This window comes from Streptosporangium pseudovulgare (assembly GCF_014648055.1).
Taxonomy (GTDB): Bacteria; Actinomycetota; Actinomycetes; order Streptosporangiales; family Streptosporangiaceae; genus Streptosporangium; species Streptosporangium pseudovulgare.
The window spans coordinates 1-56,860 of record NZ_BMQJ01000009.1 but is presented as its reverse complement, the minus strand read 5'-3'; the positions used below and the strand labels follow the sequence as shown (position 1 = coordinate 56,860).

The window sequence follows — 56,860 nt, the reverse complement described above, 5'->3', positions numbered from 1 at the left end:
CGCCGCAAGCTGCTGCTGGCCGACGACGTGCCGGTGCGGATCGCCACGAGCTTCTTCCGCCTCGACGTCTTCGGCGGCACCCCGATCTGCGCGCCCGGCTTCGTCACGCCGACCCTGCAGGCCGGGATCGAGGCGCTCGGGCACCGCTTCGGCCACGCCGAGGAGCATCTCGTCGCCCGCCCGGCCACCGCCTCCGAGGCCGCCACGCTCCGGCTCGACCCGGGGGAGTGGGTGGTGCAGATCGTGCGCGCCGGCTATGGCGACGACGGCACGCCGGTGCATGTCCTGGAGACGGTCTGCGCGGCCTCGCGCCACGTCTTCCCCATCGCCCAGGTCACCGGCGCCGACGAGTTCTGAGCCTGGCGGGCGGCGCGGCGTCCGGGCCTGGCGGGCGGTGCGGCGTCCGGGCCGGTCAGGCGGTGCGGCGGGAGCGGGCCAGGGCCCGCCAGCCGAGGATCATGGCGGCGACCCCCAGTGCCAGGGCCAGGTAGCCCCCGACGATCCCGCCGCCGGTGCCGGGACCGCCCTCGGAGTTGACCACGACCAGGCCGCCCATGACCGTGCCGGCCAGCCCCGACGCCATGGCCGCGACGGCCTTCTGCCGGCCGGTACGGCCGGCGGCGCGCAGGGCCAGCCACCCGATGACCACGCCGGCCAGCACCAGCGCGATGCTGACCAGGGCCCAGATACGCCCGGTGGTGAAGTAGCCGACGGTGGCCGGCTGGGCCAGGACGTGCGCGGACACCGGTGCGGCATGCCCGGGACCTCCGCTCAGGGCGGCTTCGGCGGTGGCGAGCAGGTGACGGACGGACGACATGAAGTGCTCCTCACAGGATCGGACGTCGCCGATCATGCCCGCCGGACCCGCCGCCGGTCGTCCGGCGGACGCGGACAATCCGCGCTGCCGCCGTCGCCGCAGCCGACTGCCGCGGACGCAGCGGGAGCCGTGGAGGTACCGCGGGCGCGGTAGCCGGACGGTCATCCGTACGCAGGAGTCGTCCGCGCGGACATCGGGCTAAGGTGCGCGCATGAGCGCAGGACGGTCCGGTATCCGGGCAGATGTCATGGACTGGGCGATCGCCGTCGGCATGGCGGCGGCGCTGCTGGTCACCGGACTGGCCGGGCGGCACTCCGCCACGGGCCCCGACCTGCTCGGCTACGCGCTGCTGGCGGCCGGCGGCCTGGCGCTGGCCGCGCGCCGCCGGGCTCCGGTTCCCGTGCTGGCCGTCACCGGGCTGTGCGTGGTGGGTTACCAGGCGGCCGGCTTCGACGTGCCGGCCGTCCCGTACCTGTTCGCGGTGTACGCCGCCGTGCGGGCGGGACACCGTACCGTCACGGTGGCGGCGAGCGTGGCCGTGCTGGCCCTGCTGCCCCTCGCGGCCCTGGCCTCGGGCCTGCACGACACGGGCGAGGCGTTCGCGCAGGCCCGGGGAGCCCTGGAGATGGCCTGGCTGATCGCGGCCGGCGCCGCGGGTGAGGCGCTGCGGCAGGCCGAACGGCGGGCGGAGGAGGCCGAGCGCACCCGGGAGGAGACCGCGCGGCGCCGCGCCGACGAGGAGCGGCTGCACATCGCGCGGGAGCTGCACGACTCGCTCACCCACCAGATCTCCGTCATCAAGGTGCAGGCCGAGGCCGCCGTCCACGTGGCCCGCAGACGGGGTGAGCAGGTGCCGGAGGCCCTGCTGGCGATCCGGGAGGCCGGCCGCGAGGCGGCCCGGGAACTGCGCGCGACCCTGGAGGTGCTGCGCGACGACGCCAAGAGCCCGCCGCCCGGGCTCGACCACGTCCCGGAACTGGTGGAGCGCGCCCGGACGACCGGCCTGGACGCGAAGCTGACGGTCGAGGGGCGGCGGCATGACGTGCCGGCCGCGGTGGACCGGACCGCCTACCGGATCGTCCAGGAGTCGCTGACCAACGTCGCCCGTCACGCCGCCGCCGCGACGGCGTCGGTCCGCATCGACTACCGTCCCGGCACCCTGGCCATACGGGTCGACGACGACGGCAGGGCCACGCCGGAGGACGTCCCGGCGCCCGGCGTCGGGCTGCTCGGGATGCGCGAGCGGGTCACCGCCCTCGGCGGCCGTCTCCGCGCGGAGCCGCGCGGCGAGGGCGGCTTCACCGTGCAGGCCGAAATCCCCGTGGACGGGACGTCATGATCCGTGTTCTGCTGGCCGACGACCAGCCGCTCATCCGCAGTGGGTTCCGTGCGCTCCTCGACCTGGAGGACGACATCGAGGTGGTGGCCGAGGCCGGCGACGGGGGTGAGGCCCTGGCGCTGGCCAGGAAGCACCTGCCCGACATCGCGCTCGTCGACGTCCGGATGCCGGTCATGGACGGCATCGAGGCGACCCGGCGCATCGCCGCAGACCCGGCCCTGGCCCGGGTGCACGTCGTCATCCTGACCAACTACGGCCTCGACGAGCACGTCTTCGACGCGTTGCGCGCCGGCGCGGCCGGCTTCCTCGTCAAGGACATCCAGCCGGAGGACTTCCTCCACGCCGTACGCGTCGCCGCGCGCGGCGACGCCCTGCTCGCTCCGTCGATCACCCGCAGGCTGATCGACCGGTACGTCTCCCAGCCTCTCCGCACCGACGCCGGCACGGCGCTGAAGGAGCTGACCAACCGCGAACGCGAGGCCGTCGCCCTGGTCGCGCGGGGCCTGTCCAACGACGAGATCGCCGACCACATGGTGATCAGCTCGACGACCGCGAAGACCCACGTCAACCGCGCCATGGCGAAGCTCCACGCCCGCGATCGCGCCCAGCTCGTGGTCCTCGCCTACGAGTCCGGCCTGGTGGTCCCGCGAGACTCCTGACGGCTTCGCCCCGGCACCGGGAGAAGCGGGCCGGAGCGGGTGGTCCCGCGCGGCTCCCGGCGGCTCCCCCTCACCGCCCCGCGTCGCACCGGGAGGCTCGTCACAGGGCGGCCGCGGCGGCGCGCAGCGCGGCCCCGGCGCCGTCCATGACGGGCTCGCCGTGGCCGACGCAGGCGACCTGAACGTCGAGGCCGGCGAGCCCGCGGAACGACCGCAGCGTCTCGTCGCGGTCGAGGTTGAACACCCCGGGCATGACCCGGCCCTCGACGTGCGCCACGGTGTCACCGGTGAACAGCACGCCGTGCTCGGGCAGGTGGAGGGCGAGGCTGCCGCCGGTGTGGCCCGGGGTGGCGATCACCCGTGCGCCGCCGCCGAAGCCGACGACGTCGCCGTCGGTCAGCTCGCGGTCCACCCGGCAGGGCGGCGCCGGGGGGAGCAGGTGGGCGCCCAGGCTACGGTGCAGGGCGCGCTCCTCGTCGGTGAAGTCCGGCGGCGGGCCCTGCACCTCGCCCCGGATGATCGGGGCCTCCAGCCGGTGCGCCAGCACCTCGGCGTCCCCCCAGGCGCTGATCTCGGCCGCCCCGCCCGCGTGGTCCTCGTGGAAGTGGGTCAGCACGATCCGCCGCAGGTCCTCCCTGCGGAAGCCGAGCCGGCCGACGGCCTCGGCGACGGCCTCACCGCAGCCGGCGATCCCGGCGTCCACGAGCGTCAGCGAGCCCCCGTCGTCCCACAGGTACGCCTGCCCGAAGTCCGGCAGGAGCATGTGCAGCCGGGGCAGCACCTCAACGATCTTCATTGCGGGTCCTTTCGGTCGTGGACCAGCCAATCCGCTCCCCGGTGGGTGCGTCCAACAGCGGACGGGACCGCATTGACAACCCCGGGTTGTCAATGAATGCTGCTGCGATGGACGCGGACATCCAGGGCATGCGGGCATTCGCCGTCACCGCCGAGGAACTGCACTTCGGGCGGGCGAGCGCGCGGCTGTTCCTCAGCCAGCAGGGACTGTCCAAGCGCGTCCGCCGGCTGGAGGAGGCGCTGGGCACGCCGCTGTTCGAACGGACCACCCGCGCCGTGGAGCTGACCGCGGCCGGGCGGCGCCTGCTGCCCCTGGCCGTCGCCGCGCTGGAGGCCTTCGACGCGGCCGTCCGTGAGGCCCGCGCGGCGCCCGACCCACTCCGCGTCGACGTGTACGACGAGCGGTTCACCCCGCTGCGGATGGTGCGCCGGGCGGTCGAGCGTGACCCCGGGCTGCGGGTGGAGCCGAGCATGCGGCAGGGGCTGGCCGTGGCGCTGCCCGCCCTGCGCAGGCGGGAGATCGACGCGGCGTTCGGCCGCGTCCATGACCTGCCCGCACCCTGGCCCGGCGAATTGGTCCACCGTCTGGTGCGGCTGGAGCCGCTGCACGCGTTCGTCCCGGAGGACCACCGGCTGGCCGGGCGCGCCGCGTTGAGACCCGCCGACCTGCGCGAGGCGGGGATCGCGATGCCCGACCCGGTGGGCGCCGCGGAGTGGCGCGGCTATCTGGAACGGCTCGCCGAGCGGTTCGGCGTCCCGCTGCGGTTCACCGAGCCCGCCGTCGGGCAGAGCCATCTCGTCGAGCAGTTCCTCCGTGAGAAGGCCGCGGTCGGCCTCGGCGAGATGAGCATCGACGCCGCGGGCAGCGGCCTGCGCAGGATCCCGATCGTCGAGCCGGAGATCCTGATGCCCTGGTCGGTCGTCTGGCACCGGCGCGACCGGCGTCCGTCGCTGCGGGCGCTACTGGACCGGCTGCCCCGCCCGGTCCTCCCCGAGCCGTCGGACCCGTGCCGCTGGCTGCCCGACGTCGACTTCCTGCCGCCGGGGGCGTGAGCGCCCCGGGCGTGGCCGGCTCGGACGGCCCGTGCCCGGCCGCCCCCGGTCCGGACGGCCCGCGCCGGGACCGCCGGACGCGGACCGCCCGGCGCGGGACCGGCCGGGTACGGCTTACGGCTTGAGGCGCTCGACCACGTGGTCGATGCAGACGGTCAGAGCCTCGACGTCGTCGGGGTCGATGGCCGGGAACATCGCGATGCGCAGCTGGTTGCGGCCGAGCTTGCGGTAGGGCTCGGTGTCGACGATGCCGTTGGCGCGCAGCACCTTGGCCACCTGCGCGGCGTCCACCTCGTCGGCGAAGTCGATGGTGCCGACCACGTTGGAGCGGAACTCCGGACCCGCGAACGGGGTGGTGTAGGAGGTCTTCTCCGCCCAGGTGTACAGGCGGCGGGCCGACTCGGCCGAGCGGGCGGTCGTCCAGGCCAGGCCGCCGTTGCCGTTCATCCACTCGATCTGCTCGGCGAGCAGGAACAGCGTGGCGACCGCCGGGGTGTTGTAGGTCTGGTCCTTGACGGAGTTGTCGATCGCCGTCGGCAGGCTGTAGAAGTCGGGCACGTAACGGCCGCTCGCCGAGATCTCCTCGACCCGCGCGAGCGCGGCCGGGGACATCAGGGCGATCCACAGGCCGCCGTCGGAGGCGAAGCTCTTCTGCGGCGCGAAGTAGTAGACGTCGAACTCGCCCGCCTCGACGGGCAGGCCGCCGGCGCCGGAGGTGGCGTCCACCAGGACCAGCGAGTCCTCCTCGCCCACCCGCCGGATCGGCATGGCGACACCGGTGGAGGTCTCGTTGTGGGTGAGGGCGTAGACGTCCACGCCCTCCTCGGTGCGGGCCTGCGGATGGCTGCCGGGCTCGGACTTGATCACCGTCGGGTCGCCCAGCCAGGGCGCCCTGGCGGTGACGGCGGCGAACTTGGAGGAGAACTCGCCGAAGTGCAGGTGCTGCGACCTGTCCCGGACGAGTCCGAAGGCGGCGATGTCCCAGAACGCGGTGGTGCCGCCGTTGCCGAGGACGACCTGGTACCCCTCGGGCAGGGAGAACAGCTCCGAAAGGCCCGCGCGCACCCGCCCGACGAGCGACTTGACCGGCTTCTGGCGGTGGGAGGTGCCCATCAGAGCCGATCCGGAGGCGGCCAGAGCGGACAGCTGCTCGGGGCGCACCTTCGAGGGCCCGCAGCCGAAACGGCCGTCGGCGGGCTTGATGTCAGTGGGAATCACGATGTCAGCCACCCCGTCAGCCTACTGAGCCGGACCGCCTGACTCGTACGAGGTCCGCATGATGAGACATTCGTGTCTGACAAGCGGAACGGCCGCCGCGCGAGGGGATCGCGCGGCGGCCACGGGGGAGGGCCGGCCGGACCGGGCAGGGGAGCCGGGTCCGGCCGCGGCGGCTCAGACGGAGCCGATGACCTCGGCGGCGCCGGGGACGTCGTTGATCGAACGCTGCGCCGGGCCCACGTAGTCGGCGCTGGGGCGGACGAGCCTGCCCGTGCGCTTCTGCTCCAGGATGTGGGCGGCCCAGCCCGCGGTGCGGGCGCAGGTGAACATGGAGGTGAACATGTTGGAGGGGACCTCGGCGAAGTCGAGGATGACCGCGGCCCAGTACTCGACGTTGGTGGCGAGCACCCGGTCGGGCTTGCGGGCGTGCAGCTCCTCCAGCGCGGCCTTCTCCAGCGCGGCGGCGACCTCGTAGCGCGGCGCGTTCAGCTCCTTGGCCGTACGGCGCAGCACGCGGGCGCGGGGGTCCTCGGCGCGGTAGACGCGGTGGCCGAAGCCCATGAGGCGCTGGCCCTTGTCGAGCTCGGACTGCACGTACTTCTTGGCGTCGCCGACCCGCTCGACACCCTCGATCATGTGCAGCACGCGCGCCGGGGCGCCGCCGTGCAGCGGACCGGACATGGCGCCGACGGCGCCGCTCAGCGCCGCCGAGACGTCGGCGCCGGTGGAGGCGATGACGCGGGCGGTGAAGGTGGAGGCATTCATGCCGTGCTCGGCCGCCGAGACCCAGTAGGCGTCGATGGCCTTGACGTGGCTGGGGTCGGGCTCGCCCCGCCAGCGGGTCATGAACCGCTCGACGATGCTGTCGCACTCGTCGACCCGCTTCTGCGGGACCATCGGCTGGCCGAGGCCGCGCGCCGACTGGGCGACGAAGCTGAGGGCGGTCACGCTGGCGCGCGCGAGGTTGTCGCGCGCCTCGGCGTCGTCGATGTCGAGCAGCGGCTTGAAGCCGTACGCGGGGGCCAGCATGGCCAGCGCGCTCTGCACGTCGACGCGGATGTCACCGGAGTGGACAGGAATGGGGTACGGCTCAGCCGGGGGCAGGCCCGGCTGGAACTTGTTGTCGACCAGCAGGCCCCACACGTGTCCAAAGGAGACGCGACCGACCAGCTCTTCGATGTCGACGCCCCGGTAGCGAAGGGCGCCCCCTTCTTTGTCCGGTTCCGCGATCTCCGTCTCGAAAGCTACGACGCCTTCGAGCCCGGGTTTGAAGTCGGACATTCTCGGCCGCCTCCCTTTCTTGAAGTCAAAGCCTTGATGTCGAGATACCGGCGGGTCATATTCAACCCTGTGGGGGAGAGTGGTGTGGCCCCGGACCCACCGGAACGCGATCGTCCCAGGTAGGGGGCGCGCGCATGCTCTTGCTGTCAACCACGGGAGAATACCGAACCGTGGATGCCACATCGCGCCCGCCATCGCTCGCGGGCCTTCGCCGTACCTACGAGGGCGCTCCCCTGACGGAGGGCGACCTCGCGCCCGACCCCGTGACGCAGTTCACCATCTGGTTCGGCGAGGCCCTGGACGCCGGGCTCCCCGAACCCAACGCCATGATCCTCGCCACCTGCTCGGCGGGCGGGCTGCCGACGGCCCGCACCGTGCTGCTGAAGGGCTACGACGAGCACGGGTTCGTCTTCTACACCAACTACGAGTCCCGCAAGGGCCGCGACCTGCGGGAGAACCCACGGGCCAGCCTGCTGTTCCCCTGGCACCCCATCCGCCGCCAGGTGCGGGTGGAGGGCACGGTGACGCGGCTGGCGCGCGAGGAGTCCGCCGCCTACTTCCGCTCCCGCCCCTACGGCTCGCGCATCGGCGCCTGGGCGTCGCGGCAGTCCGCCGTGGTGGGCTCGCGGCAGGAGCTCGACGTCCGCTACGCCGAGCTGGCCGCGCGCTGGCCGGAGGACCCGCCGGTGCCCGACTTCTGGGGCGGGTTCCGGGTCGCGCCGGTGGAGGTGGAGTTCTGGCAGGGCCAGATCTCCCGGATGCACGACCGCCTGCGGTACCGGCGCGCGGGTGGCGGATGGGTCGTGGAACGCCTGGCCCCCTGACGCATTACTCCCTTGTTACTGATATATCCGCATGTATCAGTCTTGAAGAGGGGGAGCTGTGGCGTTCGGGGACATGGTGCGGCGGCTCGCGGTGGACACCCGTCCGCTCGCCGTCCCGGCCTTCCGGCGGCTCTGGGCCGGCCAGGGCGTGTCGTTCATCGGCTTCCAGCTCACCGCGGTGGCCGTCAGCGCCCAGATCTACGACATCACCTCCTCCTCGTTCTGGGTCGGCATGCTCGGCCCGGCCAACCTCATCCCCCTGATCGTCTTCGGGCTGTGGGGCGGCGCCGTCGCCGACGCCGTGGACCGGCGCAGGCTGCTGCTGACCGGATCGGTCATCGCCTGGGCCGCGACGCTCGCCCTGCTGGCCCAGGCCGCCCTCGGCGCCGCGAACGTCGGGCTGCTGCTGGCGACCACGGCCGTGCACGCCACCGGTTTCGCCATCACCGGCCCGACCCGCGGCGCGATCATCCCCAGGCTGATCCCGGCCGAGATGGTCCCGGCCGCCAACACGCTCAACTACCTCGCCGGCGGTCTCGGCAGCGTCGTGGGCCCGCTGGTCGCCGGGGTCGTGCTCGCCCAGGGCGGCCTCGCCGCCGCCTACCTGGCCGACGCCGTGCTGTTCACCGCCGGCTTCTACGCCGCGCTGCGGCTGCCGCGCCTGGCGCCGCTCGGCGAGGTGGCCCGCCCCGGCCTCCGGTCGGTCCTGGACGGCCTGCGCTACGTCTCCGGCCACCCCATCGTGATGATGTCGTTCGTCGTGGACATCATCGCCATGGCCTTCGCCCTGCCCCGGGCGCTGTTCCCCCAGGTCGTGGCCGAGCGGTTCGGCGACTCCCCGATCGCGTTCGGCTGGCTGTCGGCGAGCATGGCGATCGGCTCGGTCGTCGGCGGGCTGATGTCGGGCTGGGTGGGCCGGGTCCGGCGGCAGGGCCTGGCCCTCACGTTCGTGATCGCCGCCTGGGGGCTCAGCGTCGCCGCCTCCGGCCTGGTGGGCGCGCTGTGGGCGATGGTCGCGCTGCTCGCCTTCGGCGGGGCCGCCGACCTGGTCTCCTCGGTGTGGCGGCAGACGATCCTGCAGACGCACGCGCCCGATGACATGCGCGGGCGGATGCAGGGGGTGTTCATGGTCGTGGTGGCCGGGGGACCCCGCCTCGGGGACCTGCGCGCCGGGGCCACGGCCACGTGGTTCGGCGCCACCGGGGCCTGGGTGGGCGGCGGGGTCGCGTGCGCGCTCGCCGTACTCGCGGTGGGGCTGGCGGTGCCCTCGTTCAGGGGTTACCGTGCGGGCACACGCGAGGTATGACCTGTTCGGGAAGCATTGGACATGCTCCGGTGTTGCCGTCCTATGCCACCACGGACTCGATCTCCCAATAGGGTCGGGGTCTGAGACTTCTTCCGTCCCGCGTTGCCCTTCGCGGAACGTCGCGTGATGGACGAGGCATCGAGATAGGACGGAGGAGCCTTGACCGCACACGGCCTGATCGACACTACGGAGATGTACCTCCGCACCATCTTCGAGCTGGAGGAAGAGGGGATCGTCCCGCTGCGGGCCCGGATCGCCGAGCGGCTGCAGCAGAGCGGCCCCACCGTCAGCCAGACGGTCGCCCGCATGGAGCGCGACGGCCTCGTCCGCGTGGAGGGCGACCGCCACCTGGCCATGACCGATCTCGGCCGCACCCTGGCGACGCGCGTCATGCGCAAGCACCGCCTCGCCGAATGCCTGCTCACCCAGGTGATCGGGCTGCCCTGGGAGGAGGTGCACGTCGAGGCGTGCCGCTGGGAGCACGTCATGTCGGAGTCGGTGGAGGCCCGGCTGGTCTCCCTGCTGAACAACCCGACCGAGGACCCCCACGGCAACCCCATCCCCGGCCTCGACGAACTCGGTGTCGAGGGCCCCGGGAACGGCTGGGAGTCGCTGCCGTCGATGGCCGCGCTGGCCGGACCCAGAGATATACCCGTCGTCGTCCGCCGAATTAGCGAACAAGTGCAAAGCGATCCGGCTGTGATGCTTAAACTCAAGCAAGTTGGGATACAACCCGGACGCGAGGTAACGCTCGCGGCGAGCGACGACGGTGTGCGGGTGACAGGTGACGACGAGGCGGAGAACCATCTTGCGGAGCTTCCGCGGGAGATCGCCGCGCACGTCTTCGTCTCCACTCGCTGACCAGGGCCCCTCTGCTTGGTTGGATCCCCCTGGGGAGCCCCTCCGCTTCCACTCCCAGGCCGAGACTGCAGCTGGAGCAACCGTGGTTCGCTTTGCGCACACCCGTCCTCAAGGGGTGGTCACCGGATGAAGCGGTGGGGGGATCTCTCACCGGAAACCGCCGACCACCTCACGGCCGGTTCCGTTCTCGACCACGCCGAGATGGCCGTGGTCGTCACCGACAGATTCAGCAACATCCTCTACCGGAACCCGTTCGCCGAGAGGCTCTTCGGCCGCCCCGCGGCCGCGGCCTCCCGGGAGCAGGCGTTCTCCCTCGGCGTCATGGAGAAGGACCACCCGCTCGCCGGTGAGCTCGCCAAGCACGTCCTCAAGGGCGGGGTCTGGGAGGGCACCTTCGACGTCCGGCGCGGCGACGGGACGATGATCTACGTCCGGGCGCAGGCCGTGCCGCTGCGCCACCCCTCGGGGTCGGTCAGCGGCATCGTCATCACCGCCCGCGAGGCGATGCGCAGCAACGAGCGGGAGAAGGACCGCTTCGGCCTGCTGGAGCGGATCGGCGAGCGGCTCGCCGGGTCCCTCTACGTCGAGGAGACGCTCAAGCGGGTCGCCGAGATGCTCGTCCCGCAGTTCGCCGACCACTGCTTCATCGAGCTGATGGAGGGCGACCGGCTGACCCGCAGGGTCTCCACCCACGTCCAGGGCTGGAGCCCGCCGCCGGACACCTGGGCGCCGCTCGGGGCCGAGATCCACTACCCCCCGGGCCACTACGCCGACATCGCGCTGCGCCGCCAGGAGACGGTCCTGGTCGAGGACTTCGCGCAGACCAACTACCCCAGCCCCGGCGAGGGCAGCACCCGCCTGTCCGCCGAGATCGGGCTGACCTCGGCCATCGTGGCGCCGCTGTGCGTGCGCGGCGAGACCCTCGGGCTGATGTACCTCGGGCTGTCCAACCTCACCGACCGGCGCAGCCCGCACTACGACGCCTTCGACCGCGACTTCGTCGGGGCCATCGCCACCCGCGTCGCCGTGGCCGTGGACAACGCGCTGCTGTTCGAGGAGGAGCGGCACACCGCCGAGTCCTTCCAGAAGTACCTGCTGCCCCCCGCGCCGCTGCCCGAGCTCGACGGGCTGGAGATCGCGGTCCGCTACTACCCGGCGGCCCCGCTCGCCAGCCACGGCCAGGGCATCCAGACCCAGGTGGGCGGCGACTGGTACGACGTCATCCCGCTGTCGGCGGGCCGGGTCGGCATCGTCATCGGCGACGTCGAGGGCCGCGGCGCCAAGGCCGCCGCCGTCATGGGCCAGCTACGGGCCGCGCTGCGCGCCTTCGCCCAGGACGACAAACCGCCCGCGGAGATCCTCGCCAAGCTCGATGAGTGGACCCGCATCATCGCCACCCCCGAGCGCGACGACAGCGGCACCGACGTCAGCGTCCCGCCCATCGTCACCTGCCAGTACCTCGTTTACGACGCCTGGTCGCGGCAGCTCTCCTTCGCCAACGCCGGCCACGCCCCGCCGCTGCTGCTGCACAACGGGGCCTGCCGGGAGCTGCAGATCGAGGAGGTGGGCCAGCCCCTCGGCGTCCGCGCCAAGGGCATGCACGCCGACCTGGTCTACAAGGAGGAGACCCGGACCCTGCCCCCGGGCGCCGCGCTCGTCCTCTACACCGACGGCCTCGTGGACCGCCGCCCGGTGCGCGACGCCGACGGCCGGGCGCCCACCGAGGAGGAGACCTTCGACATCCTCCGCAGGCGGCTCGTCCAGGAGTCCGGCTCGTCGGTGGAGCGCATCGCCGACGCGGCGACGATCGCGGTGCCGGGCGAGATCGACGACGACATGGCGATCCTGGTGGTCAGGTCCGCCCCCGACGACCTCGACGTCGAGGAGCGCACGTTCCCGGCCCAGCCGATCATGGTCGGTGAGGCCCGCCGGATGGCGCTGGACGCCTTCACCGGCTGGAACGTCCCCGAAGAACGCGCCGAGCTGGCCTGCCTGCTGGTCTCCGAGGTGGTGACCAACGTCGTGCTGCACGCCGCCACCGCCAGCGTCCCCCGGCGGGAGCTGCCGATGGACGGCCCCTCGCTGTCGTCCCTGTCGTTCGACGAGTCCTGGGGCGACGGCCCCGACTTCGACGACGAGATCACCGCCGAGAAGGAGTTCACGCTCCGGCTGCGCCGGGGCCGCGACGCGGTCTGGGTGGAGGTCTTCGACCAGGACCTGCGGCTTCCCCGGATCCGCAGCGCCGGGGAGAACGACGAGGGCGGCCGGGGCCTGTACCTCGTCGACCAGCTCGCCAGGCGCTGGGGGTCACGGCCCACCAAGGAGGGCAAGGCCGTCTGGTTCGAGATCCCCACCAAGACCCGCTGAGGCCCCGGTCCACTGAGATCCCGGTCCACTGAGGCCCCGGTCCACTGAGATCCCGGTCCACTGAGGCCCCGGTCCACTGAGGTTCCGGTCCGCCGAGGTCCCGCCGAAGCGCCGTCCCGCCGCCGAACCCTCCCCGGCGGCGTCCGGCTCGGTGGCCCTCCGGTCGCCTCCTCCGCCGGGGCGGCGGTACGGCGCGGGCGGCTGGTCGGTCTCCGCGCGAAGTGCTTGACTCGTGGGCATGGAACTGGCCTTCGAACGGCGCGGGGTGGGTCCGCCCCTGATCCTGCTGCACGGAATCGGGCACCACTGGCAGGCGTGGCTACCGGTGCTCGACCGTCTCGCCGCCGAGCGGGACGTCGTCGCCGTGGACTTCCCCGGCTTCGGAGTCTCACCGCCGCTGCCGCCCGGCACGCCGTACACCCCCGAGGCGCTCGCCGACGCGGTCGAGGCGTTCTGCGGGATGCTCGGCCTGCGTGAGCCGCACGTCGCGGGCAACTCCCTGGGCGGCTACGTCGCCCTGGAACTCGCCGCCCGAGGGGTGGTCCGCACCGCCACCGCCCTCTCCCCGGCCGGGTTCTGGAACCGTACCGAGCTGGCCTACGCCCGCGCGGTGCTCCGGGCGGCCAGGTCGCTGGCACGCGAACTGCCGGCCGGACGCGCCCGTCCCCTCGCCGAGCACCGGATCGGCCGGACGCTGGCGATGGGCCTGATGACGGCCCACCCGGACCGGCTTCCCGCCGAGGCGATGACGGCCGCCACCGAGGCGCTCGCCGGAGCCCCGGGGTTCGACGAAGCCCTCGACGCGTTCCTGTGGACGATGCCGCCCGCCCCGCCGAAGGTGCCGATCACCATCGCCTGGGGCGAGCGCGACCGGCTGCTGCCCCGGCGCCAGGCCGTGCGGGCGGCCCGGTGGTCGGGACAGCGGGTGCGGCTGCTGCGGGGGTGCGGGCACCTGCCGATGAGCGACGACCCCGGACTGGTCGCCCGCGTCATCCTGGAGGGCTCCTCCGGCTGAACCCGCGCCGGGGGTGTACGGCGCGTGGCCGGGTTTCCGGCACCTGACGGAAGGTACGGCGCGCGGCCGGGCTTCCGGTGCCTGTCGGAAGGTACGGTGCTCGCCCCGGCTCCGGAGCCTGTCGGGAGGTACGGCGCGTGGCCGGGCTTCCGGTGCCTGTCGGAAGGTACGGTGCTCGCCCCGGCTCCGGAGCCTGTCGGGAGGTACGGCGCGTGGCCGGGCTTCCGGTGCCTGTCCGGACGTACGGCGCGCACCCCGGCTCCGGAGCCTGTCCGGACGCATGACGCGTACCCCGGGCGTTCCGGTCCACCCCGGGGAGGACGGGCGTTCTCCGGCCCTACCGGGTTCCGTGGCGGCGGTTGCGCAGCGCCGCCACTCCCGCGACCACGGCGGCCAGCGCGCCCGCCGTCACCGCCGTCGCGGTGTGGTGGCGCTGCTGCACGGCGGTGCCGGCCAGGCCCCAGACCAGCGTGGCGGGATAGGAGATCGAGCGGGGCCCGGCGGCGGTCACGGCCGTGGCGACGGCCCCGGTCACGGCCAGCGCCGGGACCGCCCAGCGGCGCTGCGGGTCGGCCGTCGCGGGGCCGTCGACGGTGCCGTCGAGCACCGAGATGGCCGACGCCAGGGTGAGCCAGCCCGCGAACCCGGCGAGCGGTTCCCGCACCGCCCAGCGCCACCCGTCCCGCCGCCCGCGGTCCCCGCGGGAACCGTCTCCGGCGGCGTCCGGGGTGCCGGGGCGCCCGGCTTCTCCCGCGCTGCCCGTGTTCCCCGAGCCGTTCCCTGAGGCGTTCCCCGAGTTGTTTCCCGAGCCGTTCCCCGAGTCGTTTCCTGAGGCGTTCCCCGAGCCCCCGATGGGAGCCCAGGAGCCGGTCCCGCCGCCGAAGGGACCCTCGGTGGCCTCGGCCCACTTCCGCTCCTCGGGGGTGTCCCGGCCGGTGAGGGCATAGGCCGCCATCGCGGCCGCCCAGGTGACGCCCACCAGGGGCAGGAACGCCCGGGTGCCCTGCGCGCGGCTCCACAGGCCCGCGCCGAGGTAGCCCAGCGCGGCGGGCAGGGCGAGGCGGCCGAGGACGTGGTCGGCGCGCCGCCGCGGCATCGCCTGGTAGGCGGCGTAGGCCAGCGAGCCCGCGTAGATCGGACCCCAGATGCCGAAGGCCCGGCTGGGCGGGACGATCGCCGACGGCGACCGGTTCGCGTCGCCGTAGTTCCCGGTGGCCCCCAGCGTCAGGCCGGTCACCACCGCCCCCGCCGTCAACGCCTGCCGTGCCGCGCCCTGCCGCATGCCGTCTCCCATGTCCCCGAATCCACCGCGAGTGGCCCGGCGAGACGTGTCGCGTCTCGGTCGACCGGGTTCCCGCGTGCCGCGATGGCCCTTCCGACGGGCTCACTTCCCCGGACGGGCCCGCCCATTCGGCGCGGGCCGGTGGGCGGCGGAAACGGCCGGCGTGGGCCGGCTCGCGGCCGGCCCGTCCCGGCGGCACGGCGGACCACCGGAAACGCCCGGCCGGCGGGCAGGGCCGGCTGACAGGGCCGATCACCGGCCGGGAGGTCCGGGCGCGGTCAGCGGAACGTCCGGCCCCACAGGGCGAGGACCACCAGGATGAACACGATCACGATGCCGGCGTAGCCGACGGGGCCGAGCCGCAGTGCCCGCCGCACCCGGTTGAGACCCCAGGCGAACAGGATCGCCAGGAAGATCAGCAGAATCAGCCCGCTGTCCATCGCCACCGCCTCAGGGAGTCCACGCAGACCAGTATGCGTCGACGGAGCCGATCACGCGGCGGGTAACGGCCGGATGCGATCACATGAGATCGTTGCGCCTCATGAACGCTTCACCGAAGGTATCGCGCATCCTGCCGGCCGCCGTCCTCGCCGTCGGTCTCGCGGCCGGTCTGACCGCCTGCTCCGGTGACGGTGACGGCGGGGAGTCGGCCGCGCCGACTCCCGCCGTCTCGGCGACCGAGTCTTCCGCGGCGCCCGAGACGGCCTCGGAGCCGCCCGCCACCGCCCTGCCCACCGTGACGGCCACGCTCACCGCCTCGCCCGCCGCGACGCCGAGCGTCTCCGGCATGCGGGGGCTGGACGGGGACCTGGTGGGGGACGTGCAGCTCCAGGGAAGCGGCGCGATCACGGTGGCCCCCGAGGGTGAGGCCGCGCGGCAGGCCGAGCTCATGCCGTTCACCGAGGTGCTCGACGTGCAGGGCGGCATCTGCACGAAGGGTTCGCTTCCGCACCGGTGCACCACGGATGAGCTCCGCAAGGCGCTCAAGGCGGGGAAGTCCCTCTACGCCAAGGTCACGGTCAAGGACGGCTTCGCCATGCGGATCGAGGAGATCGTCCCGGACTGACCGGGGGACGCCGGGGCGGGCTTCGGGAACCGGAGCGGGCCGGAGCGGACGCGTCCACCTCGGGGCGGGGGACGGCGGCGCCCGCCGGGGCGGACGACCGGGGTGCGGAAGCCGAAGGGCCGGCCTCCGGGCCGGAAGCCCGGAGGCCGGCCGGAACCTCAGAAGCCGAAGGAGCGGCCGATGATCTCCTTCATGATCTCGGTGGTGCCGCCGTAGATGGTCTGGACGCGGCTGTCGATCCACGCCCTGGCGACCGGGTACTCCAGCATGTAGCCGTAGCCGCCGTGGAGCTGGAGGCAGCGGTCGATGACCCTGTTCTGCAGCTCGGTGGTCCACCACTTGGCCTTGGCCGCGTCCACGACGCCGAGCTCCCCGGCGTTGAGCGCCCGGACGCACCTGTCCACGTAGTGGCGGGCGATGTCGACCTCGGTGTCCAGCTCGGCCAGTACGAACCGGGTGTTCTGGAAGCTGCCGACGCTGCGGCCGAAGGCCGTGCGGTTCCTGCAGTACTCGATGGTCGTCCGCAGCACGGTCTCGGCGGCGGCCACCGCCGCCACGGCGATCGACAGCCGCTCCTGCGGGAGGTTGGCCATGAGCTGGTAGAAGCCCTGCCCCTCCTGCCCGCCCAGCAGGTTGGCGGCGGGGACCTGGACGTCGTCGAAGAACAGCTCCGCCGTGTCCTGGGCGTGCATGCCGATCTTCTCCAGGTTGCGGCCCCGGGTGAAGCCCTCCATGCCCCGTTCGACGACGAGCAACGAGATGCCCCGGGCGCCCGCGTCCGGGTCCGTTCTGGCGACCACGACGACGAGGTCGGCGTTGATGCCGTTGGTGATGAAGGTCTTGGAGCCGTTGACGACGTAGTGGTCGCCCTCCCGTACCGCGGTCGTCCGTACGCCCTGCAGGTCGCTGCCCGCGCCGGGCTCGGTCATCGCGATGGCGGTGATCAGCTCGCCGCTGACGAACCCGGGCAGCCAGCGGGCCTTCTGCGCGTCGTCCGTCAGGCCCAGAAGGTAGGGGGCCATCACGTCGTTGTGCAGGGAGAAGCCCAGACCGGACGCGCCGGCCGCGATGATCTCCTCGACGATCACGGCGTTGTAGCGGAAGTCGGTGATGCCGGCTCCGCCGTACTCCTCGGGCACCGCGAAGCCGAACATGCCGACCTCGCCGGCCTTCTTCCACACCTCGCGGGGGACGATGCCGTCCTTCTCCCACCGGGCGTGGTGCGGGACGACCTCGCGGGCCAGGAACTCGCGCACGGTCTCGCGGAAGAGCAGGTGCTCCTCCTCGAACAGGTCTCGCTGCATCGACGGATCCTCCCGGGGCGGTCCTGGGGTCTGCGTAACAGAATACGATTCTGTTGTCGCCTCGGTACAGCCCGGCCGGCGTCGTCGGCGCGGTTCCCGTCCGGGCCCCGACCGGCCGGAACGCGCCGCTCCCGCCGGGTGTCCTCCCGGGGAACGGCGCATCACAACTGCGCCACGGTCCCCTGTGGATTCGCTGATCCCGCTGCGCCAAAGATGTCGAAAACCGTACGATCTACCCTTGGTTTGCTATGGGTGGCCCCAAAACAGCGGCCCCGGCGATCGGAGTGTTGTGGTGGTTCGGTGGCGGTCCAGGCTGAGCAAGCCCGTCGCGGTCTCGATGCTGGGTCTGCTGGGCGGGGCACTGGTCGTGCTCCCCTCGGGACAGGCGAGCGCCAACACCGCCGAGCTGGTGGTCGACTACCAGTGCACCGGTGACGGTCCGGACAGCATCGCGCAGAGCGGCCCGGTGCGTCTGCGGACCCGGGTGTCGGTGCCGACGACGCTGACCGTGGGCCAGCCGCTCAACGTCGGCTGGAAGCTCGGCTACCTCGGCATCGCCAGGTTCGGCTCGCCCGGCTACTTCGCGCCCGGCGCCGCGGTCACCGCCACCGGCACCGTGGCGCTGTCGGGTGTCTGGAGCGGGAACCTGAAGCCGGTGGGCGCGGTCGAGCAGCCCCATCAGCTCCAGCCGGGCACCATCCTGAAGCTCCCCGAGGCGATCTCCGACTTCGCGCACACCGACCAGGCCGGGACGCTCAAGGTCACGCCGCGGAACATCGTGGTGGACTTCACGCCCCCGGCCGGCGAGGTCATGGTCAACGACGACGACCCCCGGGTGATCTACTCCGGGGGCGGCTGGAAGGACAGGAACAACCAGCCGGTCGAGCACAACGACTACCAACGCGACCTGCACCGCACCGTGGAGAAGGAGGACTCCGCCTCCTTCACGTTCACCGGCACCGGCATCGAGTACGTCGCCCAGCGCGACTACCGCGCCGGGAAGGTCCGCTTCTACATCGACGGCCAGGCCGCCACCCCCGCCTACGTCGACGCCTCCAAGAAGGCCGACGGCTCCCCGTCCACCGACGCCGGCAAGGGCGGGCTGACCCTGTGGCGTTTCCGCGGGCTGAACTACGGCAAGCACACCATCCAGGTCTTCAACGACGAGCAGGGCAAGTGGGGGCAGCTCGACGCGTTCCGGGTGATCACTCGGGAGCTGGCCGCCCCGCCGAAGGCGCACCGGGCCACCTGCAAGATCGTCAGCAACCCGGTGTCGGTGAACGTCGTCATCTCGGACCCCTCGTCGACCACCCCGCCGCCGAACACCACCCCGCCGACCTCTCCGAGCCCGACGGAAGACCCGACCACCACGCCGACGGGCGGCCCGACCACCCCCAACCCGCCGACGTGCCTCCCGACGAACCAGCCGCTCGTCCCCACGGTCACGCCGACGCCCACCCCCACCCCGACGAGCACGCCGACGGCGACCCCGGATTCCACCGCGACACCGACCTCCACGGAGGACGCTCCCGCCGTCGCGGATGACCCGAACGTGGCTCCGGAGGGCTTCGACAAGGCCGCGAGGACCCCCACCCCGCCGGAGACGCCCACGCCGACCGACCCGCCGACGGAGCGGATGCCGATCGCCCCGACGCTGACCCCGGCCCCGACGCAGACGCCGACGTGCCCGCCGGCCACCCCCACGAACACACACACGAGTACGTGGAGCCCGACGCCTACCCCGACATGCGTCATCATCACTCCCACGCCGACGCCCACCTCGACGGTCACGCCGACCCCTACCCCCACCGTCTCGTGCTCGCCGACGGCGACCCCCACGCAGACCACGCCGACCCCCACGCAGACCACGCCGACCCCCACGCCCACGCCGACCCAGAGCAACAACGCCAACGGCAACACGTCGACCCCGAAGCCGACGCTGACCGTGACGGCGACCGTCACCCCCACCAGGACCGCCCCCACCACCCCGCAGGTGGCGATCACCCCCTCGGGCGGCGCCCAGACCGGTGAGGCTCCCGAGGAGGAGGGCGGCCCCTCGGGTCTCATGCTGGTCGGCGCCGGAAGCGCCATGCTCGCCGGCAGCGGGATGGGCGGCGTCGTGCTCGTACGGCGGCGCGCGGCACACGCCCGCGACCGGAGTTAGGTAAGGAGGCGCCGGATGTACTCAGGGCCCTCGCACGGCGGCCCCGGACCCTACGGGCACGACCCCCATGACCCGTACGGCGCCGGCCGCCCGCCCAGGAGCGCACGAAAGCTGCTGCTGCCCGCGCTGCTCGTGGTCGGGTCGCTCGGCGGGATCGGGGCGATCATGGCGGGGCTGCTCACCTTCCTGTCCCCGGCGGACGAGGAGGAGTACTACCGGGCCTCGGAGTCGCAGTCGGCGACCGGCACGGCGCCGCAGAACCCCCCGCCGCCGGCGGCGGGGGAGGAGAACCCCGCGCTGACGCTCTCGGCGGCCGTCGGGCCGGGCGGGCTGGACGGGCCGCTGACGGCCGCCGCCCCGACGGCGCCGCCGCCGCTGCCCGTGGTCCAGCCGCCGGAGCCGCTCAAGACCGCCGCCGGCGTGCGGCCGAACAAGCTCTCCATCGGGAAGATCGGGTTGCTGGCCCCCCTGACGCAGGTCGGGGTGGACGCCAAGAAGGAGGTCCAGACCCCTCCGCTGAGCAAGCCGAAGCTGGCGGGCTGGTACAGGCACGGACCCGTCCCCGGCCAGCAGGGCCCCTCGGTGATCCTCGGCCACGTGAACACCAAGAGCGGTCCCGCCGTGTTCAGCCGCCTGAAGGAGATCAAGCGCGGCGACACGATCAAGGTGTCGCGGTCGGACAAGGCCGTGGTGGAGTTCACCGTGGACGGCGTGGAGCAGGTCAGCAAGAAGGCGTTCCCGTCCAAGCGGGTCTACGGCAACACGGGTGAGGCCACCCTGCGCCTGATCACCTGCGGCGGCGTCTACAACCCGAGGATCGGCCACTACACCGACAACATCATCGTCTACGCCACCCTCTCCAAGGTCGTCCGCCGCTGACCGCCGGGCCGAGGTGGCCTACACGCGGTCGTACCGGGGTGGCCGGAACCGGATCGGCACCGGCACGCCGGGCCTGCCGTCCGCGCGCCGTACAAGCGTGGCGATGTCGTGCGGCGCGGCGGTGCCGTACGGCGTCGCCGCTGGTCAGAAGGCCGATCGCTACCCTGGAGGGAACGGGGCCGTATCCGCCCGCGGCGCGTGCCGGGCCGGGGCGGGGAGCCGGGGACCGAGGGCCGCGGCGGGGCCGGAGGGGGTGTCGCGCATGGACGGGCGGGTGGAGCAGGTCCGCGAGATCCTGCACGAGGCGGCCGAGACGCATCACCGGGTCTACCGGATCACCGACGGCGTCGACGACGACTGGCCGTACTGGTACGCCGACTGGCTGGTCAACCTCTCGGAGCTGCCGGAGGCGCTGGGCACCGAACCGCTCCGCAGCCGGCTCGTCTACGAGCTGGTCAGGCTGGACGCGGAGTACGCGACGGCCGACCGGTCGGAGCCCTGGGAGGTCTTCTACGCGCGGGGCCTGGTCGACCGCCTCCGTCCCGGCCGCGGCCCCCTGGCGTAGCGGCGCGGCGCCGGAGATCCGGGGGAACCGATGGACGAGTCCAGGTTGCAGAAGCTGGTGGAGCGGGTCACCGGCGACATGGGGGCGGCCTTCGGGGCGGCGACCGTCATGCTGGGGGATCGGCTGGGCCTGTGGAGGGCCCTCGCCGGGGCCGGGCCGCTCACCCCGGAGGAACTGGCCGGGCGCACCGGCACGGACCCCCGGCTCGTCGCCGAGTGGCTCGCCGCCCAGGCCGCCGCCGGGTACGCCGACTACGCCGACGGCGTGTACACGCTGACCGACGAGCAGGCCGCCGTGTTCGCCGACGAGTCCAGCCCGGCGTTCATGGTCGGGTTCGCCGAGGTCATCGGGTCCGTCCACCGCGACGAGGCCAAGGTGGCGCGGGCCTACCGGGGCGAGGAGCCGCTCGGCTGGGGCGACCACGACCCGGCGCTGTTCCGCGGGGCCGAACGGTCCTTCCGGTCCGGCTACGCCGCCAACCTGACCACGAGATGGATCCCGGCGCTCGACGGCGTGGAGGCGCGGCTGCTGGCCGGCGCCCGGGTCGCCGACGTCGGCTGCGGGCACGGCGCCTCGACGCTGGTGATGGCGGCGGCCTACCCGGAGTCCCGCTTCACCGGGTTCGACCAGCACGGGGAGTCGATCGCGCGGGCGCGCGGGCTGGCGGAGCGGGAGGGGCTCGCCGGCCGGGTGAGGTTCGAGCGGGCCGAGGCGTCCGCCTACCCCGGCAACGGCTACGACCTGGTGTGCATGTTCGACTGCCTGCACGACATGGGGGACCCGGTGGGGGCGCTGCGGCACGTCCGCGCCACGCTGGCCGGCGACGGCACCGTGCTGCTGGTCGAGCCGTTCGCCACCGGCAGGCTGCCCGACGACTTCACCCCGGTCGGGCGGGTCTTCCGCAACGCCTCCGCCACGGTCTGCGTGCCCAGCGCGATATCGCAGGGCGGCACGGAGGTGCTGGGCGCGCAGGCCGGACCGGAGCGGCTCCTCTCCGTCGCGCGCCGGGCCGGCTTCACCCGGGCGCGCGAGGCCGCGGCCACCCCGGTCAACCTGGTGCTGGAACTCAGACCCTAGACGGCCCGGCCCGCGGAGGCCGCGGGCCGCCCGGGCCGCACGTCCGCCCGCGTCGCACCCGGTGGGAGGCCCGGATCCGCGCCTCCCACCGGCCGGATCCGGATCACTCGATCGCGGCCAGGTCCACGATGCGCATCCTGTCCGTGAGGCGGACGGCCAGCAGCCGGTCGTCACCGCCGTCGGGTATCGCCAGGCTCACATAGGTCTGCTTCTTGATGTGCCGCCCCCGGACCACCCTCGCGGGGATCGTGTGCTTCTCCGGCCGCACGCCGAGGTCGGCGGACCTGCCGGTGTCGGCGTCGTACAGCGCCACCCCCGCCGGAGCGGCTTCCCGGCCGTTGAGCTGGAACATGAAGAACCGTCCGAGGCCCGCCTCGGCGCCCGGCACGGACCGTTTCGGCAGCTCGCGCTCCCCGGAGCCGTCGCGGTCGCGGACGAACCACGTCGCGAAGACGCCGTTCCTCGTCCTGACGCCCACGCACCGCTCGACCCCGCACCGGACCTGCTCCTCTCCGGAGTTGACCACGGCGTCGCGCCGCTCGCCGGTCTCGACGTTGAGCAGTTCCCGGAAGACCACCTTCCCGCGGTGGACGCCCACCCAGGGCCACCGCAGGACGTGGTGCCGTTCGGCGCCCTTCACCGGCCGCGGCCGGCCGCCGCTCAACGGCACCCGGTGGACGCCGCCCTTCTCGTAGGCGAAGACCACGTCCGAGTCGGCGACGGTCAGCCCGTTGATGTGGCCCTCCTTCATGACGTCCCCCAGGGGGACGTCGGCCACCGGCCGGGGCCGGCCGCCGGTGACCGGGACCGTCCAGATCCGGGCGACCCGCCGCCGGCCCGGCTCCTTGTACGACGCCCACCAGACGATGTTCCCGCCCCCGTCGGCGTAGATGGCCGAGCCCCTCGCCGGGGGGATCTCGGCGATCCGGGTGGGCCGGCCGCTGCCCAGGTCGAAGCGCCACAGGAACTGGCGCTTCCCGTCCAGTGCCGTCGTCATGACCAGCAGCGTGCGGTCGTCGAGGAGAAGTTGCGGCTCGTACTCGCGGCCGTCGGGCAGCTTCGCCGGGAGGTCGTGCACGGCCTTCGGCCACACCTTCGTGACGGGCGGCGGCATCTCGTCCGCCGGGGGCTCGGCGTGCTTCGTCGCCCCGGGGGAGGGCGACCCGCTCTCACCCGTCGCGGGTGACGGCGCGGCCGGTCCGCGGAGGGTGTTCACCGCGGCGCCCGCACCGATCACCACGGCCGCCACCGCGGCGGCCGAGAGCAGCGCCGCCGTCCGGGTCCGCCGGCGGCGGTGGCGCGTCTCGACGGCCGCGGCCAGTCCGGCCGACGCCCGCGGCGCCTGGTCCGCCGCCCCGGACAGGACGCGGTTCAGCGTGTCTTCGAGGTGGGTCATCGTGTGCTCCCGTCGGTCACCGGTGCGGAGGAGAGGGCGGTGCGCAGCTTGTCCAGGCCCCGGAACGCCTGGCTGCGCACGGTTCCCGTGGAGATGCCGAGCACCTCGGCGATCTCGGAGTCGGAGAGCTGCTCGTAGTACCGCAGCACCAGGACGGCGCGCTGCCTGCGCGGCAGCTCGGCGAGCCGCCGCCAGAGGCCCTGCTCCTCATCGGAGGGGAAGAACGCGTGCCCGGTCCGCTCCGGCGGCGTCCAGGTGAGACGCTCGCGCCTGCGGCGCCGCCACAGGCTGATGTGCAGCCGCGCCATCGTGGTCCGGACGTACCCCTGCGGGTCGTCCTTGCGCCGGACCCTCGGCCAGGCGCCGCGCAGCCGTACCAGCGCCTCCTGGACCAGGTCGGCGGCGTCGTGGGGGTTCCCGGCGAGGAGGTAGCCGTACCGGAGCAGCGCGTCCCCGTGTTCGGCCACGAAGCCCTCGAACCCGGATGCGTCATCCAATGGTCGTCCCTTCTCATTCGTCATGACCCGGACGACCTTCGGGGCGGATGCGTTGCACGGCGGCCGGCACCGGTTCCGGCGTGCGGCGCGCGTGACGCCGATGTCCGGCCGTTAGCCGTTCAGCTGGAACGGGTAGATCCACACCAGTCTCCCCCCGTGAGAACGAGTGGCGGGAGTGACGCTGGTGAGCACTGTCCGGGCCGGAGCGGCGGCCCTTCTCATCGCGGTGGCGGCGGTCGGAGCACTGAACCACCAGAACGCGGGCGGACGGCACGGCAGGCCGGGCGGCGACCGGCACCACGTGAAGTCGCTGTTCGACCGGCACGGCAAGTCGCTGTTCGACCGGCACGGCAAGTCACCGGGTGGCTGGCGCACGAGGTCGAGGACGGGCTGGCACCCGCGGCAGGGGGCCGTACGGCGGGCGCAGACGGAGTCCGGTCGCCACGCCCGGCCGGGCGGCGGGCGTCCCGCGACGCACCGGGACTCCGACGCCGACGAGTACCGCAACTCGGGCGGCGAGAGCAGCACGAGATCGACGAGCGAGCACCGGGTGAGCTCCGCCGCCGACTGGCGTCTGGTCCCGCTGGACGGCCGGACCATGCGTCCGGTGGCGTACCGGGCCGAGCACCAGGGTGGCGCGGCCGGCGGGGTCGGAGGGGTCGAGCGTCACGGCAGGACGCCGATCGTCATCGCGCACCGCGGCGCCAGCGCGCTGCGGCCCGAGCACACCCTCCTCGCCTACAACCTCGCCGTCCGCTCGGGGGCCGACTACATAGAGCCGGACCTGGTCTCGACCAAGGACCACGTGCTGGTGGCCCGGCACGAGAACGAGCTGTCGCAGACCACCGACGTGGCACTCCACCCGGAGTTCGCCGCCCGGCGGACCACCAAGGTGATCAACGGTGTCCGCCGTACCGGCTGGTTCACCGAGGACTTCACCCTCGCCGAGCTGCGCACGCTGCGCGCCAGGGAGCGGCACCCGGGGCGGCGGGGCGGTTCCGTCTACGACGGCAGGGCGACGATCCCGACCCTGGACGAGATCGTCCGGCTCGCGCAGCGGCGCGGCGTCGGCGTCTACGCCGAGACCAAGTTCCCGAGTTACTTCGCCTCGATCGGGCTGCCGCTGGAGGAGCCGCTGCTGGCCGCCTTCAGCCGGTACGGCTGGGACGACGCGGCGGACCCGGTGTTCGTCGAGTCCTTCGAGACCGGCAACCTGAGGAAGCTCGGCACCATGACGCATCTGCGGCTGATCCAGTTCATCGGCGGCAGGAGGGCGCCGTTCGACCTGGTGGCGGCCGGTGACACGCGGACCTACGACGACATGGTCACCCCGGAGGGGCTGCGGGAGATCGCCGGTTACGCCGACGGCATCGGCGTGAACACCCGGCGGATCGTGCCGCGCACCCCCGACGGGAGGCTGGGGCCGCCGACCTCGCTCGTCGACGACGCCCATGCCGCCGGGCTGCTGGTGCACGTGTCGACGGTCCGCGCGCAGAACGGCCGGCTCCCGGCCGACTACCGCCGGGGCGACCCCGCCGTCAAGGGGTACCGCGGCGCCGCCGGTGACGTGGCCGGCTGGCTGGACCGGCTGTACGGCCTCAAGGTGGACGGGGTCTTCGCCGACGACCCGGGCGTCGCCCGCGCCGCGCGGGACCGCCTGTTCCCAGGCGTGTGACCGGCAGGGGGCCGGTGACCGGATTGCTCGTTATTCGCCGAGCTGGTCCGGGTATATAGGGACATATCGATGTGTCCCCCGCCGTTGAGTGGGGGTGCCGGATGCCGAGCAGGACGCGCGGCGGTCTGCTGGCCATGCTCGCGGGCGGAACCGCGCTCGCCGCCCTGTACGGCGCGCACCCGGCGGCCGACCGGCCACCCGTCACCGCCCCGGCGCCGGCGCCGGCGCCCGGACCGGGGCGGAGCGCGTGCGCGGACGGGACGCCGATCGTCATCGCGCACCGCGGCGCCAGCGCGCTGCGGCCCGAGCACACCCTCCTCGCCTACGACCTCGCCATCGGGACGGGCGCCGACTACATCGAGTGCGACCTGGTCTCGACCAGGGACCACGTGCTGGTGGCCCGGCACGAGAACGAGCTGTCGCAGACCACGGACGTGGCCCTCCACCCGGAGTTCGCCGCCCGGCGGACCACCAAGGTGGTCAACGGCCGCCCGAGGACCGGCTGGTTCACCGAGGACTTCACCCTCGCCGAGCTGCGCACCCTGCGCGCCCGGGAACGCTGCCCCGGCCAGCGGCCCGGCAGCGCCGCCTACGACGGCCTGGACCGGATCCCGACCCTGGACGAGATCGTCCGGCTCGCGCAGCGGCGCGGCGCCGGGCTGCACATCGAGACCAAGATCCCCTCCTACTTCGCCTCGATCGGGCTGCCGCTGGAGGAGCCGCTGCTGGCCACCCTCGCCCGGTACGGCTGGGACGACGCGACCGACCCGGTGTTCATCCAATCCTTCGAGACCGGCAACCTGAGGAAGCTCCACGCCATGACCAGGCTGCGGCTGATCCAGTTCATCGCCGACGCCGGCGCGCCGTACGACCTGGTGGCCGCCGGGGACCCGCGCACCTACGACGACATGGTCACCCCGGCGGGCCTTCGGGAGATCGCCCGATACGCCGACGGCGTCGGGGTGGTCACCCGGCGGATCGTCCCCCGCGGGCCGCACGGCAGGTCGCTGCCGTCCACCTCGCTCGTCGCGGACGCCCACGCCGCGGGACTGCTGGTGCACGTGTCGACGGTCCGCGCGCAGAACGGCCGGCTCCCGGCCGAGTACCGCCGGGGCGACCGCCGGGACCCGCGCTACCGGAGCCTTCCGGGTGACGCGGCCGGCTGGCTGGACCGGCTGTGCCGGCTCGGGGTGGACGGGATCTTCGCCGACGATCCGGGCGTCGCCCGCGCCGGGCTGGACCTGGCGCGAGCGACGCACCCCGCGGCGATCAGGCCGACCGGCGCCGGGGGCGGCGCGACACGGGCCGCCGGGACCGCCGGGGCCGTCGGGGCCGTCGGGGTCACTGTGACGCGCGACGTGGGGATCCGGGTCACCGGGACGAGGACCTCCGGGACGCGGGCCGACGAGGATCCGCTGGAAAGGGATGGATCACGCCGAAGATGGGCGGATACCATCACGGCATGACCTGGCGACAATGATTCACGACCTGAGGCCTGAGCGGGGCACGCTGCCGCGGACCGCCGGGGATGCCGAGCATCCCGTCCGCGAAGCATCCCCGTGAGAAGGACCTCATGATCGTCACTTTGCCGCGTGCCTCGGACGCACGCGTGCGGCGGCTGGCCGCCACACTTTACGCGTACACGTTCCTGGACGACTTCACCCTGCTCTACCCGCTCTACGCTCTGCTGTTCGCCGACACCGGTCTGTCGACCGCCGAGATCTCCTCGCTGCTGGCCATCTGGTCGCTCACCTCCCTGGTGATGGAGATCCCATCCGGGGCGTGGGCCGACACGGTCTCCCGCCGGCTGCTCCTCGTCCTGGCGCCCCTGCTCGCCGGGACGGGCTACGCCCTGTGGTTCCTGCTGCCCTCCTACGGAGCCTTCGCCGCGGGCTTCGTGCTCTGGGGCACCGCGGGGGCGTTGCAGTCGGGAGCGCTGGAGGCGCTGGTCTACACCGAGCTGGAACGCGAGGACGCCGTCGGCCGCTACGCCGGGATCATGGGCCGGGCCCGCGCGCTCGGCACCGGCGCCGTGATGGCGGCCACCGCCCTGGCCGTCCCGCTGTTCGCCGCGGGCGGCTATTCACTGGTCGGCGTGGCCAGCGTCCTGGTCTGCCTCGTCTGCGCGGCCGTCGCGGCCGCCTTCCCCGAGCACCGCACGCGCCGTTCCCGTCGGGGGACGGGCGGGCGGGACGGCGACCCCGCGCCGGACGCGCGCGACCGCGCCTCCGGGCCGGACACACCGGACACGCTGGGCCGGGACCGTGCGCCCGCGCCGGACACGCCTCACACGCCGGACACGCCTCACACGCCGGACACGCCGGGCCGGGACCGTGCGCCCGGGCCGGACGCGCGCGACCGTGACGGCGATCCCGAAGGGGACGCGGAGGATCGGGACGATGACGCCGGGGAGGACGCGGAGCCGTCGTCGCCGCGCGCCTATCTCGGCATGCTGCGCGCGGGCCTGCGGGAGGCGCGCGATGACCGGGCCGTACGGCGCGCCCTGCTGCTGGTGCCCGCGGTGGCGGCTCTGTGGGGAGCGCTGGAGGAGTACGTCCCCCTCCTCGCGGCCGGCACCGGGGTGGCCACGGAGACCGTGCCGCTCCTGGTGCTCCTCGTCTCCGCGGGGGTCGCGGCCGGCGGCCTCCTCGCGGCGGCCGGGAGCCGCCTGGCCGGCCGGGGGCTCGCCGTGCTCCTCGCGGTGGGGGCGGTGGCGCTCGGCGCGGGCGCGGCCGCCGGGAACGCGCTCGGGTTCTTCGCCATAGCGGCGGCCTTCTGCGTCTTCCAGACGGCGACCGTACTGGTCGACGTGCGGCTGCAGAACACCATCGCGGGCCCGGCGCGGGCCACCGTGACGTCGGTGGCCGGTCTGGCCACGGACGTGGCCTGCCTCGGGGTGTACGGAGGTTACGCCGCCGCCTCGGCGGTGGCCGGGCACGGCGTGATCTTCGCTCTCTCCGCCGTGCCGTACCTCCTGCTCGCCCTGTTCCTCGCGAGCCGGCGGGACCCGGGGCGGAGCCGGCGGGACCCCGGGTGATCTCTCGCGGTACCGGGGGCGGCTGACGCGGCGGCCGTCGGCCGGGCGGCCGGGTGGCCACCGGATCGGCGGCCGTCGGCCGGGTGACCTGCTGTTCGGCGGGCCGGCGGCCGGGTGAGCGGCGGCCCGGCGGAGCCGTGGGAGCGGTCCATCACGGCACCGGGAGGGTGCGCTCTCCTCCCGATGCCGCGGTGGGACCCGGCCCTCCCCGCGGCCAAGGGGAAGGTGGCCGCGACGGGGCTGGAAGGAATTTGTGCCCGTTTTGTGGAGTTGCGTGCATCTCTAGGCCACCGTTCATAGGATCTATGCCGAACCGTGACCATGGTTTGGAATCGTGGACGACCGCCCGGGCGGCCGACCGGCCACGTGGAGAGAACGGAGAGCACCGTGCTGGAGTCCAGGACGCGGCGCCGCGTCGCGGCCAAGATGACCGCGATCGCGGTGGCGGGCGCGGGCGTCCTCTTCGGCGCCGTCCCCGCCATCGCCTCCCTGGTCGCCACGCCGAAACCGGTCACCTACACCTGCACCGCGCTCACGGGCGGCGGCGCCTCGGCCAGCCACACCTTCCAGGTGGAGCTGGCCGGCCCGGCCACCGCGCCCACGCCCAGCTCCGCCGCCGTGGTCACCTTGAAGATCGGCTCGCCGGCGCCGGCCCTGGCCGCACCCACGGCATTCGGCGCGGGCGACCGGATCGCCGTCGACGCCGACGTGGTCGTCACCGGCTCGCCGCTGCCGTCCCTCGTGGCGACCCCGTCGGCCCAGGCCACGACCACCTCCGGGGTGGTGGCCTCCGGCGGGTCGATCACGTCGTTCCCGACCATGCTGGTCACGGTGACGCCGACCGCGACCGGCGTCTTCGCGGTCCGCCCCGACTCCTTCACCCTCCTCCACGTCCCGGCGGCCGCCACCGGCACGGGCGCGGGTACGGAGAACGCGCTGTACGACTGCGTCGCCGAGCAGACCTCGGCCACCGGCGCCGCGGTCCTGGTGACCGTTCAGGCCACGAGCACCGGCACCGGCACGCCCACCTCGACGCCCACTTCGACGCCCACCCCCACCCCCACCCCGACCGAGACGGCCACCGAGACCCCCGACCCGGTGGTCACCATCACCACGACCCGCACCGCCGGGGACGACGAGAACGAGCAGATCGAGAAGACCCCCGGCGGAGGCGCCTCCACCGGCGGCGGCGGCGAGGCCGGGCCCGACGCCCGTGTGATCATGCTCGGCGGCGTGCTGATGGCGGCGGGTGCCGCCGCGGGCGGCCTGATGCTGCGCCGCCGCACGGCGACCAGAGGCTGACCGGGGTGACCCGGTGACGCCCCCGACGCCGCCAGGCCGCCCGCCGATGCGCCCCCGCGGGCCGGTGCCGCCGTACCCGGGGCGACCGGCAGGCCCGCCGTACCCGCCGCACGAGGGGTACGGCCCGCCGTACGACGGGCGGTGGCCCGGCGGCCGGGCCGACGACGGCGGGAGGATGCTCCGGTCGGTGCTCATCCTGGCGGGCATCGCCGGGGTGGTCACCGTGCTGGTGGGCCTGCTGCTCATGCTGGCCAGGCCCGAGGAGTACGGCCTGGCCGACCGGCGCACCGCGCTGCCGCCGCGCAGCCAGGTGAACGCGAGCGCCGGCCCCTACTTCCAGGCGCCCCCGACCGCGCCGCCGCCCACGCCGGCCCTGCCGCCCGCGCCCCCGATGCAGCCCTCGACGCCGGTCCGCCTGGTCATCCCGAAGCTCGGCGTCAGCGCGCCGATCAGGTCCGTCGGGCTGGACAGGCAGGGCGCGATCGAGGTGCCGCCGATCGGGAAGCCGAACCTCATCGGCTGGTACCGCTCCGGGCCCACCGCGGGGGAGGCCGGACCGGCGATCATGCTGGGTCACAAGGACACCCGGTCCGGCAGCGCGGTCTTCAGCCGCCTCGACGAGATCCGCAACGGCGACCTCATCGAGGTGCACCGCAAGGACGGCGTGATCGCGATGTTCACCGTGGGCGGGCTCGAACAGGCGGAGAAGTCGGTGTTCCCGACCCAGCGGGTGTACGGCCGGTCGCGTGACGCCCAGCTCCACCTGATCACCTGCGGCGGCACCTACGACCGCACCACCGGCCACTACACCGACAACGTCATCGTCTACGCGACGATGACGGGAACACGGCGAGAATGAGCCCTGCCTTCCCGGCCGCCCGGCGGCCCCCGCGCCCGCTCGTCTCCGCCGCCCGGTTCCCCGGGACGTCACGGCCCGGTGCCGCCGCGGAGACCGCGGACGCGGAGACCGCCGTGGAGCCCGCGGCGAGGACCGCGGCCGTGAAGACCGCCGCGGGGTCCGTCGCGGGCTTCGCGCGCCGGCGGCGGCACGGCCTGATCCTGGGCGCCCTGATGGCCCTGGCGGCGACGGCCTACTCGACGCTGAGCCTGGTCAAGTTCGCCACCTTCAAGGCGAGCGTCTTCGACCTGGTCATCTTCGACCAGGCGGTGCGCGGCTACGCGCACTTCGGGCCGCCCGCCGCGCCGTCGGTCGGCATGTCCTACGGCATGGGCATGGACTTCCTCCAGCTCGGCGACCACTTCTCACCGATCCTCGCGGTCCTGGCGCCGCTGTACTGGCTGCACGACGACCCGCGGACGCTCCTGGTCGCCCAGGCGGTGCTGCTCGCGCTGGCCGCGATCCCGATCCGGCGTTACGCCGAGCGCCGCCTGGGGACGGTCCCGGCCCACCTGGTGGCGGCCGCCTACCTGGTGTCGTGGCCGGTCGCGCAGGCCGCCGGGTTCGACTTCCACGAGGTGGCCTTCGTCCCGCTGCTCAGCGCGATCATGATCGAGCGGTTCGACGCCGGCCGTCCGGCCTGGGGCGTGGTGGCCGCCGCCGGCCTGCTGCTGGTCAAGGAGGACATGGGGCTGCTCGTCGCGGGGTTCGGGGCGTACCTCTTCCTCACCCGGCGACGGCTCGAAGGGGCCGCGTTCGTCTTCTTCTCGCTGGGCGCGCTGGTGATGATCCGCGGCGTGCTGATGCCGATGGCCGGGTCGCCCCCGGCGGGGTTCCACTGGGCCTACGGCGCCTGGGGCACGAGCCTGGGGGAGGTCGTGCTGGCCGTCGCCCGCGACCCGGCGGGGGCGCTGTGGCAGATGGTCAGCCCCGAGGTCAAGGTCGACACCCTGGCGTTCCTGCTGTGGCCGGTGCTGCTGACCGCGCTGGCCTCGCCGCTGACCCTGGTGGCGGTCCCGCTCGTGGTGGAGCGGTTCCTGTCCGACCGGCAGCAGTGGTGGGGGACGGACTTCCAGTACAACGCCTTCGTCGTCGCGATCCTGTTCTGCGCCGGGGCGGACGGCGTCCACCGGCTGCGGGGCCGGTTCGCGGCCCGCCGGGAGAGGCGGGCCGGGGAGGAGGCGGCCGGGCGGCCCGAAGGCGAGCGGCCCGAGGTCGGGGGAACGGACGACGAGCGGCCCGAGGTCGGGAGAACGGACGCCGGGCGACCGGGGACCGGACGGTCCGAAGCCGGTTCACCGGGGGAGGGGCGTTCCGAAGCCGGTTCGCCCGAAGGAGGGACGCCCGCGGGGAACCGATCCGTGGACGGCCCGGTGAGCCGGCGCGTCCGGTGGGACCCGGTGCCGCACTGGGCGGTCGCGATCCTCGTGGTCGGCCTCACGCTCGTCCCGAAGTTCGCCCTGGGCAACCTCGTCGAATCGTCCTTCTACGAGGGCGAGCCGCACGTCGCCGCGGCCCGCGAGGCGGTCGCCGCGGTCCCGGACGGCGTGGTCGTCGAGGCGGTCAACAGCGTGGGCCCCGCGCTCACCGCGCGGACGACCGTACTGCTGTGGGGGCCGCAGAGCCACAACGCGCCCTGGGTGGTGGCCGACGTGGCGCGGTGGAGCTACCCGTTCGGCGACTTCGACTCGCAGCGGCGCCGGGTGGACGAGGCCCTGGTGAACGGCTACCGCAAGGTCTACGACCGCGACGGCTACATCGTGCTGAACCGCCCCTCCTGAACACGACAGCGGGAAGGCTTCTCCTGTAATCTCCTAGTAACCGAACATTGCTCGGTTTCATGAGCAGGAGGCACTGTGGCAGAGGCGTACATCGTCGGGGCCGTCCGCACCCCGGTCGGCAAGAAGAAGGGCGGGCTGTCCACCGTCCACCCCACCGACCTGGCCGCGCACACGCTCAGGGCGCTCATCGACCGCACCGGCGTCGACCCGGCCGCGGTGGAGGACGTCATCATGGGCTGCGTCATGCAGTTCGGTCCGCAGAGCATGGACATCGCGCGCAACGCCTGGCTGTCGGCGGGTCTGCCGGAAAACGTCGCGGGCGTCACCATCGACCGCCAGTGCGGCTCCTCCCAGCAGGCGGTCCACTTCGCCGCCCAGGGAGTGCTCTCCGGCACCCAGGACCTCGTGGTGGCCGCCGGCGTGGAGTCGATGAGCGTCGTGCCGATGGGGTCGTCGATCACCGCCGCGCTGGAGAAGGGGATGCCCTTCCCGTTCGGCGAGGGCTGGGTCGAGCGGTACGGCAAGCAGGAGATCTCCCAGTTCCGCGGCGCGGAGCTGATGTGCGAGAAGTGGGGCTTCGAGCGCGAGGAACTGGAGCGGTACGCCTACGAGAGCCACCAGCGGGCGGCCAAGGCCATCGCCAACGGCCACTTCCGGGACCAGATCGCCCCGATCAACGGCGTCGAGGACGACGAGGGGCCGCGGCCGGACACCACGCTGGAGAAGATGGCGTCGCTCAAGACCCTCCGCGAGGGCGGGCGGATCACCGCGGCGACCTCCTCGCAGATCTCCGACGGCTCCGGCGCGCTGCTGATCGCCTCCGAGAAGGCGATCCGCGACCACGGCCTGGTCCCCAGGGCCCGGATCGTCACGCTGGCGCTCACCGGCGACGACCCGGTCTACATGCTGACCGCGCCGATCCCGGCGACCCGCAAGGCCCTGCAGCGGTCCGGGCTGTCCATCGGCGACATCGACGTCACCGAGATCAACGAGGCGTTCGCCCCGGTCCCGCTGGCGTGGATCAAGGAGCTGGGCGCCGACCCCGCCAAGGTCAACCCGAACGGCGGCGCCATCGCCCTGGGGCACCCGCTGGGCGGCACCGGCACGATCCTGATGACCAAGCTGGTCCACGAGCTGGAGCGCACCGGCGGCCGGTACGGCCTGCAGACGATGTGCGAGGGCGGCGGCCAGGCGAACGTCACCGTCATCGAGCGGGTCTGACCCGCCGGGGCTCCCGAGGGGTTCCCGAGGGGAGCGCGCGAGGCGAAAGGCCGCCCCGGCCCGGTCTTCCGGGCCCGGGGCGGCCTTTCGCCCGTCACCGGCCGGGCGGGTCCGCCGCCAGGAGGACCCGCCCGCCCGCAAGGGGACGCGCTTCCGGGAAGACGCGCCTTCGAGAGGACGCGCCTTCGAGAGGACGCGCCGAGAAGGAGGACCCGCCGGCCCCCAAGGGGACGCGCTTTCAACGGGACGCGCCGCCCGAGGGGGCCCGCCGTCAGCGGCCGCCCCTGCCGGGGATCCGGCGCGGCTGGTGGGTGGGCCTGGCCGGCGTGCGGGGCATCGGCACGCGCCGGGGCGCGGCCGGAAGCCCGCGGCCGGGCGGGAGGACGTGGGACGAGCCCTCGGACGTGCCGTCCTCGCCGGGCCGGTCGGGGTCCTGGGACTGATGGGTGAAACGGATTCGCATGTGCCACTCCTCGAAGATCATGAAGACGCGGCCGAAGGCCGTGCCGGAGACTCAGCCGCCGCGTCGGACGAACGGGCCAGAGAGCTGAGTGCGGGCGGACCAGTCATCGCTGGTCGACGCCGGCTTCTAGGAGTTGATCCACATGCGGCCACCGTACGGCGGGCCCGCCGTACGGTGCAACCCATTTATCCCGGTATCCCGGGACCGGGCCGGGGGCGCGGCGGCGCGCCGTGCCCCCGGCCCGCCTCGGCGGATCGGCTTCCGGTCTCCCCGAGCTCCCTCGGTCTCCCTCGATCTCCCCGAGCTCCGGCAGGCCCGGGGAGATCGGGGCCTCGGCGGCCTCGGCGGATCGGCGGTCCCGGCGGATCGGCGGATCCGGCGGTCGTCAGCGGATCGGCCGGTGCACGTTCTCGGCGGCCGACGGGCCGGGCTCGGCGGATGCGATCCACGGACCCTCGATCGAGGGGTCGAGGATCCCCTCCTCCAGGAACGCGTAGCGGTCCTCCAGCACGTGCGCGGCCAGTCGCGCGTCGCGGGAGTCGGTGTTGTCCCACAGCCGGTCGAACAGCGCGTCGGCGCGGAGCCGCGCCTGGTGGCAGAAGGCGTCGGCCAGCTCGACGGCCCTGATGCCCAGGTCGGCGGCGTCCTCCCGGGCCCGGACGCACGTCGCGGTGATCGCGAACAGCTCGGCGCCGATGTCCACGATCCGGCCGAGGAAGCCCTGCCGGTGCTCCAGCCTTCCCTGCCAGCGGGACATGCCGTAGAAGGTGGACCGGGCCAGCCTGCGGCTCGTCCGCTCCACGTAGCGCAGGTGCGCGGCCAGCGGCCCGAACTCCGCGTAGGAGCCGGGGACACTGCCCGGGCCCGTGACCAGCGTCGGCAGCCACCGCGCGTAGAACCCGCCCGCCTTCGCCGCCGCGCGGAGCCGCGCCGCGGTGTCCAGGGACGGGTCGATCACTCCGCCGGCGGCCGACAGGTGGGCGTCCACCGCCTCGCGGGCGATCAGCAGGTGCATGATCTCGGTGGATCCCTCGAAGATCCGGTTGATCCGCAGATCCCGGAGGAACTGCTCGGCCGGGACGCCGCGCTCGCCCCGCGCCGCCAGTGACTCGGCCGTCTCGTAGCCGCGCCCGCCGCGGATCTGGACCAGCTCGTCGGCCACCCGCCACGCCATCTCCGAGGCGTACAGCTTGGCCAGCGCCGCCTCGATCCGGATGTCGTTGCGCGCGTCGTCGGCCAGCCGGCACGACAGGTTCGTCACCGCCTCCAGGGCGTAGGCCGTGGCCGCGATGAAGCCGATCTTGGTGGCAACCGCCTCGTGGCCGCCGACCGGCCGGCCCCACTGCACCCGCGCGCCGCTCCACTCCCTGGCGATCTTGACCGCCCACTTGGAGATCCCGGCGCAGACGGCGGGAAGGGAGAGCCGCCCGGTGTTGAGCGTGGTCAGCGCGATCTTCAGGCCCTGGCCCTCCCTGCCGATCAGGTTGGCCGCAGGGACGCGCACCCGGTGGAACCTGGTCACGCCGTTCTCGATGCCGCGCAGGCCCATGAAGGCGTTGCGCCGCTCGACCGTGATCCCGGGGGTGTCGGCCTCGACGACGAACGCGGAGATCCCCCTGCCGGTGCGGGCCATCACGACCAGCAGGCTCGCGACGACCCCGTTGGTCGTCCACAGCTTCACGCCGTCCAGCACGTAGTCGTCGCCGTCCCGTTCGGCCGTGGTGGCGAGCCGCGCCGGATCGGAGCCGACGTCGGGCTCGGTCAGCAGGAACGCCGACACCTCGCCCTTCGCGCAGCGGGGCAGGAAGGCCCGCTTCTGCTCCTCGGTGCCGAACTGCTTGAGCGGCTTGGGCACCCCGATCGACTGGTGCGCCGACAGCAGCGTGCCGAGCGCCGGGTTGTAGGACCCGGCGAGCATCAGCGCGCGGCCGTAGTCGAGGTGGCTCAGCCCGAGCCCGCCGTACCGCTCCTCGATGGTGATCCCGAACGCGCCGAGCTGCGCGAGATCCTTGACCACCTCGTCGGGTATCCGGGCGGTCCGCTCGATCAGCGCCGGGTCCACCCGGGTCTCCAGGAAACGCCGCAGGGCGTGCAGAAACCGCTCGCCCTTCTCGGACTCGGCCTCCGGCGGAACCGGCGCCGGATGGACCAGGTCGAGGCGGAAGTCACCCAGGAAGAGCTGCCTGCCGAAGCTGGGCCGGGTCCACTCCTTCTCCCGGGCCTGCTCGGCCACCTCACGTGCCTTGGCGTAATCGGTCATGCTGACCTCCTCGGACGCGGATGCTTCGAGGTTACGCCCCGGTAACAGACCGGAGAAAGGCCAGGTGGCCCCCGGGAACCCGGGCGGTTCCCGTCGCCGCGGGAAACCCTGGAAACCCCGGGAACATCGGGAACACCGGGAGGAAGGTCCGGCGGGAACACCGAGAACACCGGGAGGAAGGTCCGGCGGGAACACCGGGAACACCGGGAGGTCCGGCGGGAACACCGGGAAGAAGATCCGGGCGATCGGGCGCCCGCGGTGGACCGCCGCCCGGCCGGACCGCCGGTCCCTACCGCGGCACGCGGGCGACGCAGAAGACCGTCTGCCCGAAGGGCGGGCGGATGAAGCGCTCGATGAAGCGGGTGGTGGGAACCACCGTGCGGTCGTAGATCTTCACCAGCCGGGGGTCGGGGTAGCCCACGCCGCCGCGGCGGACCGCGGCCCACCAGGCGATGCCGCCGAGGAAGTTGATCGGCTTGAGCACGCCGATGTCCAGACCCGCGCGGGAGACCGTGCTGCGCAGCGTGGCGGGGGTGTAGCGGGTGACGTGGCCGACCTTGCGGTCGAAGTCTCCGTAGAGCTGCATGTAGCCCGGGACCCAGATGATGATCCGCCCGCCGGGGACGGTCACCTTGGCCAGGGAGCGCAGCGCCTCGACGTCCTCCTCGATGTGCTCCAGGACGTTCATCATCACGACGGTGTCGACCTTCTCGCCGATCGGGATGTCGGTCGGCAGGCCGAACTTCAGCACGTCGATGTCGTCGCGGCCGGCGAAGCGCTTCTTGAGCTGCTCCACGCAGTAGGGGTCGAAGTCGCTGACCACCAGCCGGTCGAGCCGGGGCAGGAACTGCTCGGCGAAGTGCCCGAGGCCGGAGCCGATCTCCAGCATGGACCGGCCCACGTGCGGGGCGACCATGTCGAACTCGTACTGCCGGTAGTTCTTGGCCTCGTCCCCACCCAGGTGGTTCTCCAGGGCCTCGTCGCCGGCCGCGGGTTGCACTACGCGGTCATACCCAGACATGAGGTTCCGTCCAGCTCGATCACTCAGGAGCCGCGGCACCGGCTGGCGCACGCGGCCATGGACAGCCCAAGAGTCTAGTGGCCGTCACCCCGGGACGGCCTCGCGAACGGGCCGCGCCCCCTGGACACGCGCCCCCGGCCGGGTTCCACACTCCTGGCCGCACCCTCCTGACCGGCGTCACACCCCTGACCGGCCGCACCCTCCTGACCGGCGTCGCGTCCCCGAACGGCCTCGTCCTCCTGACCGGCCCGACACCCTCCTGACCGGTCTCGTGCCCCCGGCCGGCCCGACATCCCGCCCGCCCTCCCGTCACCCGGCCCGGCCGCCGTTCACCCGGCGGGAGGACCGCACTCCTGGTACGGTTCCCTGCGTCCCGGGCGGGCAGGGGCTCTGCCCGCCGTCCACCTCGGCCAGGGAGGCGGGAGGCCGTTCCCTCCGGTGAGCGGAGGAGTCACGGAAACCACCTTCGTCGGCCGTCACGCCGAGACGGAACAGGTGACCCGCCTGGTACGGCGGGCCCGCCTGGTCACGCTCACCGGGCCGGGCGGCGTGGGGAAGACCCGGCTGGCGCACCGGGTGGCCGAGATGATCGGGGTGGAGATCCCCGGCGGTTTCCGGATCGTCGACCTGTCCTCGCTGACCGACCCGCACGAGCTGCCGCTCACGGTCGCCGCCGTCCTGGGCCCCGCGCCGGGCGACGGGTCGGCCCCGCCGGTGCCGGAGGCGCTCGCCGCGCGGCTGGACCCCCGTGGGTCGCTGCTCGTGCTCGACACCTGCGAGCATCTGGCCGAGCCGGTGGCCCGCCTGACGGTCGCCCTGCTGGGCGCCGCGCCGCGCCTGCGCGTGCTGGCCACCTCCCGGCGGTCGTTGGGCCCGCCGGGCGAGCACGTCTACCCTGTCCCGCCGATGCGGACCGAGGACGCGGTGGCCCTGCTGCGCGACCGCGCGGCCATCGGCCCCGCCCCGGCCCCCTTCCCCGGTCCCGACTCCGATCCCGGCCCCTGTGCCGGACAAGGCACCGGTCCGACTCCGACTCCGAACCCGGACCCGGACGGGCTGGCCGCGCTCTGCGAGCGGCTCGACCGGATCCCGCTGGCCGTCGAGCTGGCCGCCGTACGGCTGCGCGCCGCGTCGCCCGCGTTCTCGCCCGCGCTGCTCACGCGGTCCCTGGACGACCGCTACGCCGTACTGACCGGCGGCGGCGGCCCGGTACGGCACCAGTCGATGCGCGCGGCCATGGGCCGGAGCCACGAGCTGTGCGGTCCGGCAGAGCGGCTGCTGTGGGCGCGGCTGTCCGTCTTCCCCGCCGGGTTCGACCTGGAGGCGGCCGAGCGGGTCTGCGCGGGCGGGCCGCTCCCGGCGGGGGCGGTGCTCGACGCGCTGACCGGCCTGGCCGACCAGTCGCTCGTGCGGCGGGAGGAACACCCGGCCGGGGCGCGGCTGCGCATGCTGGACACCGTCCGGGAGTTCGGCGCCGAATGGCTGCTCCGCCTGGGGGAGACCGGTGATCTCAGGGGCCGCCATCGTGACCACTACCTCCACCTGGCCGGGCGCTGCGCCGCCGAGTGGCCCGGGCGGCAGGCCGAGTGGGCCGGGCGGATGCGCGCCGAGCGGCACAACCTCCGCGCGGCACTCGACCTGTGCCTGGCCGATCCCGCGCGGTCGCGGGCCGGTGCGGCACTGGCCGGCTCGCTGTGGTTCCTGTGGATCTGCTGCGGCCTGCCGGACGAGGGCCGCCACTGCCTGGACGCGGCACTGCGCATGCACGCCGAACCCGGCCCGGAGCGGTTCCGCGTCCTGTGGGCCCGATCGTGGGTGGCCCTGCGCCAGGGGGATCCGCAGACCGCCGGGCGGCTGCTCGACCTGCTGCGCGCGGAGGACCGCGAGGGCCACGCCACCGGTCACGCGCTCCAGATCGAGGGCCTGATCGCCCTGATACGCCGCGAGTTCGTCCGGGCCGCCGGGCTGCTCGGCCGCGCCGCGGACCGGCACGCGACCGGCGGCGCGGAAGACCCCGGCGGCCGCGGGGGCCTGGGGGGCGGTATGTCCCCGGAGCCGCCCGCCTGCCACGCGCTGGCCGCCCTGAGCCTGCTGGCCGCGGGCCGGGCGGGGGAGGCCGCGGAGACGCTGGCCCGCGACCGGCGCCCGCGCGACGACCCGGGCGGGGAATGGAGCCGTGCCCAGACGGAGTACGCCCTGGCCTGGATCGAGCGGGTCGGGAACCGCGGCCGTACGGCGGTGCGCCACGCCCGGACGGCGCTGGCCGGGGCGTGGCGGCTGGGGGACCCGCTCCTGACGGCGGCCTGCCTCGAAATGGTCGCCTGGACCGCCACCACCCCGCCGGGCGCGGCCGGGAACGCGGAGGCGGAGGCCGCCGGCGGGCGCGTGGCGGCCGGGCTGCTGGGAGCGGCCCGGGCCGCCCGGGACTCCCGGGGGGTGCGGGCGGCCGGCTGGCCGGTCGACGCCATGATCCGCCGGTGGGCCGCGGCGGAGGCCGTCCGGGTGCTCGGCGGTGCAGGATTCGACACCCGCTTCACCGAGGGAATGGCCTTTGACCTGGCCTTCGCCGTCGATTATGCGCTGGGGGAGAAGAATCCGTAACCGCCGCCGCCGGCTCGGGTCGGCTTCGCCGCCGCTTCCGTGGTTGGCTTGCCACCTCACGCGGGGGGTGCGGAGCGGTGGGGGAGACACGCACGTGCCGGGGGAACGTCCCGGCGGAGATCAGCAGCCTCGTCGGGCGGCGCGAGGAGCTCGGCGGGATCGCCGCGCTGGTCGCCCGGTCGCCGCTGGTGACCCTCACCGGCGCCGCCGGGGTGGGCAAGACCAGGCTCGCGCTCAGGGCGGCCGACGTGCTCGGCGGCTCCTTCCCCGACGGGGCGTGGTTCGCCGAGCTGTCGGCCGAGCAGAACGGCGCCCTCGTCGGCCACCGGGTCGCCGCGGTCCTCGGTCTGCCCGAGCAGGCGGCCCACCCCCAGGCCGAGGTGCTGGCCGGATTCCTCGCCGACCGGCGGCTGCTGCTGGTCCTGGACACCTGCGACCACCTGACCGGCGCCTGCGCGGAGCTGCTGCGGCCGATCCTGGCCCGGGCCCCGCACGTCCGGGTGATCGCCACCTGCCGCCGCCCGCTCGGCGTGCCCGGCGAGCGGGTCCTGCGGGTCGGGCCCCTGGACGTGAGCGGTCCCGGCTCCGACGCGGTGCGGCTGCTCGGCGAGCGGGCCCGCGCCGCGGTACCCGGCCTCATCCTCGACGAGGCGGAGGCGACCCGGATCTGCCGGCTGCTGGACGGCGTCCCGCTCGCCATCGAGCTCGCCGCCCGTCGGCTGCGGGCCCTGTCGGCCCGGCAGGTCGCCGACCGGCTGGGCGACCGCCTCGGACTGCTCACCGGCGGCGGTCCGGCGCCGTTCGGGCGGCACCGGACGCTGCGCACCGCGGTCGGCTGGAGCCACGAGCTGTGCTCCCCCGCCGAGCGCCTGCTCTGGGCCCGGCTGTCGGTCTTCCCCGGGGACTTCGGCGCCGATGACGCGCGCGCGGTGTGCGGCGACGAGGCGCTCGCCGACCCGCCGCTGGCCCGGCTGGCCGAGGCGTCCCTGCTGGAGAGGCGAGGAGACCGCTACCGGATGCTCGGCATGACCCGCGACTACGGCGGGGAGTGGCTGCGCCGACTGGGCGAGGAGGACGCCCTCCGCCGCCGTCACCGCGACCACTACCTCGCCGTCGCGCGCCGCGCCGGGGCGGAGTGGTACGGCCCGCGCCAGCGGGAGTGGGCCGCCTGGACCCGCCGGGAGCTGCCCAACCTGCGGGCGGCCCTCGACCGCGACGACGGTCCCGACCTGCCCGGCGCCCTCTGGTTCGCCTGGTGCTGCCTCGGCCTGGCGGGTCCTGGCCGCCGTTACCTCGACCGCTCGCTGCGCCGGCACACCCGGCCGGGTCCGGCGCGGACCCTGGCCCTGTGGGCGCGGGCGCAGGCCGCGCTCTCCGCCGGCGACGCGGTGGCGGCCCGCGCCGGAGCCGCGGAGGCGTACGAGGCCGCGACGGCCGGGAACGACCCGGACATCGCGGGGCGGGCGCTGCAGTGCGCCGCGGCGGCCAGCCTCGCCCTCGGCGACCCGGGGGAGGCCGGGCGCCTCGTGGTCGCGGCGTTCGAACTGCTCGCCCGGGACGCCCGGGACGACCTCGGCCTCGCCCTCGCCGAGGCGACGCTCGCCCGGACCCTGTGCGCGCGGGGGGCGTTCGACCGGGCGGTGGCGATACTCGACCGCCGGGCGCGCCGCGCCGTACGCGGTGAGCTGTGGACGCGCGCGGAGGGCGAGCAGGTGCGATCGCTGGCCGAACTGGGCCGGGGGGACGCCGGCGCGGCGGAGACCTCCGCGCGGGCGGCGCTCGACGCCAGGTGGCGCCTGGGAGACGGGACCGGCGCCGCCCTGGCGATGGAGCAGCTCGCCGCGGTGGCGGCGCGCCGTGGTGACGGGCGGCGGGCCGCCTGGCTGCTGGGGGCGTCCCGGCGGGCGCGGGAGGACTCCGGCGCGTCGGTGAACGGCGTGTTCACCGACGACGCGGCCACCGGTGGCGGACCCGCGTACGGCATGCTCCCGGACGCCGCGGGCGGTCCGTCCGGGGCCGGTGCGCCGGTGGGCGGGTCACCGGGGTGGGACGGGCCCGGTCACGGCACGCCCGTGTACGGCACGCCCGGCTTCGCGGTCGGGCGGGAGCGGACGGAACGGAGGGCCCGGGCGCTGGCGGGTGACGCCGCGCACGAGTGGGCGTTCGCCCGGGGGCTGGCCACGGCACCGGGGGTCGCCGTGGCGCTGATCCGGAACGCCGGCGACGCCGTCCAACCGCCCACCGGACGCGCCTCCTCCCGGACCTGACCCCTCCGGGGCCCGCGCCGGTTCGCCGGATCCGGCGCGCCCTCCTCGGTCCGACAAAAGGGATGTTTCCGTAATTTCCCTACGCGTGGGGGAAGTTCGGCCTCGGCGCGGCGGTGAGATATGCGCCGGAGGAGAAGGAAACCCCCACCGGCAAGGGGCCTGTGGCCCGGTCCGTGACCCTGACGGGATGCGATTCCTGAGCGACCCACGTTCAGCAGGAAGCCCAGCAGGAGGGAGCGCGAACCGGTGGAACCCCATCCATGGTGGCGAGGGAACCTGCCCGCGGAACCGAGCCGTTTCGTCGGACGCCAGGCCGAGGTCACGAAGGCGCTGAAACTCCTGGCCGACACGTCGTCGGTCACGATCACCGGCGCGGCGGGCGTCGGCAAGACACGGATCGCCCTCAGGGCGGCGGCGGAGTGCCGCGACTTCCACCCGGACGGCGCCTGGCTGGTGGAGCTGTCCGGCGAACGCGACGGCGGCCTGCTCCCGCACGCCGTCGCGGCCGTCATGGGCATGCCCGAGCGGTCGGCCCGGCCGCAGGACGACCTGCTCGTCGAGTTCCTCGCGGGGAAACACCTCCTGCTGGTCCTCGACTCCTGCGACCGGCTCGCCGCCGCCTGCCGCGAGCTCGCCGTCCGAATCCGGGCCGAGGCGCCGGGCGTGCGCCTCCTGCTCACCTCCCGGCGGCCGCTCGGGCTGCCGCACGAGGCGGTGCTGCCCGTGGAACCGTTCCGTCCCCCCGCCCCGAGGACCTCCGCCCCGCGGACTCCAGCCCCGAGGACCCCGGAACCGCGCACCTCGGAACCGCGGACTCCGGCCCAGTGGACTCCGGATCCGTGGGCCTCCGCCCCGTACCCGGCCGACGCCGCGACCGACGACGCGCTCCGGATCTTCCTCGACCGGGCCGAGGCGGTGGCGCCCGGCCTGGTGACCGGTGAGGCGGCCACCATGGCCGCCGAGCGGATCTGCCGGCTGCTGGGCGGCGTCCCGCTCGCCCTGGAACTCGCCGCCGGGCAGCTCCCGGCGGCCCCGCCTCCCGCCGGATCCCTTCCCGCCGTTCCACCCCCCGCCGGATCCCTCCCGACGGCCTCGCCTCCCGCCGGATCTCTCCTGGCCGCTCCGCCTCCCGCCGGGTCTCTTCCGGCACCCCCGCCTCCCGCCGGGTCTCTTCCGGCACCCCCGCCTCCCGCCGGGTCTCTTCCGGCCGGACCGCCTTCCGCCGGGTCACCGGCCGGACCGGTGGAGTGGCTCGCCGACCGGCTGGAGGAGCGGCTCGGGCCCCGGCCGGCCACCCACCCGCCCTTCTTCCGCCCCCAGCGACTGCGCGCCGTGATCGACTGGAGCCACGAGCTGTGCTCCCCGGCCGAACGGCTGCTCTGGGCCCGCCTGTCGGTCTTCGCCGGCCCCATCGACCCGGAGTCCGCCCGGTGGGTGTGCGGCGACGAGCGTCTCACCGGCGTGCCGGACCTGCTGGCCGGCCTTGCGGCCAAGGGGCTGCTCACCCCGGTCCCCGGCGGCTACCGGCAACCGGAACCGGTCAGGGAGTACGGCGCGGAGCGGCTGGCCCGGCTCGGGGAGGAGGCCCGGACGGTCCGGCGGCACCGCCACCACCACCTCGGGCTGGCCCGTCGCGCCGCGGCCGGCTGGTACGGCCCGGCGCAGGAGGAATGGGCCGCCCGGCTGCGGTTCTCGCTGCCCGACCTGCGCCGCGTGCTCGATTCGCCGTCCGACCCGCTGTCCGCCGAGCTCGCCGGGGCCCTGTGGATCCTCTGGCACTGCACGGGCCGGCTGAACGAGGGCCGCCGTCACCTGGGGCGGGTGATCGCCGCCGCGCCGGTGGCCGATCCCGGCCTGTCCCGGCTCCTGTGGGCCGACGCGTGCGTGGCCGCCGCCCAGGGAGACCCGGAACGCGCCCACCGCAGCGCCGAGGCGGCGCTGTCGGCCGCCCTCGACTGGTCCGACCACGCGGCCGCCGGGCACGCCCGGCTGGCACTGGCCTGCCACGCCCTGCTCACCGGCGCCCTCGGCGAGGTACGGCCCGCCGTACGGCGCGCCCGCGAGCACTTCCACCGCGCCGGGGTGATGACCGTCGGCGAACCGCTCGCCCTGGTGGTCGCGGCGATCGCGGACACCTGGCGCGGCGAGTTCGCCCGGGCGGTCACCACGCTGGAGGAGGCCGGGCGGTTGTGCGAGGCCCGCGGCGAGCTCTGGGCCCGCGCCCAGTGCGACCACGTGCTGTCCATCGCCCGGCTCGGCCTGGGCGAGGCCGACGAGGCGGCGCGGGCGGCCCGGCGGTCGCTCGCCGCCCGGTGGCGCCTGCGGGACACGGCGGGCGCGGCGGAGACCCTGGGTCAGCTCGCGGTGATCGCGTCGATCCAGGGGGACGCCCGCCGTACGGCCCGCCTGCAGGGTGCCGAGAAGCGGATGCGCGGCCTGTCCGGGGCGCGCGGACCCGGCCGGGAGAGCGTGTGCGAGCCCGGGACGGTCGCCGAGCGGACCGCCCGGCAGCTCCTCGGTGACGACGCCTACGACGCCGCCTTCGCCGAGGGGTGCGACGGCGACCCCGGCTCCGCGGTGCTCCACGCCCTCGGCTGAGGATCCGGCATGATCGGCGCGTGCCCGGGGAACTCCGGCGGGTCCGGGGCTTCCCGGAGGGCCGCGGCCGTGAGGCGGTTCGTGCGAGGACCCCCTTGGGTCCGGGGGCTTCCCGGGGACGCCGCGATGCGGTGGAATCTTGGGGCGCCCCGACCCCGGGGCGTCACCCCCCGAAGGAGCCCCCGGCGGACGACGACGAGGCGATCGCCCGTTCCCTGGACGGCGACCTGGCGGCCTACGAGGTCCTGGTCGCCCGCTACAGCGCGCTCGCGCACCGCACGGCGGCGATGCTCGGGGCCGGCGACGAGGCCGAGGACGTCGTCCAGGAGGCGTTCGTCAAGGCGTACCGTCACCTGGGCGGTTTCCGGCGCGGCGCGCCGTTCCGCCCCTGGCTGCTGCGGATCGTGGCCAACGAGACCCATGACCTGACCCGTTCCCGGGGCCGTCGCGCGGAGCTGGTCGCGCGGGTCACCGAGCTCGACCCGCCGGGCGCGTCGCAGAGCTCCGAGGACACGGCCGTCGCCACCGACCGGCGCGCCCGGCTCCTCGACCTGGTGCGCGCGCTTCCGGAGCGGGAACGCCAGGCGGTCGTCTGCCGGTACTTCCTGCAGCTGTCCGAGGCCGAGACCGCGCAGGTGCTCGGGCTGCCGGTCGGCACCGTCAAGTCCCGGACCTCCCGGGGCCTGCGCCGGCTGCGCGAGGAGGTGGACCGTGACCTCACCTGACGACGTCCCGCCGGGCGTCCCGTCCGAGGGCGCCGGAGCCGGCGACGGTGTGCCGTCCGGGGACGACCCCTCCCGGGCCGCCGCGCCCGGTGACACCGGCGGTGTCGAGGCCGCGCTCCTGGCCCTGGGGGAGGCTCTGGAGGTGCCCGCGCCGCCCCCGGCCGAGGTGGCGCTGGCCGTACGGGCCCGGCTCGAAGCCGCCGGGGAGGGCCGTCCCGCCGGGGCGTCCGACGGCGGTGCGCGGCCGGAACCGTCCTCCCGTCCCGGACCGCGGCGCGGGCCCGGGTGGCGCGGTGACGGGCGCGGGCCGGGGCGCGTCACCCGGCGGCGCGCGGCCGTCGCGGTCGCGGTCGCCGCCGCCCTCCTGCTCGGGGTCACCCCGGCGGGGCAGGCGGCGGTCGCGCGGGTCCTGCGGTTCGCCGGGATCGAGCTGCGCGTCGGCGGCCCCGGGCCGCTGCCCTCCGGGGTGGCCGCGCCGCTCCCGGGGGAGCGCCGGGTCACGCTGGAGGAGGCCCGGCGGCAGGCGGCGTTCCCCGTCTCGGTCCCCGCCGGGCTGGAGGACCCCGCCGACGTCCGGGTCGCCGACGACGGCCGGGTGGTGTCGCTGCTCTGGCCCGGCATCCGGCTGGACGAGTACGACGGCGTGCTCCAGGTCGTCTTCCGCAAGGAACTGGGGCCGCCCTGGCCGGACCAGGTGACGGTCGGCGCCTCGGCGGGATGGTGGATCCCGGGCCCGCACGGCCTGGTCTACCTGCCCCGCACGGGGGTCGGCGAGGCGCCCGCCCGTCCTCGCCGGGCGGAGCCGACCCTCATCTGGCAGAAGGGGAGGACGGGTCTGCGCCTGGAGGGGGCCGCCGACCTCCGGCGTGCCCTGGAGATCGCCCGGTCGGTCCGCTGAGCCCATCGAGCCCATCGAGCCCATCGAGCCCGCTGAGGCGCCGCCGTGCCCCGGAGATCGCCCTGTCGGTCCGCTGAACTCGCTGGGGCCGCCGAGCCCGAAGCCCGCCGGGACCCGGCCCCGGGCCTCACCGGCCGGGCCGCTCGAAATGCCGGGGGCCGGCGCGCCCCGTCGCGGCTCGCCCGGGACCCCGCGTCGCCCCGCCGGGTTCCGCCGTACGGCTCAGGCCGGGGACGCCAGCCAGCCGTCGATGTCCGCGAGCAGGTCCCGGCGTACATGCTCCGGGGCCGCCGACGCCCGGATGGACTGCCGGGCCAGCTCGGCCAGCTCGGCGTCGGTGAAGCCGTACACCTCCCTGGCCAGCTCGTACTGCCGCAGCAGCCGCGAGCCGAACAGCAGCGGGTCGTCGGCGCCCAGCGCGATCGGCACGCCCGCGTCGAACAGCCGCCGCAGCGGCACGTCCTCGGCCCGCTCGGCGACACCGAGCCCGACGTTGGAGGACGGGCAGACCTCGCAGGTGATCCCCCGCTCCGCCAGACGCTCCATGAGCCGCTCGGACTCGGCCGCCCGCACGCCGTGCCCGACCCGGTCGGCGCCGAGCAGGTCGACGCACTCGACCACGCTGCCGGCGCCCAGCAGCTCCCCGCCGTGCGGCAGGGACAGCAGCCCGGCCCGCTTGGCGAGCCGGAACGCCCCGTCGAAGTCGCGGGCCCGGCCCCGGCGCTCGTCGTTGGACAGCCCGAACCCGACCACGCCCTGGTCCATGTGACGGGTGGCGAGCCGGGCGAGCGTCTTGGCGTCGAGAGGGTGCCGGGTGCGGTTGGCGGCCACCACGACGGCCACGCCGATCCCCGCGTGCCCGGCGGCCTTGCGCGCGGCGTCGAGCATCAGCTCCAGGGTCGGGGTGAGACCGCCGAACCGGTGGGCGTACCCCGACGGGTCCACCTGGATCTCCAGCCAGCGCGACCCCTCAGCCGCCTCGTCCTCGGCGGCCTCCCGCAGCAGCCGGTAGACGTCGTCCTCCCGCTGCAGGACCGACCGGGCGATGTCGTACAGCCGCTGGAAGCGGAACCAGCCGCGCTCGTCGGTCGCCCGCAGCTTCGGCGGCCAGTCCTGGGCCAGCGCGTCCGGCAGGTGCAGGCCGTGTCCCCGGGCCAGCTCCACCAGCGTGGTGTGTCGCATCGAACCGGTGAAGTGCAGGTGGAGATGGGCCTTGGGCAGTGCGCGCAGGGGACGTGCCATTTCCATATGGTGCCCTACCCGGGACACTCCCGCGCACCGTAGGGCGGGGTGGCCTACCGCAGGAGACCGGAGGGGCGGCTGGGGCTCCAGGGAAAGACGGGTTTCACCGCGTGGTTACTCTACGCCTCTTTGCGATTACTTTACGTTGTGGGGGCCGGGTCGCAGACGGCGGCCCCGCACGAGCAGGAGGCACCCATGAGACGCGTGACCACCACACTCGGCGCACTCGCCGCGGCCGCGGCGCTCGCCCTGACCGTCTCCCAGCCCGCCCAGGCGGCCCAGGGGGCGCTGATCGTCAACGGGGCGGTCTACTACGACCCCAGCGGCTGCTACGGCTCCGACGTCTTCCCGCTCGACGTCGAGAACCAGGCCGACGACTACGCCTACGTCTGGAACGGCCCCTACTGCACGGGGGAGGTCGTCCTCGTGCTGAGCCCGGACACCGCCGCCGTCGTGGAGGAGGGGGTCAGCGTCTTCGTCGAGTGAGCCGGGCCCGGCCGCGGGGAACGCGCCTCCCCGCGGCCGGGCGGCCGTACGGCTAGCGCGCCTGGGTGAGGAACTTGGCGACCCGGCTGACGCCCTCGACCAGGTCCTCGTCGCCCAGCGCGTAGGACAGCCGGAAGTAGCCCGGGGTGCCGAACGCCTCGCCGGGCACGAGCGCGACCTCGGCCTCCTCCAGGATCAGCTCGGCGAGCTCGGCGGACGTCTGCGGACGCCGGCCGCCGAAGTCCCGGCCCAGCAGCTCCTTGACCGACGGGTAGGCGTAGAAGGCGCCCTTCGGCTCCGGGCAGAGCACGCCGGGGATCTCGTTCAGCATGCGGACCATGGTCCTGCGGCGGCGGTCGAACGCCTCACGCATCTCCGCCACGGCCGACAGGTCGCCGGCGACGGCCGCCAGCGCCGCGGCCTGGGCCACGTTGGAGACGTTGGAGGTGGCGTGCGACTGCAGGTTGGTCGCGGCCTTGACGACGTCCTTCGGGCCGATCAGCCAGCCGACCCGCCAGCCGGTCATCGCGTAGGTCTTGGCGACGCCGTTCAGCACGACGACCCTGTCGCCCAGCTCGGGAACGGCGGTGGCGATGCTCACGAAGCTCGCGTCGCCGTACGTCAGGTGCTCGTAGATCTCGTCGGTGACGACCCACAGGTCGTGCTCGGCGGCCCACCGGCCGATCGCCTCGACCTGCTCCGGGCTGTAGACGGCGCCGGTCGGGTTGGACGGCGAGACGAACAGCAGGACCTTGGTCCGGTCGGTGCGGGCCGCCTCCAGTTGCTCGACGCTCGCGAGGTAGCCCGTGGTCTCGTCGGTCACGACGTCGACCTGGACGCCGCCGGCCAGCTTGATCGCCTCGGGGTAGGTCGTCCAGTACGGCGCGACGACCAGGACCTCGTCGCCCGGGTCGAGCAGCGTGGCGAACGCCTCGTAGACCGCCTGCTTGCCGCCGTTCGTGACCAGCACCTGGGCCGCCTCGATCCGGTAGCCGGAGTCGCGGAGCGTCTTGTCGGCGATGGCCTGCTTCAGCTCGGGAAGGCCGCCGGCCGGGGTGTACTTGTGGAAGCGCGGGTTCCGGCACGCCTCGACGGCAGCCTCGACGATGTAACCGGGAGTCGGGAAGTCCGGCTCGCCCGCGCCGAAGCCGATGACCGGGCGGCCCGCCGCCTTCATCGCCTTGGCCTTGGCGTCCACGGCGAGCGTGGCGGACTCGGAGATCGCGGAGATACGCGCTGAGATGCGAGGACGGGTCATGGCTCCATGGTTACAGAACCGTGGCCCGCCTTCCGACGCCCATCCATGATGTGGACTCCCGCGCGCCGGACCGGCGGAGCCGCCGGGCCGTACGGCGATTCCGGTGCGGGGATGCGGCGCGGCGGGTGGAAAGGAGGCGTGACCAGGACGATCGTCCGCCGGTTCGACGTACGGGCCATTCCCACGTAGACTCCGGCATGGTCTTACCGCCTTCCGCGTGAATCGGCGGTCAAGACCGTGAGCCACGGACAAACTTCGGTCCAACCGATGTATGGTGGTTCATGTCTTAGGGCACTAGCGCAATTGGTAGCGCACCGGTCTCCAAAACCGGCGGTTGGGGGTTCGAGTCCCTCGTGCCCTGCGAGGAGCGGTCCGCGCATCAGGGCGTCTAGCGCGCCGCAGACATGCGTTGGACACGACGGATTTCGGGTGAGGACTGTGGCGATCGACACGCGCGGCGAAACCGCAGGCAAGCCGAGCGGTGAGAAGAAGGCCAAGCGTACTTCTCCTGCCCTTTTCTACCGACAGGTCATCGCTGAGCTGCGCAAGGTCATCTGGCCCACGCGCAAGGAGCTCATCTCTTACACCGTCATCGTCCTGGGTTTTGTTCTGATCATGGTCGCGATCGTGGCCGGTCTCGACGCGATCCTCACCGAAGGTGTGCTGCGGATCTTCGGCGGAGCCTGATCCGCCGCCAGGCGCGCTCGTCCCCGCGTCGTACCGCGGTAAGTCAATAGCCATCGACGGAAAGAGAATGAGTCACCGTGTCCGAGTCTTCACAGACGGCCGGCGAGCACCCCGAGGACCGGGTGAGCGAGCCGGAAGAGGCCGTCGACGTCGAGGCGAGCTCGCCGGTCGAGCCCGCCGAGACTGACGTCGAGGCCGACACCGAGGCCGCGGAGGCCCCGGCCGGCGCCGTCGATGAGGACGGAGACGTCCTTCCCGACGTCGACCCGGTCGAGGAGTTCAAGCGCGAGCTGCGGGGCCAGTACGGCGAGTGGTACGTCATCCACTCCTACGCGGGCTACGAGAACCGCGTGAAGTCGAACATCGAGACCCGCACGCAGTCCCTCAACATGGAGGACTACATCTTCCAGGTCGAGGTGCCGACCCATCACGTGACCGAGGTCAAGAGCGGCAAGCGCCAGCTCGTCAAGGAGCGGGTGCTGCCCGGCTACGTCCTCGTCCGGATGGAGCTCACCGACGAGTCCTGGTCCGCGGTGCGCAACACCCCCGGCGTGACCGGCTTCGTCGGCCTGTCCAACAAGCCGAGCCCGCTGAGCATCGACGAGGTCGCCAAGCTGCTCGCGCCCGAGCCGTCCGAGGAGACCAAGAAGACGACCGCCAAGGCCGCCGCCGCGACCGTCGACTTCGAGGTCGGCGAGTCCGTCACGGTCATGGACGGCCCCTTCGCGACGCTCCCCGCGACGGTCAGCGAGATCAGCGTCGAGTCGCAGAAGCTCAAGGTGCTGGTGTCGATCTTCGGTCGTGAGACCCCGGTCGAGCTGTCGTTCAACCAGGTCTCGAAGATCTGACCGGTTCACATACACTAAGTCGTTCGGTGGCCGTGTCCGCGAAGCACGGCCCGCCGACATGCTCCCGCACGCTCTGCGCGGGAGCCGCGTCAACCCGACGAGGACCCGGAGAGAACCATGCCTCCTAAGAAGAAGATCGCGGCACTGGTCAAGGTCCAGCTTCCCGCTGGCCAGGCCACGCCCGCCCCGCCGGTCGGTACCGCCCTCGGTCCGCACGGCGTCAACATCATGGACTTCGTGAAGCAGTACAACGCTGCCACCGAGGCCCAGCGCGGCAACATCATCCCCGTTGAGATCACCATCTTCGAGGACCGCACCTTCACCTTCGTCACGAAGACGCCCCCGGCGCCTGAGCTGATCAAGAAGGCCGCCGGTGTGGCCAAGGGCTCGCCCGTCCCGCAGAAGGACAAGGTCGGCAAGCTGACCCGCGACCAGCTGCGCGAGATCGCCCAGACCAAGATGCAGGACCTCAACGCCAACGACATCGAGGCGGCCGAGAAGATCATCGCCGGCACCGCCCGGTCGATGGGCATCACGATCGCCGACTAGTCACGGCGAGCCGGGCGTGAGCGGGCGTGGACCGAGGAGGTCCACCGGTCCCGCGAGGGCCCCGGAGGCGGGCGCGGCCGACGTCGCGCCGGCACCACAACCTCGAAGCAAGTGGAGGGGCCAGGCGCTGGCCCGTACCACGGACACTCGGATCCAGGAGTGATCAAGTGAAGCGCAGCAAGGGCTACCGCAACGCAGCGGCCCAGATCGACCGTGAGAACCTCTACAGCCCCACCGAGGCGGTCAAGCTGGCCAAGGAGACCAGCGTCGCCAAGTTCGACGCGACCGTCGAGGTCGCGCTGCGACTGGGCGTCGACCCCCGCAAGGCCGACCAGATGGTCCGCGGCACCGTCAACCTCCCGCACGGCACCGGTAAGACCGCCCGGGTCCTGGTCTTCGCGACCGGTGACCGTGCCGAGGAGGCCCGCGCCGCGGGCGCCGACATCGTCGGCGCCGACGAGCTGATCGACGAGGTCGCCAAGGGTCGTCTCGACTTCGACGCGGTCGTCGCCACGCCCGACCTCATGGGCAAGGTCGGCCGCCTGGGCCGCGTGCTCGGCCCGCGTGGCCTGATGCCGAACCCCAAGACCGGCACCGTCACCCCGGCCGTCGGCAAGGCCGTCACCGACATCAAGGGCGGCAAGATCGAGTTCCGTGTCGACCGGCACGCGAACCTGCACTTCATCATCGGCAAGGTGTCGTTCACCGAGCGTCAGCTCGTCGAGAACTACGCCGCCGCCCTTGAGGAGGTGCTGCGTCTCAAGCCGTCCGCGGCCAAGGGCCGCTATGTCAAGAAGGTCGCCTTCACCACGTCCATGGGCCCCGGCATCCCGGTCGACCCGAACGTGACGCGGGTGACGACCGCCGACGCCGAAGCCTGACGGCGATCACCTCTTCGAACGCGAGAGTCCGCGCGTAGACCCCGCCACGGCGGGGATCCGCGTGGACCCCGGGGCCTCAACCGAATCGGCCATTCGGTTGAGGCCCTTCGTGTTTCCTTCGTTCCTCAGGACGACGCGGACGCCGCGTTCGCCGCGTAGTGTCTTGGGCAGTTGAGGGGGAAACGAAGGGGTGATGATTAATGCGCCGATATGCTCCCGCACTCGCACTGGGAGCGGCCGCGCTGGTCACGGTCACGGGATGCGGTGCGCAGAGCGCCGGCTCCGGCGTGACGAGCGCCGGCTCGCTCGGGAACATCAAGCTGGCCGCCGCCGACGCGGTGCTGCAGAGCGCGCAGAAGGCGGAGGAGGCCACCTCCTACACCGCCGACCTGGTGGCCGAGACCACCGGCGGTGACCAGGGGGCGGGCAAGATCCAGGGCACCGTGCGCTACCAGAGCAAGCCTGAGCTCGCCGCGGACGTCACACTGGGCACGATCGCCTTCGGCGGGCAGAACGTCCCCGGCGGGGTGCGCGCGATCCTCACCGGCGACTCGGTCTACGTGAAGTCGGAGACGCTGCGGCAGTTCGCCGACACGACCAAGCCGTGGGCCAAGGTCTCGCTCACCGACCTCGGAGCCGGGGAGCAGACGAAGATCCGCGACCTCATGGCCCAGGCCCAGCAGTTCGACCTGGCCGGGACGGTCAAGATGCTGACGACGTCCGAGGACGTCAAGGCGGTCGGCACCGAGACGGTCGGCGGCGTGGAGACCACCCACTACAGCGGCACCTTCCCGGTGGACAAGGCCGCCCAGGCGATCGACCCGGCCAAGCGCGAGCAGGTCCAGCGGCAGCTCGCGGAGGTCAAGGACGTGAAGTTCGACCTGTGGGCCGACGCCCAGAGCCTGCCCCGCAAGGTCACGATGAGCGGCTCGGAGCGGGGCACCACGTTCAACGCGACGGCGCTCTTCAAGAACTTCAACGAGCCCGTGCAGGTCGCGGCCCCGCCCGCCGACCAGGTGGAGGAGCTGCGCGGGCACACCGGCGGCAACTGACGCCGGCCCGGCCTCTCGTACGGCCCGCGCCCCGGTCCCCTGCGGCCCGGGGCGCGGGCCGTACGGCTTCGGGGGCGGGCACCGGCGGTTCGCGGGCCTGTGAGGCGCCGTACGGTCCGGCGCGGCCGGGAGCGGGGGGAAGATGCCGGAGGAGGCGGCCGGCGGTCGGACGTGGCTCGTACGGCGATTTGGCGCATGCCCCGGCAGGGCGTATGCTGTCCGTGCCGAAGACCGCCGGTCGTCGTCATGCCTCATGGTGTGTCGACCCAAGGATCCACGTCGTGGACGGCCCGCGTAGGTGTGTAGTGAGTTTCCATTGGGAAAATGCCTTCCTTATGTGAGCCCCGTGCGCCTGCGCCGGGGCTTGTTCTTTTCTCGGGCCTTTGCCGGCGGCACATATGGAAGGAGGCCCATGGCGAAGGCGGAGAAGGCGACGGCCGTAGCCGAGCTCAAGAGCAGCTTCGAAGGCTCGAGCGCCGCCGTTCTGACCGAGTACCGCGGTCTCACCGTCGCGCAGCTCAAGCAGCTGCGCGTCTCTCTCGGTGAGAATGCGAAGTTCGCCGTGGTGAAGAACACGCTGACCAAGATCGCGGCCAACGAGGCCGGGATCAACCAGCTCGACGACCTGCTCGCGGGTCCGTCGGCGATCGCGTTCGTCAAGGGCGACGTGGTCGAGGCTGCCAAGAGTCTGCGTGACTTCGCCAAGGCCAATCCCCTCCTGGTCATCAAGGGCGGTGTCGTCGACGGCAAGTCGATGACGCCGGACGAGATCAGCAAGCTTGCCGACCTTGAGTCGCGTGAGGTTCTCCTCGCGAAGCTGGCCGGCGCTCTGAAGGCCAAGCAGGGCCACGCGGCCGCTGTCTTCAACGCGCTGCCCACCAACATGGCTCAGCTGGCCGAGGCTCTGCGTGCGAAGCGCGCGGAGGCGGGCGAGTAGGTCCGCGCAGGCGGCCCGGGGGATTAGCGCACACGAACCGCGGTCCCAGTTCTTAAGTTTTTAGATCCATACGGAGGAAACCATGGCGAAGCTCACCACCGACGAGCTGCTCGACGCTTTCAAGGAGATGACCCTCCTTGAGCTGTCCGACTTCGTGAAGCTCTTCGAGGAGACCTTCGACGTCAAGGCTGCCGCCCCGGTCGCCGTCGCGGCCGCCCCGGCCGCCGGTGGCGCCGCCGGTGCCGCCGAGGAGGCCGAGGAGCAGGACGAGTTCGACGTCATCCTCGAGGCCGCCGGCGACAAGAAGATCCAGGTCATCAAGGAGATCCGCGCCCTGACCAGCCTGGGTCTGAAGGAGGCCAAGGACCTCGTGGACGGCGCTCCCAAGCCCGTCTTCGACGGCAAGGTCAACAAGGAGCAGGCTGAGAAGGCCAAGGCCGCCCTTGAGGGCGCCGGCGCCACCGTGACCGTCAAGTAAGACCGTCGCGTACGAAGTATCACCGCGAAAAGAGCGGGTCCACCAGGTGCCGGTGGCCCGCTCTTTTCGTGTCTCCGGGGTCTTCTCCGGCCCTTCCCGGGAGCTTCCCGCCCTCCGCTCCCCGGCCCCTCCCAGGGCGCTTCCCGCCTTCCGGTCCCCGGCCCTTTCCCGCTCTTCTCCCGCGCCTCTCGCCTTCCGCTCCCAGGCTCCTCCCCGCTCCCGTGCTCTTCCGCGTCCTCTCGGTGGGGAAAGGCCGATGGCTCCGGCCGCCGGCGGGTTATGATCCGCCCGATGGGGCTCACCGGCCCGGTGGCCCGCGCCGTACGGCCGCCGGCTCGCGTCACGCGGTCCGGGATGGGAGGTGGGTTCCGATGAACGCCTCCCGGCGTCGCCTCCCGGGGCCCGCCGGCCTCGCACCGGGTCTGCTGGTCCTGGTGCTGCTCGGGGCGGCTCTGTGGGCGGGCGTGGGCCTGCGGGAGGCCCGGGCGGCGGCCGACGACCGCGAGGCGGTGCTCAGGGCGGCGAGGGAGCACGCCGTGACCCTGATGTCGGTCGGGTACCAGAACGTCGACGCCGACATGCGGCGCGTCCTCGACACCTCGACCGGGCAGGCACGGGCGGAGTACGCCCGTGACGCCGCCTCCCTGCGGGAGGCCACGGTCAGGGACAGGCTCCTGTGGACCGGGGCGCTGCGCGCCTCCGGGATCGTCTCGCTGACGGGGGACACGGCCGTGGCGCTCGTGGTCGGCGACGCGGTGGTCCGGGGGGACGGGAGCGAGAGCGCCCCCCGGGAGCAGTTCCGCCGGTGGCGGATGCAGCTGGTCAGGACTTCCGGGGGCTGGCTCGTGTCGAAGGTGGAGCAGGTCGCGTGAGGGGCGGATCCCGGACGGTCGCCGCGGCGCTGGGCGCCGTCGCGCTCGTGCTCGCGGTGGTGACCTGGGTCCTGTACGGCGAGCTGAGCCGGCTGCGCCAGGAGGAGGCCGACGGCCGCGAGGCGCTCGCGGCGGCCCGCCTGGTCGCCCCCGACATGCTCTCGTACGACTACCGCACGATCGAGCAGGACTTCACGCGGGCGGCGGGGTACACCACCGGCGGCCTCACCGAGCACTACCGCCAGCTCGCCAAGTCGCTGGCCCCGCAGGTCAGGCAGGAGCGCACGGTCCAGCAGGTGACGGTGGCGGGCGCGGCGGTGGAGTCGGTGCGGGCCGGCCGGGTCGACGTGCTGCTGTTCACGAACGTCGGCACGGTCAGGACCCCGCCCGGCGAGAGCGAGCCCCGGCGGCAGGTCGTCCAGAACCGTGCCCGGTTCGGCATGGTGAAGCAGGGTTCGCGCTGGCTGGTGGCGGAGCTGTCCACCCTGCTCGGCGCCCCTCCTCCCGCCTGACCGGCGTGGCGCGCCGGTCAATTATCGGCAAAATTCATGTTTGAGTTCGGTGCCGACCGGGGTAGATGAGCCACGGTAGTGTCGATCGTCAGCCCGTCATGGGCTAGCGTTCGAGCCGTCGTGCGACTGAGCGTTAGCCTCGGCGGGTCGTCGGGTATCGTCCTGGGGCCGATGGTGACGCGCGGTTCGCGGCGGGGAGAACTCCCGACGTCTCGGCCGTTCCTCGGCTGAAATGTCAGCTCGCGGGCTTGACGTTTCGGCGCTGACGAGCGATGCTGCGACCAACGTGGAGCATGCAGCGAGAGTGGACTGGACAGGTGTATGCCGTTCGGCTACACTGCCCCTTTGCGCTGCCCTTTGACGACCCGCTTCTTTTGGTGCTCCGATGCATGGTCGTCTGGCGTGCGTGTAGTCAGTCCGCCGCGAGCCCTCGGAAGGACATCTGTTGGCAGCCTCGCGCAACGCCTCCGCCGTACCCGCTGGTCCCCGTCGTGTGTCGTTCGCACGCATCCAGGAACCCCTTGAGGTTCCCGACCTTCTCGCTCT

At 73.6% G+C, this 56,860-nt stretch carries 50 protein-coding genes and 1 tRNA gene (1 of these 51 cut by a window edge); 37 read left to right on the top strand and 14 right to left on the bottom strand.

From position 1 onward, the window contains the following. Nucleotides 1–357: the 3' portion of a GntR family transcriptional regulator gene (locus IEZ10_RS18660; protein ID WP_189247792.1), read on the top strand. The gene continues 219 nt to the left of window position 1, outside the view; only the last 357 of its 576 coding nucleotides appear in the window; the start codon falls outside the window, past its left edge; its stop codon occupies nt 355–357. 55 nt (nt 358–412) lie between these two features. On the opposite strand, the gene IEZ10_RS18655 is transcribed toward IEZ10_RS18660, so the two are convergent. After that, nucleotides 413–817: a DUF6223 family protein gene (locus tag IEZ10_RS18655; protein WP_189247791.1), complete on the bottom strand. Its 405-nt coding sequence runs from the start codon at nt 815–817 to the stop codon at nt 413–415. A gap of 211 nt (nt 818–1,028) precedes the next feature. Here IEZ10_RS18655 and IEZ10_RS18650 point away from each other — a divergent pair, with 211 nt between their 5' ends. Then, nucleotides 1,029–2,156, top strand: coding sequence for a sensor histidine kinase (locus IEZ10_RS18650; RefSeq protein WP_189247790.1), 1,128 nt, complete (start codon nt 1,029–1,031; stop codon nt 2,154–2,156). Then, on the top strand, nt 2,153–2,815 hold the full coding sequence (locus IEZ10_RS18645; RefSeq protein ID WP_189247789.1) for a response regulator: 663 nt from the start codon (nt 2,153–2,155) through the stop codon (nt 2,813–2,815). Before IEZ10_RS18650 ends, IEZ10_RS18645 begins: the two co-directional genes overlap by 4 nt. Before the next feature lie 100 nt (nt 2,816–2,915). Here IEZ10_RS18645 and IEZ10_RS18640 read toward each other — a convergent pair whose 3' ends face one another. Next, complete coding sequence (locus tag IEZ10_RS18640) at nt 2,916–3,611, bottom strand: MBL fold metallo-hydrolase (RefSeq protein ID WP_189247788.1); 696 nt, start codon at nt 3,609–3,611, stop codon at nt 2,916–2,918. Nucleotides 3,612–3,718: 107 nt separating this feature from the next. On the opposite strand from IEZ10_RS18640, the gene IEZ10_RS18635 reads away from it, so the two are divergent. Then, complete coding sequence (locus IEZ10_RS18635; protein ID WP_189247787.1) at nt 3,719–4,663, top strand: LysR family transcriptional regulator; 945 nt, start codon at nt 3,719–3,721, stop codon at nt 4,661–4,663. 114 nt (nt 4,664–4,777) lie between these two features. Here IEZ10_RS18635 and serC read toward each other — a convergent pair whose 3' ends face one another. Together serC and IEZ10_RS18625 are read right to left on the bottom strand one after the other, a co-directional pair. Then, nucleotides 4,778–5,893: a phosphoserine transaminase gene (gene serC, locus IEZ10_RS18630; RefSeq protein ID WP_189247786.1), complete on the bottom strand. Its 1,116-nt coding sequence runs from the start codon at nt 5,891–5,893 to the stop codon at nt 4,778–4,780. A gap of 162 nt (nt 5,894–6,055) precedes the next feature. After that, nucleotides 6,056–7,162: a citrate synthase 2 gene (locus IEZ10_RS18625; protein WP_189247785.1), complete on the bottom strand. Its 1,107-nt coding sequence runs from the start codon at nt 7,160–7,162 to the stop codon at nt 6,056–6,058. 170 nt (nt 7,163–7,332) lie between these two features. Between IEZ10_RS18625 and pdxH the strand changes: the two genes are divergently transcribed. The 5 genes from pdxH (at nt 7,333) to IEZ10_RS18600 (ending at nt 13,535) form a co-directional block, all read left to right on the top strand. Further along, on the top strand, nt 7,333–7,986 hold the full coding sequence (gene pdxH, locus IEZ10_RS18620; RefSeq protein WP_229811399.1) for a pyridoxamine 5'-phosphate oxidase: 654 nt from the start codon (nt 7,333–7,335) through the stop codon (nt 7,984–7,986). Between the two features lie 58 nt (nt 7,987–8,044). Continuing rightward, complete coding sequence (locus IEZ10_RS18615; RefSeq protein ID WP_229811398.1) at nt 8,045–9,292, top strand: MFS transporter; 1,248 nt, start codon at nt 8,045–8,047, stop codon at nt 9,290–9,292. Nucleotides 9,293–9,451: 159 nt separating this feature from the next. Further along, nucleotides 9,452–10,153 carry an iron-dependent transcriptional repressor DtxR gene (locus tag IEZ10_RS18610; RefSeq protein WP_179819737.1) on the top strand — a complete coding sequence of 234 codons (702 nt, stop codon included), beginning with the start codon at nt 9,452–9,454 and terminating at the stop codon, nt 10,151–10,153. A gap of 126 nt (nt 10,154–10,279) precedes the next feature. Next, entirely contained in the window at nt 10,280–12,520 is a 2,241-nt protein-coding gene (locus tag IEZ10_RS18605; RefSeq protein ID WP_189247783.1) for an ATP-binding SpoIIE family protein phosphatase, read from the top strand. Between the two features lie 238 nt (nt 12,521–12,758). After that, nucleotides 12,759–13,535 (top strand): alpha/beta fold hydrolase, encoded by a 777-nt coding sequence (locus IEZ10_RS18600; protein WP_189247782.1) that lies wholly within the window; start codon nt 12,759–12,761, stop codon nt 13,533–13,535. Nucleotides 13,536–13,872: 337 nt separating this feature from the next. Here the strand turns inward: IEZ10_RS18600 and IEZ10_RS18595 are convergent, their stop codons facing one another. Continuing rightward, a complete protein-coding gene (locus IEZ10_RS18595; protein ID WP_189247781.1) occupies nt 13,873–14,829 on the bottom strand; it encodes a TspO-related membrane protein in 957 nt (318 codons plus the stop codon). Between the two features lie 266 nt (nt 14,830–15,095). Then, entirely contained in the window at nt 15,096–15,257 is a 162-nt protein-coding gene (locus IEZ10_RS18590) for a hypothetical protein (protein ID WP_189247780.1), read from the bottom strand. A gap of 101 nt (nt 15,258–15,358) precedes the next feature. Here IEZ10_RS18590 and IEZ10_RS18585 point away from each other — a divergent pair, with 101 nt between their 5' ends. After that, complete coding sequence (locus tag IEZ10_RS18585) at nt 15,359–15,883, top strand: hypothetical protein (protein ID WP_189247779.1); 525 nt, start codon at nt 15,359–15,361, stop codon at nt 15,881–15,883. 158 nt (nt 15,884–16,041) lie between these two features. Here IEZ10_RS18585 and IEZ10_RS18580 read toward each other — a convergent pair whose 3' ends face one another. After that, entirely contained in the window at nt 16,042–17,187 is a 1,146-nt protein-coding gene (locus IEZ10_RS18580) for an acyl-CoA dehydrogenase family protein (protein ID WP_189247778.1), read from the bottom strand. Between the two features lie 292 nt (nt 17,188–17,479). Between IEZ10_RS18580 and IEZ10_RS18575 the strand changes: the two genes are divergently transcribed. The 4 genes from IEZ10_RS18575 to IEZ10_RS18560 all read left to right on the top strand — a co-directional run bounded on the left by IEZ10_RS18575 (nt 17,480) and on the right by IEZ10_RS18560 (nt 21,872). Beyond that, on the top strand, nt 17,480–19,351 hold the full coding sequence (locus tag IEZ10_RS18575) for a hypothetical protein (RefSeq protein WP_189247777.1): 1,872 nt from the start codon (nt 17,480–17,482) through the stop codon (nt 19,349–19,351). Between the two features lie 15 nt (nt 19,352–19,366). Continuing rightward, nucleotides 19,367–20,230 (top strand): class F sortase, encoded by an 864-nt coding sequence (locus tag IEZ10_RS18570; protein WP_189247776.1) that lies wholly within the window; start codon nt 19,367–19,369, stop codon nt 20,228–20,230. 262 nt (nt 20,231–20,492) lie between these two features. Then, nucleotides 20,493–20,795: a hypothetical protein gene (locus tag IEZ10_RS18565; protein ID WP_189247775.1), complete on the top strand. Its 303-nt coding sequence runs from the start codon at nt 20,493–20,495 to the stop codon at nt 20,793–20,795. Nucleotides 20,796–20,825: 30 nt separating this feature from the next. Next, nucleotides 20,826–21,872: a class I SAM-dependent methyltransferase gene (locus IEZ10_RS18560; RefSeq protein ID WP_189247774.1), complete on the top strand. Its 1,047-nt coding sequence runs from the start codon at nt 20,826–20,828 to the stop codon at nt 21,870–21,872. Nucleotides 21,873–21,975: 103 nt separating this feature from the next. Here the strand turns inward: IEZ10_RS18560 and IEZ10_RS18555 are convergent, their stop codons facing one another. Both IEZ10_RS18555 and IEZ10_RS18550 read right to left on the bottom strand, forming a co-directional pair. Continuing rightward, nucleotides 21,976–23,268, bottom strand: coding sequence for a TolB-like translocation protein (locus IEZ10_RS18555; protein WP_189247773.1), 1,293 nt, complete (start codon nt 23,266–23,268; stop codon nt 21,976–21,978). Then, the gene (locus tag IEZ10_RS18550) at nt 23,265–23,765 is read right to left on the bottom strand and encodes a SigE family RNA polymerase sigma factor (protein WP_189247772.1); all 501 of its coding nucleotides are present in this window, start codon (nt 23,763–23,765) and stop codon (nt 23,265–23,267) included. The genes IEZ10_RS18555 and IEZ10_RS18550 overlap by 4 nt, the downstream gene beginning before the upstream one ends. A 184-nt stretch (nt 23,766–23,949) precedes the next feature. Between IEZ10_RS18550 and IEZ10_RS18545 the strand changes: the two genes are divergently transcribed. From IEZ10_RS18545 to IEZ10_RS18515, 7 genes are all read left to right on the top strand, one after another. Then, nucleotides 23,950–25,440, top strand: coding sequence for a glycerophosphodiester phosphodiesterase (locus IEZ10_RS18545; RefSeq protein WP_229811397.1), 1,491 nt, complete (start codon nt 23,950–23,952; stop codon nt 25,438–25,440). 101 nt (nt 25,441–25,541) lie between these two features. Beyond that, nucleotides 25,542–26,906 carry a glycerophosphodiester phosphodiesterase family protein gene (locus tag IEZ10_RS18540; protein ID WP_189247771.1) on the top strand — a complete coding sequence of 455 codons (1,365 nt, stop codon included), beginning with the start codon at nt 25,542–25,544 and terminating at the stop codon, nt 26,904–26,906. Nucleotides 26,907–27,013: 107 nt separating this feature from the next. Continuing rightward, nucleotides 27,014–28,477, top strand: a complete 1,464-nt coding sequence (locus IEZ10_RS18535) for an MFS transporter (RefSeq protein WP_189247770.1) — start codon at nt 27,014–27,016, stop codon at nt 28,475–28,477. A gap of 387 nt (nt 28,478–28,864) precedes the next feature. Then, on the top strand, nt 28,865–29,779 hold the full coding sequence (locus IEZ10_RS18530; protein ID WP_189247769.1) for a hypothetical protein: 915 nt from the start codon (nt 28,865–28,867) through the stop codon (nt 29,777–29,779). 187 nt (nt 29,780–29,966) lie between these two features. After that, nucleotides 29,967–30,638 (top strand): class F sortase, encoded by a 672-nt coding sequence (locus IEZ10_RS18525; RefSeq protein WP_229811396.1) that lies wholly within the window; start codon nt 29,967–29,969, stop codon nt 30,636–30,638. After that, complete coding sequence (locus IEZ10_RS18520; protein ID WP_189247768.1) at nt 30,635–32,458, top strand: DUF2079 domain-containing protein; 1,824 nt, start codon at nt 30,635–30,637, stop codon at nt 32,456–32,458. Before IEZ10_RS18525 ends, IEZ10_RS18520 begins: the two co-directional genes overlap by 4 nt. 75 nt (nt 32,459–32,533) lie before the next feature. Next, nucleotides 32,534–33,679 carry an acetyl-CoA C-acetyltransferase gene (locus IEZ10_RS18515; RefSeq protein ID WP_189247767.1) on the top strand — a complete coding sequence of 382 codons (1,146 nt, stop codon included), beginning with the start codon at nt 32,534–32,536 and terminating at the stop codon, nt 33,677–33,679. A gap of 271 nt (nt 33,680–33,950) precedes the next feature. Here IEZ10_RS18515 and IEZ10_RS18510 read toward each other — a convergent pair whose 3' ends face one another. The 3 genes from IEZ10_RS18510 to IEZ10_RS18500 all read right to left on the bottom strand — a co-directional run bounded on the left by IEZ10_RS18510 (nt 33,951) and on the right by IEZ10_RS18500 (nt 37,402). After that, nucleotides 33,951–34,142, bottom strand: a complete 192-nt coding sequence (locus tag IEZ10_RS18510; RefSeq protein ID WP_189247766.1) for a hypothetical protein — start codon at nt 34,140–34,142, stop codon at nt 33,951–33,953. A gap of 385 nt (nt 34,143–34,527) precedes the next feature. After that, nucleotides 34,528–36,402: an acyl-CoA dehydrogenase family protein gene (locus IEZ10_RS18505; RefSeq protein WP_189247765.1), complete on the bottom strand. Its 1,875-nt coding sequence runs from the start codon at nt 36,400–36,402 to the stop codon at nt 34,528–34,530. 289 nt (nt 36,403–36,691) lie between these two features. Next, nucleotides 36,692–37,402 carry a class I SAM-dependent methyltransferase gene (locus IEZ10_RS18500; RefSeq protein WP_229811395.1) on the bottom strand — a complete coding sequence of 237 codons (711 nt, stop codon included), beginning with the start codon at nt 37,400–37,402 and terminating at the stop codon, nt 36,692–36,694. A 459-nt stretch (nt 37,403–37,861) separates the two neighbouring features. Here IEZ10_RS18500 and IEZ10_RS18495 point away from each other — a divergent pair, with 459 nt between their 5' ends. The 5 genes from IEZ10_RS18495 (at nt 37,862) to IEZ10_RS18475 (ending at nt 46,512) form a co-directional block, all read left to right on the top strand. Next, entirely contained in the window at nt 37,862–40,024 is a 2,163-nt protein-coding gene (locus tag IEZ10_RS18495) for an ATP-binding protein (protein ID WP_189247764.1), read from the top strand. Nucleotides 40,025–40,101: 77 nt separating this feature from the next. Then, nucleotides 40,102–42,291, top strand: a complete 2,190-nt coding sequence (locus IEZ10_RS18490) for an ATP-binding protein (RefSeq protein ID WP_189247763.1) — start codon at nt 40,102–40,104, stop codon at nt 42,289–42,291. A 246-nt stretch (nt 42,292–42,537) separates the two neighbouring features. Next, nucleotides 42,538–44,889, top strand: coding sequence for an ATP-binding protein (locus tag IEZ10_RS18485; RefSeq protein WP_189247762.1), 2,352 nt, complete (start codon nt 42,538–42,540; stop codon nt 44,887–44,889). Nucleotides 44,890–45,020: 131 nt separating this feature from the next. Further along, nucleotides 45,021–45,614, top strand: coding sequence for an RNA polymerase sigma factor (locus tag IEZ10_RS18480; protein ID WP_189247761.1), 594 nt, complete (start codon nt 45,021–45,023; stop codon nt 45,612–45,614). After that, entirely contained in the window at nt 45,601–46,512 is a 912-nt protein-coding gene (locus tag IEZ10_RS18475) for a hypothetical protein (protein WP_189247760.1), read from the top strand. The genes IEZ10_RS18480 and IEZ10_RS18475 overlap by 14 nt, the downstream gene beginning before the upstream one ends. 222 nt (nt 46,513–46,734) lie before the next feature. Here IEZ10_RS18475 and IEZ10_RS18470 read toward each other — a convergent pair whose 3' ends face one another. Continuing rightward, the gene (locus IEZ10_RS18470; RefSeq protein ID WP_189247759.1) at nt 46,735–47,754 is read right to left on the bottom strand and encodes an adenosine deaminase; all 1,020 of its coding nucleotides are present in this window, start codon (nt 47,752–47,754) and stop codon (nt 46,735–46,737) included. Nucleotides 47,755–47,949: 195 nt separating this feature from the next. Between IEZ10_RS18470 and IEZ10_RS18465 the strand changes: the two genes are divergently transcribed. Then, on the top strand, nt 47,950–48,240 hold the full coding sequence (locus tag IEZ10_RS18465; RefSeq protein WP_189247758.1) for a hypothetical protein: 291 nt from the start codon (nt 47,950–47,952) through the stop codon (nt 48,238–48,240). 52 nt (nt 48,241–48,292) lie between these two features. Here IEZ10_RS18465 and IEZ10_RS18460 read toward each other — a convergent pair whose 3' ends face one another. Continuing rightward, nucleotides 48,293–49,498 carry a pyridoxal phosphate-dependent aminotransferase gene (locus IEZ10_RS18460; protein WP_189247757.1) on the bottom strand — a complete coding sequence of 402 codons (1,206 nt, stop codon included), beginning with the start codon at nt 49,496–49,498 and terminating at the stop codon, nt 48,293–48,295. Between the two features lie 288 nt (nt 49,499–49,786). Between IEZ10_RS18460 and IEZ10_RS18455 the strand changes: the two genes are divergently transcribed. The 10 genes from IEZ10_RS18455 (at nt 49,787) to IEZ10_RS18410 (ending at nt 56,314) form a co-directional block, all read left to right on the top strand. Continuing rightward, nucleotides 49,787–49,859: transfer RNA gene (locus tag IEZ10_RS18455), tRNA-Trp, on the top strand. Between the two features lie 77 nt (nt 49,860–49,936). After that, nucleotides 49,937–50,185 carry a preprotein translocase subunit SecE gene (gene secE, locus IEZ10_RS18450; protein ID WP_189247756.1) on the top strand — a complete coding sequence of 83 codons (249 nt, stop codon included), beginning with the start codon at nt 49,937–49,939 and terminating at the stop codon, nt 50,183–50,185. 77 nt (nt 50,186–50,262) lie between these two features. After that, nucleotides 50,263–51,033: a transcription termination/antitermination protein NusG gene (nusG, locus tag IEZ10_RS18445; protein WP_189247755.1), complete on the top strand. Its 771-nt coding sequence runs from the start codon at nt 50,263–50,265 to the stop codon at nt 51,031–51,033. Nucleotides 51,034–51,150: 117 nt separating this feature from the next. Next, nucleotides 51,151–51,582 (top strand): 50S ribosomal protein L11, encoded by a 432-nt coding sequence (rplK, locus tag IEZ10_RS18440; RefSeq protein WP_179819708.1) that lies wholly within the window; start codon nt 51,151–51,153, stop codon nt 51,580–51,582. Between the two features lie 167 nt (nt 51,583–51,749). After that, nucleotides 51,750–52,463, top strand: coding sequence for a 50S ribosomal protein L1 (gene rplA / locus IEZ10_RS18435; protein WP_189247754.1), 714 nt, complete (start codon nt 51,750–51,752; stop codon nt 52,461–52,463). 200 nt (nt 52,464–52,663) lie between these two features. Next, nucleotides 52,664–53,515, top strand: coding sequence for an SCO4651 family lipoprotein (locus IEZ10_RS18430; protein WP_189247753.1), 852 nt, complete (start codon nt 52,664–52,666; stop codon nt 53,513–53,515). Between the two features lie 412 nt (nt 53,516–53,927). Continuing rightward, the gene (gene rplJ / locus IEZ10_RS18425; protein ID WP_179819705.1) at nt 53,928–54,452 is read left to right on the top strand and encodes a 50S ribosomal protein L10; all 525 of its coding nucleotides are present in this window, start codon (nt 53,928–53,930) and stop codon (nt 54,450–54,452) included. An 82-nt stretch (nt 54,453–54,534) separates the two neighbouring features. Further along, on the top strand, nt 54,535–54,930 hold the full coding sequence (gene rplL, locus IEZ10_RS18420; RefSeq protein ID WP_179819704.1) for a 50S ribosomal protein L7/L12: 396 nt from the start codon (nt 54,535–54,537) through the stop codon (nt 54,928–54,930). Between the two features lie 371 nt (nt 54,931–55,301). Continuing rightward, complete coding sequence (locus IEZ10_RS18415; RefSeq protein ID WP_189247752.1) at nt 55,302–55,802, top strand: Rv1363c family protein; 501 nt, start codon at nt 55,302–55,304, stop codon at nt 55,800–55,802. Then, nucleotides 55,799–56,314, top strand: coding sequence for an Rv1363c family protein (locus IEZ10_RS18410; RefSeq protein WP_189247751.1), 516 nt, complete (start codon nt 55,799–55,801; stop codon nt 56,312–56,314). Before IEZ10_RS18415 ends, IEZ10_RS18410 begins: the two co-directional genes overlap by 4 nt. Nucleotides 56,315–56,860 lie beyond the last annotated feature (546 nt).

Excerpts from the sequence above, each read along its gene's own strand:
- IEZ10_RS18655 (WP_189247791.1), bottom strand. The coding sequence starts at position 817 with ATGTCGTCCGTCCGTCACCTGCTCGCCACCGCCGAAGCCGCCCTGAGC.
- IEZ10_RS18650 (WP_189247790.1), top strand. The coding sequence starts at position 1,029 with ATGAGCGCAGGACGGTCCGGTATCCGGGCAGATGTCATGGACTGGGCG.
- IEZ10_RS18645 (WP_189247789.1), top strand. The coding sequence starts at position 2,153 with ATGATCCGTGTTCTGCTGGCCGACGACCAGCCGCTCATCCGCAGTGGG.
- IEZ10_RS18640 (WP_189247788.1), bottom strand. The coding sequence starts at position 3,611 with ATGAAGATCGTTGAGGTGCTGCCCCGGCTGCACATGCTCCTGCCGGAC.
- IEZ10_RS18635 (WP_189247787.1), top strand. The coding sequence starts at position 3,719 with ATGGACGCGGACATCCAGGGCATGCGGGCATTCGCCGTCACCGCCGAG.
- IEZ10_RS18625 (WP_189247785.1), bottom strand. The coding sequence starts at position 7,162 with ATGTCCGACTTCAAACCCGGGCTCGAAGGCGTCGTAGCTTTCGAGACG.
- IEZ10_RS18605 (WP_189247783.1), top strand. The coding sequence starts at position 10,280 with ATGAAGCGGTGGGGGGATCTCTCACCGGAAACCGCCGACCACCTCACG.
- IEZ10_RS18600 (WP_189247782.1), top strand. The coding sequence starts at position 12,759 with ATGGAACTGGCCTTCGAACGGCGCGGGGTGGGTCCGCCCCTGATCCTG.
- IEZ10_RS18595 (WP_189247781.1), bottom strand. The coding sequence starts at position 14,829 with ATGGGAGACGGCATGCGGCAGGGCGCGGCACGGCAGGCGTTGACGGCG.
- IEZ10_RS18590 (WP_189247780.1), bottom strand. The coding sequence starts at position 15,257 with ATGGACAGCGGGCTGATTCTGCTGATCTTCCTGGCGATCCTGTTCGCC.
- IEZ10_RS18585 (WP_189247779.1), top strand. The coding sequence starts at position 15,359 with ATGAACGCTTCACCGAAGGTATCGCGCATCCTGCCGGCCGCCGTCCTC.
- IEZ10_RS18580 (WP_189247778.1), bottom strand. The coding sequence starts at position 17,187 with ATGCAGCGAGACCTGTTCGAGGAGGAGCACCTGCTCTTCCGCGAGACC.
- IEZ10_RS18570 (WP_189247776.1), top strand. The coding sequence starts at position 19,367 with ATGTACTCAGGGCCCTCGCACGGCGGCCCCGGACCCTACGGGCACGAC.
- IEZ10_RS18565 (WP_189247775.1), top strand. The coding sequence starts at position 20,493 with ATGGACGGGCGGGTGGAGCAGGTCCGCGAGATCCTGCACGAGGCGGCC.
- IEZ10_RS18560 (WP_189247774.1), top strand. The coding sequence starts at position 20,826 with ATGGACGAGTCCAGGTTGCAGAAGCTGGTGGAGCGGGTCACCGGCGAC.
- IEZ10_RS18555 (WP_189247773.1), bottom strand. The coding sequence starts at position 23,268 with ATGACCCACCTCGAAGACACGCTGAACCGCGTCCTGTCCGGGGCGGCG.
- IEZ10_RS18540 (WP_189247771.1), top strand. The coding sequence starts at position 25,542 with ATGCCGAGCAGGACGCGCGGCGGTCTGCTGGCCATGCTCGCGGGCGGA.
- IEZ10_RS18535 (WP_189247770.1), top strand. The coding sequence starts at position 27,014 with ATGATCGTCACTTTGCCGCGTGCCTCGGACGCACGCGTGCGGCGGCTG.
- IEZ10_RS18520 (WP_189247768.1), top strand. The coding sequence starts at position 30,635 with ATGAGCCCTGCCTTCCCGGCCGCCCGGCGGCCCCCGCGCCCGCTCGTC.
- IEZ10_RS18510 (WP_189247766.1), bottom strand. The coding sequence starts at position 34,142 with ATGCGAATCCGTTTCACCCATCAGTCCCAGGACCCCGACCGGCCCGGC.
- IEZ10_RS18505 (WP_189247765.1), bottom strand. The coding sequence starts at position 36,402 with ATGACCGATTACGCCAAGGCACGTGAGGTGGCCGAGCAGGCCCGGGAG.
- IEZ10_RS18470 (WP_189247759.1), bottom strand. The coding sequence starts at position 47,754 with ATGGCACGTCCCCTGCGCGCACTGCCCAAGGCCCATCTCCACCTGCAC.
- IEZ10_RS18465 (WP_189247758.1), top strand. The coding sequence starts at position 47,950 with ATGAGACGCGTGACCACCACACTCGGCGCACTCGCCGCGGCCGCGGCG.
- IEZ10_RS18460 (WP_189247757.1), bottom strand. The coding sequence starts at position 49,498 with ATGACCCGTCCTCGCATCTCAGCGCGTATCTCCGCGATCTCCGAGTCC.
- rplK (WP_179819708.1), top strand. The coding sequence starts at position 51,151 with ATGCCTCCTAAGAAGAAGATCGCGGCACTGGTCAAGGTCCAGCTTCCC.
- IEZ10_RS18430 (WP_189247753.1), top strand. The coding sequence starts at position 52,664 with ATGCGCCGATATGCTCCCGCACTCGCACTGGGAGCGGCCGCGCTGGTC.
- rplJ (WP_179819705.1), top strand. The coding sequence starts at position 53,928 with ATGGCGAAGGCGGAGAAGGCGACGGCCGTAGCCGAGCTCAAGAGCAGC.
- rplL (WP_179819704.1), top strand. The coding sequence starts at position 54,535 with ATGGCGAAGCTCACCACCGACGAGCTGCTCGACGCTTTCAAGGAGATG.
- IEZ10_RS18415 (WP_189247752.1), top strand. The coding sequence starts at position 55,302 with ATGAACGCCTCCCGGCGTCGCCTCCCGGGGCCCGCCGGCCTCGCACCG.